Annotated in this window: 54 protein-coding genes, 2 rRNA genes and 1 pseudogene (1 of these 57 running past the window's edge); 22 read left to right on the forward strand and 35 right to left on the reverse strand. The window is 69.2% G+C overall.

What is annotated here, in order from left to right; all coding sequences use genetic code 11:
• The 3 genes from OG210_RS15520 to OG210_RS15530 form a co-directional block, all read left to right on the forward strand.
• Positions 1-1,718, forward strand: a 23S ribosomal RNA gene (locus OG210_RS15520); it begins 1,407 nt to the left of the window's first position.
• A gap of 78 nt (positions 1,719-1,796) precedes the next feature.
• Positions 1,797-1,913: ribosomal RNA gene (rrf, locus tag OG210_RS15525) — 5S ribosomal RNA — on the forward strand.
• Between the two features lie 113 nt (positions 1,914-2,026).
• Positions 2,027-2,581: a GNAT family N-acetyltransferase gene (locus OG210_RS15530; protein ID WP_371537062.1), complete on the forward strand. Its 555-nt coding sequence runs from the start codon at positions 2,027-2,029 to the stop codon at positions 2,579-2,581.
• Here OG210_RS15530 and OG210_RS15535 read toward each other — a convergent pair.
• Together OG210_RS15535 and OG210_RS15540 are read right to left on the reverse strand one after the other, a co-directional pair.
• Positions 2,512-3,462 carry a hypothetical protein gene (locus tag OG210_RS15535; RefSeq protein WP_371540317.1) on the reverse strand — a complete coding sequence of 317 codons (951 nt, stop codon included), beginning with the start codon at positions 3,460-3,462 and terminating at the stop codon, positions 2,512-2,514. The genes OG210_RS15530 and OG210_RS15535 overlap by 70 nt on opposite strands.
• Before the next feature lie 5 nt (positions 3,463-3,467).
• Positions 3,468-4,085, reverse strand: a complete 618-nt coding sequence (locus tag OG210_RS15540) for a papain-like cysteine protease family protein (RefSeq protein ID WP_371537065.1) — start codon at positions 4,083-4,085, stop codon at positions 3,468-3,470.
• A gap of 228 nt (positions 4,086-4,313) precedes the next feature.
• On the opposite strand from OG210_RS15540, the gene OG210_RS15545 reads away from it, so the two are divergent.
• Positions 4,314-5,279, forward strand: coding sequence for a hypothetical protein (locus tag OG210_RS15545; protein WP_371537068.1), 966 nt, complete (start codon positions 4,314-4,316; stop codon positions 5,277-5,279).
• Positions 5,280-5,328: 49 nt separating this feature from the next.
• Here OG210_RS15545 and OG210_RS15550 read toward each other — a convergent pair whose 3' ends face one another.
• From OG210_RS15550 to OG210_RS15575, 6 genes are all read right to left on the reverse strand, one after another.
• The gene (locus OG210_RS15550; RefSeq protein ID WP_371537070.1) at positions 5,329-7,068 is read right to left on the reverse strand and encodes a type IV secretory system conjugative DNA transfer family protein; all 1,740 of its coding nucleotides are present in this window, start codon (positions 7,066-7,068) and stop codon (positions 5,329-5,331) included.
• Between the two features lies 1 nt (position 7,069).
• Positions 7,070-8,482 (reverse strand): ATP-binding protein, encoded by a 1,413-nt coding sequence (locus OG210_RS15555; RefSeq protein WP_328328593.1) that lies wholly within the window; start codon positions 8,480-8,482, stop codon positions 7,070-7,072.
• A 10-nt stretch (positions 8,483-8,492) separates the two neighbouring features.
• Complete coding sequence (locus OG210_RS15560) at positions 8,493-10,043, reverse strand: SCO6880 family protein (protein WP_328328591.1); 1,551 nt, start codon at positions 10,041-10,043, stop codon at positions 8,493-8,495.
• Positions 10,040-11,395, reverse strand: a complete 1,356-nt coding sequence (locus tag OG210_RS15565; protein ID WP_371537073.1) for a hypothetical protein — start codon at positions 11,393-11,395, stop codon at positions 10,040-10,042. The genes OG210_RS15560 and OG210_RS15565 overlap by 4 nt, the downstream gene beginning before the upstream one ends.
• A complete protein-coding gene (locus OG210_RS15570; protein ID WP_371537076.1) occupies positions 11,385-12,239 on the reverse strand; it encodes a hypothetical protein in 855 nt (284 codons plus the stop codon). The genes OG210_RS15565 and OG210_RS15570 overlap by 11 nt, the downstream gene beginning before the upstream one ends.
• 156 nt (positions 12,240-12,395) lie before the next feature.
• Positions 12,396-12,704 carry a hypothetical protein gene (locus OG210_RS15575; RefSeq protein WP_164265700.1) on the reverse strand — a complete coding sequence of 103 codons (309 nt, stop codon included), beginning with the start codon at positions 12,702-12,704 and terminating at the stop codon, positions 12,396-12,398.
• Positions 12,705-13,214: 510 nt separating this feature from the next.
• Between OG210_RS15575 and OG210_RS15580 the strand changes: the two genes are divergently transcribed.
• The 4 genes from OG210_RS15580 (at position 13,215) to OG210_RS15595 (ending at position 17,922) form a co-directional block, all read left to right on the forward strand.
• Entirely contained in the window at positions 13,215-14,450 is a 1,236-nt protein-coding gene (locus OG210_RS15580) for a hypothetical protein (protein ID WP_371537079.1), read from the forward strand.
• A gap of 134 nt (positions 14,451-14,584) precedes the next feature.
• Complete coding sequence (locus OG210_RS15585; protein ID WP_371537082.1) at positions 14,585-15,937, forward strand: serine/threonine-protein kinase; 1,353 nt, start codon at positions 14,585-14,587, stop codon at positions 15,935-15,937.
• 36 nt (positions 15,938-15,973) lie between these two features.
• Positions 15,974-16,978, forward strand: a complete 1,005-nt coding sequence (locus tag OG210_RS15590) for a bifunctional lytic transglycosylase/C40 family peptidase (RefSeq protein ID WP_328328581.1) — start codon at positions 15,974-15,976, stop codon at positions 16,976-16,978.
• Positions 16,979-17,217: 239 nt separating this feature from the next.
• A complete protein-coding gene (locus OG210_RS15595) occupies positions 17,218-17,922 on the forward strand; it encodes a phosphatase PAP2 family protein (RefSeq protein WP_371537085.1) in 705 nt (234 codons plus the stop codon).
• Between the two features lie 81 nt (positions 17,923-18,003).
• Here OG210_RS15595 and OG210_RS15600 read toward each other — a convergent pair whose 3' ends face one another.
• The 3 genes from OG210_RS15600 to OG210_RS15610 all read right to left on the reverse strand — a co-directional run bounded on the left by OG210_RS15600 (position 18,004) and on the right by OG210_RS15610 (position 21,327).
• Complete coding sequence (locus tag OG210_RS15600; protein WP_371537088.1) at positions 18,004-18,993, reverse strand: YihY/virulence factor BrkB family protein; 990 nt, start codon at positions 18,991-18,993, stop codon at positions 18,004-18,006.
• A gap of 327 nt (positions 18,994-19,320) precedes the next feature.
• Positions 19,321-20,928, reverse strand: coding sequence for an FAD-binding oxidoreductase (locus OG210_RS15605; protein ID WP_371537091.1), 1,608 nt, complete (start codon positions 20,926-20,928; stop codon positions 19,321-19,323).
• A gap of 234 nt (positions 20,929-21,162) precedes the next feature.
• A complete protein-coding gene (locus tag OG210_RS15610; RefSeq protein ID WP_371537094.1) occupies positions 21,163-21,327 on the reverse strand; it encodes a hypothetical protein in 165 nt (54 codons plus the stop codon).
• A gap of 100 nt (positions 21,328-21,427) precedes the next feature.
• Here OG210_RS15610 and OG210_RS15615 point away from each other — a divergent pair, with 100 nt between their 5' ends.
• Positions 21,428-22,249, forward strand: a complete 822-nt coding sequence (locus OG210_RS15615; protein ID WP_371537097.1) for a hypothetical protein — start codon at positions 21,428-21,430, stop codon at positions 22,247-22,249.
• A gap of 107 nt (positions 22,250-22,356) precedes the next feature.
• On the forward strand, positions 22,357-22,587 hold the full coding sequence (locus OG210_RS15620) for a hypothetical protein (protein ID WP_371537100.1): 231 nt from the start codon (positions 22,357-22,359) through the stop codon (positions 22,585-22,587).
• A 210-nt stretch (positions 22,588-22,797) separates the two neighbouring features.
• On the opposite strand, the gene OG210_RS15625 is transcribed toward OG210_RS15620, so the two are convergent.
• Positions 22,798-23,145 carry a metal-sensitive transcriptional regulator gene (locus OG210_RS15625; RefSeq protein WP_371537103.1) on the reverse strand — a complete coding sequence of 116 codons (348 nt, stop codon included), beginning with the start codon at positions 23,143-23,145 and terminating at the stop codon, positions 22,798-22,800.
• Between the two features lie 222 nt (positions 23,146-23,367).
• Between OG210_RS15625 and OG210_RS15630 the strand changes: the two genes are divergently transcribed.
• Positions 23,368-23,988: a DUF47 family protein gene (locus OG210_RS15630; protein ID WP_328328567.1), complete on the forward strand. Its 621-nt coding sequence runs from the start codon at positions 23,368-23,370 to the stop codon at positions 23,986-23,988.
• Between the two features lie 5 nt (positions 23,989-23,993).
• On the forward strand, positions 23,994-24,989 hold the full coding sequence (locus OG210_RS15635; RefSeq protein ID WP_328328565.1) for an inorganic phosphate transporter: 996 nt from the start codon (positions 23,994-23,996) through the stop codon (positions 24,987-24,989).
• A gap of 130 nt (positions 24,990-25,119) precedes the next feature.
• On the opposite strand, the gene pstB is transcribed toward OG210_RS15635, so the two are convergent.
• From pstB to OG210_RS15670, 7 genes are all read right to left on the reverse strand, one after another.
• Positions 25,120-25,896, reverse strand: coding sequence for a phosphate ABC transporter ATP-binding protein PstB (gene pstB / locus OG210_RS15640; protein ID WP_328328563.1), 777 nt, complete (start codon positions 25,894-25,896; stop codon positions 25,120-25,122).
• A gap of 24 nt (positions 25,897-25,920) precedes the next feature.
• The gene (gene pstA, locus OG210_RS15645; protein ID WP_328328561.1) at positions 25,921-27,000 is read right to left on the reverse strand and encodes a phosphate ABC transporter permease PstA; all 1,080 of its coding nucleotides are present in this window, start codon (positions 26,998-27,000) and stop codon (positions 25,921-25,923) included.
• The gene (gene pstC / locus OG210_RS15650) at positions 26,997-27,992 is read right to left on the reverse strand and encodes a phosphate ABC transporter permease subunit PstC (protein ID WP_328328559.1); all 996 of its coding nucleotides are present in this window, start codon (positions 27,990-27,992) and stop codon (positions 26,997-26,999) included. The genes pstA and pstC overlap by 4 nt, the downstream gene beginning before the upstream one ends.
• Positions 27,993-28,175: 183 nt before the next feature.
• Entirely contained in the window at positions 28,176-29,312 is a 1,137-nt protein-coding gene (gene pstS, locus OG210_RS15655) for a phosphate ABC transporter substrate-binding protein PstS (protein WP_328328557.1), read from the reverse strand.
• A 444-nt stretch (positions 29,313-29,756) separates the two neighbouring features.
• Positions 29,757-30,158: an NUDIX hydrolase gene (locus tag OG210_RS15660; RefSeq protein ID WP_328335503.1), complete on the reverse strand. Its 402-nt coding sequence runs from the start codon at positions 30,156-30,158 to the stop codon at positions 29,757-29,759.
• A gap of 11 nt (positions 30,159-30,169) precedes the next feature.
• A complete protein-coding gene (locus tag OG210_RS15665) occupies positions 30,170-31,135 on the reverse strand; it encodes a CHAD domain-containing protein (RefSeq protein ID WP_371537108.1) in 966 nt (321 codons plus the stop codon).
• A 56-nt stretch (positions 31,136-31,191) separates the two neighbouring features.
• Positions 31,192-33,423: an RNA degradosome polyphosphate kinase gene (locus OG210_RS15670; RefSeq protein ID WP_328328553.1), complete on the reverse strand. Its 2,232-nt coding sequence runs from the start codon at positions 33,421-33,423 to the stop codon at positions 31,192-31,194.
• A 374-nt stretch (positions 33,424-33,797) separates the two neighbouring features.
• Between OG210_RS15670 and OG210_RS15675 the strand changes: the two genes are divergently transcribed.
• Positions 33,798-34,361, forward strand: a complete 564-nt coding sequence (locus tag OG210_RS15675; RefSeq protein ID WP_371537111.1) for a dihydrofolate reductase family protein — start codon at positions 33,798-33,800, stop codon at positions 34,359-34,361.
• 31 nt (positions 34,362-34,392) lie between these two features.
• Here OG210_RS15675 and OG210_RS15680 read toward each other — a convergent pair whose 3' ends face one another.
• The 3 genes from OG210_RS15680 to OG210_RS15690 are packed head-to-tail and all read right to left on the reverse strand — an operon-like array spanning position 34,393 to position 36,712.
• Positions 34,393-35,340, reverse strand: a complete 948-nt coding sequence (locus OG210_RS15680; protein ID WP_371537114.1) for an ABC transporter permease — start codon at positions 35,338-35,340, stop codon at positions 34,393-34,395.
• Complete coding sequence (locus tag OG210_RS15685) at positions 35,337-36,230, reverse strand: ABC transporter ATP-binding protein (RefSeq protein WP_328328547.1); 894 nt, start codon at positions 36,228-36,230, stop codon at positions 35,337-35,339. The genes OG210_RS15680 and OG210_RS15685 overlap by 4 nt, the downstream gene beginning before the upstream one ends.
• Entirely contained in the window at positions 36,227-36,712 is a 486-nt protein-coding gene (locus OG210_RS15690) for a GntR family transcriptional regulator (RefSeq protein WP_328328545.1), read from the reverse strand. Before OG210_RS15690 ends, OG210_RS15685 begins: the two co-directional genes overlap by 4 nt.
• A gap of 191 nt (positions 36,713-36,903) precedes the next feature.
• On the opposite strand from OG210_RS15690, the gene OG210_RS15695 reads away from it, so the two are divergent.
• Entirely contained in the window at positions 36,904-37,617 is a 714-nt protein-coding gene (locus OG210_RS15695; protein WP_328328543.1) for a class I SAM-dependent methyltransferase, read from the forward strand.
• A 27-nt stretch (positions 37,618-37,644) separates the two neighbouring features.
• Here the strand turns inward: OG210_RS15695 and OG210_RS15700 are convergent, their stop codons facing one another.
• On the reverse strand, positions 37,645-38,043 hold the full coding sequence (locus OG210_RS15700) for a helix-turn-helix domain-containing protein (protein WP_328328541.1): 399 nt from the start codon (positions 38,041-38,043) through the stop codon (positions 37,645-37,647).
• A 186-nt stretch (positions 38,044-38,229) separates the two neighbouring features.
• On the opposite strand from OG210_RS15700, the gene OG210_RS15705 reads away from it, so the two are divergent.
• The gene (locus OG210_RS15705) at positions 38,230-38,958 is read left to right on the forward strand and encodes an alpha/beta fold hydrolase (RefSeq protein WP_328328539.1); all 729 of its coding nucleotides are present in this window, start codon (positions 38,230-38,232) and stop codon (positions 38,956-38,958) included.
• A gap of 25 nt (positions 38,959-38,983) precedes the next feature.
• Here the strand turns inward: OG210_RS15705 and OG210_RS15710 are convergent, their stop codons facing one another.
• From OG210_RS15710 to OG210_RS15725, 4 genes and pseudogenes are all read right to left on the reverse strand, one after another.
• The gene (locus OG210_RS15710; RefSeq protein WP_328328537.1) at positions 38,984-39,922 is read right to left on the reverse strand and encodes a MerR family transcriptional regulator; all 939 of its coding nucleotides are present in this window, start codon (positions 39,920-39,922) and stop codon (positions 38,984-38,986) included.
• 99 nt (positions 39,923-40,021) lie between these two features.
• On the reverse strand, positions 40,022-40,969 hold the full coding sequence (gene mshD, locus OG210_RS15715; RefSeq protein WP_328328535.1) for a mycothiol synthase: 948 nt from the start codon (positions 40,967-40,969) through the stop codon (positions 40,022-40,024).
• 202 nt (positions 40,970-41,171) lie between these two features.
• Positions 41,172-41,549: pseudogene (locus OG210_RS15720) on the reverse strand (DUF1016 N-terminal domain-containing protein); the annotation flags it as partial.
• A gap of 131 nt (positions 41,550-41,680) precedes the next feature.
• A complete protein-coding gene (locus OG210_RS15725; protein WP_328328533.1) occupies positions 41,681-42,223 on the reverse strand; it encodes a cupin domain-containing protein in 543 nt (180 codons plus the stop codon).
• Between the two features lie 141 nt (positions 42,224-42,364).
• Here OG210_RS15725 and OG210_RS15730 point away from each other — a divergent pair, with 141 nt between their 5' ends.
• Complete coding sequence (locus OG210_RS15730; RefSeq protein WP_328328531.1) at positions 42,365-43,249, forward strand: helix-turn-helix transcriptional regulator; 885 nt, start codon at positions 42,365-42,367, stop codon at positions 43,247-43,249.
• Between the two features lie 6 nt (positions 43,250-43,255).
• On the opposite strand, the gene OG210_RS15735 is transcribed toward OG210_RS15730, so the two are convergent.
• Complete coding sequence (locus OG210_RS15735) at positions 43,256-44,182, reverse strand: alpha/beta hydrolase (protein WP_328328529.1); 927 nt, start codon at positions 44,180-44,182, stop codon at positions 43,256-43,258.
• Between the two features lie 93 nt (positions 44,183-44,275).
• Between OG210_RS15735 and OG210_RS15740 the strand changes: the two genes are divergently transcribed.
• A complete protein-coding gene (locus OG210_RS15740; protein ID WP_328328527.1) occupies positions 44,276-44,752 on the forward strand; it encodes a MarR family winged helix-turn-helix transcriptional regulator in 477 nt (158 codons plus the stop codon).
• A gap of 122 nt (positions 44,753-44,874) precedes the next feature.
• Positions 44,875-46,806, forward strand: coding sequence for a bifunctional UDP-sugar hydrolase/5'-nucleotidase (locus tag OG210_RS15745; protein ID WP_371537123.1), 1,932 nt, complete (start codon positions 44,875-44,877; stop codon positions 46,804-46,806).
• Positions 46,807-46,888: 82 nt separating this feature from the next.
• Here OG210_RS15745 and OG210_RS15750 read toward each other — a convergent pair whose 3' ends face one another.
• The 3 genes from OG210_RS15750 to OG210_RS15760 all read right to left on the reverse strand — a co-directional run bounded on the left by OG210_RS15750 (position 46,889) and on the right by OG210_RS15760 (position 48,710).
• Positions 46,889-47,362, reverse strand: a complete 474-nt coding sequence (locus tag OG210_RS15750) for a calmodulin-binding protein (protein WP_328328523.1) — start codon at positions 47,360-47,362, stop codon at positions 46,889-46,891.
• 225 nt (positions 47,363-47,587) lie between these two features.
• Positions 47,588-48,058: a hypothetical protein gene (locus OG210_RS15755; protein ID WP_328328521.1), complete on the reverse strand. Its 471-nt coding sequence runs from the start codon at positions 48,056-48,058 to the stop codon at positions 47,588-47,590.
• Positions 48,059-48,263: 205 nt separating this feature from the next.
• Entirely contained in the window at positions 48,264-48,710 is a 447-nt protein-coding gene (locus OG210_RS15760; protein WP_328328519.1) for an ATP-binding protein, read from the reverse strand.
• Between the two features lie 252 nt (positions 48,711-48,962).
• Between OG210_RS15760 and OG210_RS15765 the strand changes: the two genes are divergently transcribed.
• The 3 genes from OG210_RS15765 to OG210_RS15775 all read left to right on the forward strand — a co-directional run bounded on the left by OG210_RS15765 (position 48,963) and on the right by OG210_RS15775 (position 50,707).
• Positions 48,963-49,814, forward strand: a complete 852-nt coding sequence (locus OG210_RS15765; protein WP_328328517.1) for a Scr1 family TA system antitoxin-like transcriptional regulator — start codon at positions 48,963-48,965, stop codon at positions 49,812-49,814.
• A 13-nt stretch (positions 49,815-49,827) separates the two neighbouring features.
• Positions 49,828-50,022 carry a DUF397 domain-containing protein gene (locus tag OG210_RS15770; RefSeq protein ID WP_328335502.1) on the forward strand — a complete coding sequence of 65 codons (195 nt, stop codon included), beginning with the start codon at positions 49,828-49,830 and terminating at the stop codon, positions 50,020-50,022.
• 313 nt (positions 50,023-50,335) lie between these two features.
• Entirely contained in the window at positions 50,336-50,707 is a 372-nt protein-coding gene (locus tag OG210_RS15775) for a hypothetical protein (RefSeq protein WP_328328515.1), read from the forward strand.
• 31 nt (positions 50,708-50,738) lie between these two features.
• On the opposite strand, the gene map is transcribed toward OG210_RS15775, so the two are convergent.
• Positions 50,739-51,506 (reverse strand): type I methionyl aminopeptidase, encoded by a 768-nt coding sequence (map, locus tag OG210_RS15780; protein ID WP_371537128.1) that lies wholly within the window; start codon positions 51,504-51,506, stop codon positions 50,739-50,741.
• 61 nt (positions 51,507-51,567) lie between these two features.
• On the opposite strand from map, the gene OG210_RS15785 reads away from it, so the two are divergent.
• The gene (locus OG210_RS15785; protein WP_328328511.1) at positions 51,568-51,843 is read left to right on the forward strand and encodes a helix-turn-helix transcriptional regulator; all 276 of its coding nucleotides are present in this window, start codon (positions 51,568-51,570) and stop codon (positions 51,841-51,843) included.
• Between the two features lie 31 nt (positions 51,844-51,874).
• On the opposite strand, the gene OG210_RS15790 is transcribed toward OG210_RS15785, so the two are convergent.
• The 3 genes from OG210_RS15790 to OG210_RS15800 form a co-directional block, all read right to left on the reverse strand.
• Complete coding sequence (locus OG210_RS15790; RefSeq protein ID WP_371540319.1) at positions 51,875-52,738, reverse strand: RNA polymerase sigma-70 factor; 864 nt, start codon at positions 52,736-52,738, stop codon at positions 51,875-51,877.
• Between the two features lie 29 nt (positions 52,739-52,767).
• Positions 52,768-53,358, reverse strand: a complete 591-nt coding sequence (locus OG210_RS15795; RefSeq protein WP_371537132.1) for a carboxymuconolactone decarboxylase family protein — start codon at positions 53,356-53,358, stop codon at positions 52,768-52,770.
• A 105-nt stretch (positions 53,359-53,463) separates the two neighbouring features.
• Complete coding sequence (locus OG210_RS15800) at positions 53,464-53,640, reverse strand: CsbD family protein (protein ID WP_328328507.1); 177 nt, start codon at positions 53,638-53,640, stop codon at positions 53,464-53,466.
• Between the last annotated feature and the right edge of the window lie 71 nt (positions 53,641-53,711).

Raw genomic sequence — 53,711 nt, forward strand, 5'->3', positions numbered from 1 at the left:
TGTGCGCCGATTGACTAAGGGTTCCTGGGTCAAGCTGATCTGCCCAGGGTAAGTCGGGACCTAAGGCGAGGCCGACAGGCGTAGTCGATGGACAACCGGTTGATATTCCGGTACCCGCTTTGAAACGCCCAATACTGAGCCCATTGATGCTAAGGCCGTGAAGCCGTCCTGGAGCCTTCGGGCAAAGGGAAGTGGTGGAGCCGCTGAACCAAGGTGGTAGTAGGTAAGCGATGGGGTGACGCAGGAAGGTAGTCCAGCCCGGGCGGTGGTTGTCCCGGGGTAAGGGTGTAGCCCGTTGTGTAGGTAAATCCGCACAACTTTGAGGGTGAGACCTGATGCCGAGCCGATTGTGGTGAAGTGGATGATCCTATGCTGTCGAGAAAAGCCTCTAGCGAGTTTCATGGCGGCCCGTACCCTAAACCGACTCAGGTGGTCAGGTAGAGAATACCGAGGCGTTCGGGTGAACTATGGTTAAGGAACTCGGCAAAATGCCCCCGTAACTTCGGGAGAAGGGGGGCCATTCCTGGTGATGAGTCTTGCACTCTGAGCTGGGGGTGGCCGCAGAGACCAGCGAGAAGCGACTGTTTACTAAAAACACAGGTCCGTGCGAAGCCGTAAGGCGATGTATACGGACTGACGCCTGCCCGGTGCTGGAACGTTAAGGGGACCGGTTAGTGATCTTTCGGGGTTGCGAAGCTGAGAACTTAAGCGCCAGTAAACGGCGGTGGTAACTATAACCATCCTAAGGTAGCGAAATTCCTTGTCGGGTAAGTTCCGACCTGCACGAATGGCGTAACGACTTCTCGACTGTCTCAACCATAGGCCCGGTGAAATTGCACTACGAGTAAAGATGCTCGTTTCGCGCAGAAGGACGGAAAGACCCCGGGACCTTTACTACAGTTTGATATTGGTGTTCGGTTCGGCTTGTGTAGGATAGGTGGGAGACTTTGAAGCGGCCACGCCAGTGGTTGTGGAGTCGTCGTTGAAATACCACTCTGGTCGTGCTGGATGTCTAACCTCGGTCCGTGATCCGGATCAGGGACAGTGTCTGATGGGTAGTTTAACTGGGGCGGTTGCCTCCTAAAGAGTAACGGAGGCGCCCAAAGGTTCCCTCAGCCTGGTTGGCAATCAGGTGTTGAGTGTAAGTGCACAAGGGAGCTTGACTGTGAGACCGACGGGTCGAGCAGGGACGAAAGTCGGGACTAGTGATCCGGCAGTGGCTTGTGGAAGCGCTGTCGCTCAACGGATAAAAGGTACCCCGGGGATAACAGGCTGATCTTCCCCAAGAGTCCATATCGACGGGATGGTTTGGCACCTCGATGTCGGCTCGTCGCATCCTGGGGCTGGAGTCGGTCCCAAGGGTTGGGCTGTTCGCCCATTAAAGCGGTACGCGAGCTGGGTTTAGAACGTCGTGAGACAGTTCGGTCCCTATCCTCTGCGCGCGTAGGAATATTGAGAAGGGCTGTCCCTAGTACGAGAGGACCGGGACGGACGAACCTCTGGTGTGCCAGTTGTCCTGCCAAGGGCATGGCTGGTTGGCTACGTTCGGAAAGGATAACCGCTGAAAGCATCTAAGCGGGAAGCCTGCTTCGAGATGAGTATTCCCACCCCCTTTGAGGGGTTAAGGCTCCCAGTAGACGACTGGGTTGATAGGCCAGATGTGGAAGCCCGGTAACGGGTGGAGCTGACTGGTACTAATAGGCCGAGGGCTTGTCCTCAGTTGCTCGCGTCCACTGTGTTAGTTCTGAAATAACGAACGACCGTGAAGTCACCCGGTTTCGTTAATTTCATAGTGTTACGGTGGTCATTGCGTTAGGGAAACGCCCGGTTACATTCCGAACCCGGAAGCTAAGCCTTTCAGCGCCGATGGTACTGCAGGGGGGACCCTGTGGGAGAGTAGGACGCCGCCGAACAATTTTTAGCCTCAGCCCCGGACCGTTATGGTCCGGGGCTGAGGCATTTTTGCGTTCACGGGCAGTTTTATATCCATGTGCGGTTCCGCGAGTCTGTCTGGCAGGATCCCGGCATGGATGACGTCATACGGCCTGTGCGGGCTGACGAGTGGCTCAAGGTCAAGGAGCTGCGGCTCGTCGCGCTCCAGGATCCCGCGGCACCCATTGCCTATCTCGAAACCTATGAAGCGGCCGTCGCCCGGCCCGATTCCTTCTGGCAGGACCGGGCGGCCGGGGCCTCGCACGGTGGTGCTGCCCGGCAGTTCATCGCGGAGAGCCCCGACGGGGTGTGGTCCGGCACCGTGGTCGTGCTGGTCGAACCCGTCGGGGCCGAGGGGATCTTCGGCGAAGTGAACTCCGTACCGCAGGCACACCTGGTCGGTGTGTACGTACGGCCCGAGTTCCGTGGTGCGGGTCTCACCCAGGAGCTGTTCCGGGCAGCGATGGAGTGGGCCTGGTCGCTGGACGAGCCACGGATCGAGCGGGTGCGGCTCTTCGTGCACCAGGCCAACGGCCGGGCCGCCGGTTTCTACCGCAAGATCGGTTTCGTACCGAGCGGCTACTCCGTTCCGGCCCCCGGCGATGCGGGCGAGCGCGAGCTGGAGATGGTGGTCGACCGCCCGGTGTGACGGGCCGTGCGGCGTACGAACAGTGCGCCGAGGCCCAGCGCCAGGACTCCCGCCCCGCCTGCCACCAGCGATGTCCCTGCGGAACCGGGCGTTGAGCCGGCTGAGCCGGCGGCCGCGGTGGTGTGTGTTGTTGTCGCGGTGTGACGTGTGCCGGTGGCGGGGTCGGCGTAGCCTCCCGCCTCGCCCTTCTTCGCGTACGCCGAGCCCGGCAGCTTGTCGCCGTATTCCTCGTGGACCCGGTGCTGGTACGAGGCGAGTGTTGTTCCGTGGGCGCCGACCGCGTGGACGGCCTCGGTGTCCAGGGGCAGGATCCGGGTCCCCTTCATGACGTACCAGGCGTTGATCTGCGGCTCACGGAAGACGGTGCCGCCGGGCAGCTTCGCGGTGCCTTTCGCCGCGTAGTGCGTCTCGTCGTCGCCGGTGGCGATGTTCACGACCTGCCAGGAGGTCCCTTGTGGGACGGTCCACACCGATGCCTTCCGGCCGTCGGCGGAGACCGCGGTACTGGCCAGGAAGTCCAGCCGTGCGACCGGGGCGCCGGAGCGGGCTGCGACGAAGTCCGGGGAGAGTGTGTAGACGGGCACGGCCGGGCCCTTGATCTGCGGGGCGGGGCCGGAGGTGGCCGACGGCGTTGCGGGGTGGGTGCCCGACGCGGCGAAGAAGCGCGCCAGCGTGTGCAGAGTGGCGGGGGCCGCCGCTGCCTGCTGGGCGGCGCTGCGGCCCGCCGCGGAATCGGTGAGGTGCGCGGTGGGTCCGGTGGAGTGGTCGGCCGCGGAGGCACTGGGGGCGAGGGCGAGCGCCGCGGTGGCCGCGGCTCCGGCGATGGCCGCTCGCAGGATGGTGCGGCCGTACGGGGCGGGGCGCGTGAGGTGTCTGTGCATGGTGGTCACGCCCCGATCCGGTAGAGCGAGTGGGTCCAGGAGAACTCGTTGTTACTGACGTACCAGTCGTGGGACGCCCAGTTGTAGCGGTTGTCCGATGGCCACGGGTCGCCCCAGTAGATCCAGTCGCCATCCGTGTCGTACCCGTAGACGACGTTCATGTGCCCGCCGCCGCTCGACCACTGGATGCGGTCGGCGATGGGGCGGCCGGCGTTGATCTCGGTCTGTACGGTGGAGGACTGGAGCCAGCCGGTGACATATGAACCCGGGCTGATTCCGGCCCAGTCGAGGCCGTTCTGGACGTTGCCCAGAGTGGCCTGGTCGTTGGGGCAGTTGCCGTTCTGGCTGAAGCCGAAAGCGGCGTTGCAGAACTGGTTCTGGCTGTAGTCGCGGCCGTACCAGCCGGCGATGGTGTTGCCCGTCGCGGCCCAGCACCAGTTGGTCTGCTGCTGCTCCTGCATGGTGATGTTCAGGCGTTTGGCTGCCGTTGCCGCTGCTGCCATGGTCGCGGGGGCAGCCGGGCTGTGCGGGGCGGTGGCTGACGCTGTGGTGGCGGGCAGGGCGAACAGGGCCGCCGCCGTGCCGATGGCGGCCAGGGACAGCCGTCTCCTGTGGGTGCGCATCGTGTTCCTCCCGGGGTGGGGGTGGATTGGAGGAGCGCGTCCGGACGCTGTGGTGAGCATCGGGTGTTGTTGCGTGCCGGTCAACGCGGTTGAATACGCGGGGGTACGGCACTGTGAATGGCGCGTGGCCGGTTGTGAACGGCCCCGCTCTCCACCTGCACGGTCGGCTCCGTCCGCTGCGCTGCTCCGCTGTCCGCCGTGAATGTTCACCGGAACCGGAGGGTGCTGATGGAACGGATCACGGGGCCCGGTCCGAAGACCGCCGCCGATTCCGAGCTCGCCCGGGCCCTGCACAGCGGCCCTTTCCATCTCGCGCTGCGTACCGCCCTCGCCGTACGGGGGCTGCCGCTGCACCGGGTCCAGCACCATCTGGCGAGCCGGGGGGTCAAGGTCGGTGTGACGAGCCTCAGTTACTGGCAGCAGGGGGTGCGGCGGCCCCGGCGGGCCGAGTCGCTGCGGGCGGTGAGCGCGCTGGAGGAGGTCCTGCGGCTGCCCGCCGATTCGCTGGTACGGCTGCTCGCGGACGGGGACGGCGGCTCTGCGGGTGGTGGGGCGGGTGAACGGCCGGCCGGCCGCTCGTACCGTTCGCTGGTGGCGGGTGCGGCCGTGCTGGAGGCGCTGCTCGCCGGGATGGAGAGCCCGGCGGACGGGGGGCTGCACACGGTGGGCCACCACGAGTCCGTACGGATCGGCGCCGACCGGCGCCTGGTCGGCCGCGCGTCGCAGCATGTCGTCCGTGTCCATCGGGACGGGGTGGACCGCTATGTGGCCATCCACCACGGGGATCCCGGGTGCGACCCGGGGCGGGTGGAGGTCCTGGCCGTGGAGAACTGCCGTACGGGGCGGGTGCGTTGGGAGCGGGAGACCGGGGTGGTCGTCGCGGAGCTGCTGTTCGACGCCCGGCTGCGGGCGGGGGAGACGTATGTGTTCGGGTACGGGTTCGAGGACGGCACTGGTGGGCCGAGCAGCGAGTACGTGCGCGGATTCAGCTTCGCCGGTGGGCAGTACGTCCTGCAGGTCCGCTTCGACGAGCATGCGCTTCCGGTACGGTGCCGGCGCTTCGCGCAGGCCACGGCGGGGACGGTACGGGGCGCCCGGCGGGATCTGACGCTCAGCGGTCTGTACCGGTCCGTCCATATCGTGGAGCAGGAGGTACGGCCGGGGCGGGTGGGGATCGACTGGGACTGGGAGTAGCTCCCCTTCCAGTAGCTACCACCGTCTGTTGTACGGGTGTTGAGCGCCGTCAGAAGGGGGTGCCTTCGGGGAGTTCCTGGTGCGGCCAGCGGTTGCGCGCCTGTTCGCGGGAGCGGAGCAGCGCAAGCGGGTGCAGGCCCTGCTCATGGCCGGTGGTCAGCAGCTCCGGCAGATACGGGAGCGGGGCCACGGCGGCGACGTCGTCCAGGACGAGCGTCATTGGTGGGTCGAGCCGACCGTCAGTTGACCGTGCGGCCAAGCGGCGGCCGTGCTCGACCACGCTGGAGGCGAGTGCGGTGAGCAACGGCATGGCGCCGGGGTGCGTGCGCGGATCCTCGATTGCTTCACCCACCACATAGAGGGTGCCCCCCTCGTGGATGAATGATTCCAGCGTGACCGAATCGGTTCGGTTCGGCGTGCAGGCTTCGCGGATGTGGATCGAGGAGAGTGCGCTCAGGGCACGGACCGTCAGCGCCTGTGCCACTTCACGGCGTTCGGGATGGGCGGTGAGCGCCGACTCCAGCAGGCCGGCGGATCCGGAGCGCGCCCGTGCGTGGGTGCGCAGAATACGTACCGCCTCCTGGGCCTGACCGGCGCCCTGGGCCCAGCGGTGCACCTGCCGGAACGGGCGGCCGTCGACGGCCGCGGCGTGCAGCCAGCTGCGCAGCAGCGTTTCGGCGGTGTCGGCCATGGCCGTGTCGATGCGGGCGGTCGGGCGGACCGGTGCGAGCAGTGCGACGGCCCGGGCGGCCGCGGTGTCGGCGTCCTCGCAGCCGCTGGTGGGGGACCAGTGGAGGCGGGCGGGGGTGTCGCAGAGGTGGCCGGGGTCGTAGACGAGTACGGGGCCGAGCTTGGCCCGGGCGTCCTTCGTCTCCGACCAGACGGCGGGTGAGGAGGTGACGACGAGTGCGGGGCCCGCCGCGTCGCTCACGGCCTGGACCGCGGCGGCCCGGCGGACGGGCGCGGGCCCGAAGCGGACCAGGGGCGCGGGGAGGAGGGCTTCGGCGGCAGCCGGGACGGGGGCGATCGGGCCGGGGCCGATCGGGGCGGAGGTGGGGGCGGCTGTGGTGACCGGGGCCGGTGTGGGGGCGGTCGGCGCGGCAGCATCGGCCAGGAGGCCGGGCCGTACGAACTGCGCGGCCTGGCCGGTGTGTTCGGTCTGCCCGGTCTGTTCGGTGCCCTGCGGTGCGTGCGGCTGTGGCGCGCTCTGCTCCGGTGACCTCGGGGGCGTGGCGCGTGGTGTGCCGGTGGGCTCGGGGCCCGGGCCGGTGGGGCCGGCCGGCACCTCTCCGTACCGGGCTTCGTCCGCACCGTACTGCGGGGCGGCCCCGGCCCTGTCCTGGGCTGCGGCTGTCCGCCGGGCGGTGCGTACCGCGCGCCAGCGGGTCACCGTGCCCAGGACGAAGACGGTCAGCACCAGCAGGACCAGGACTTCGCTGATGAGCAGGCCCCAGAACAGCCCGTACCCCGAGAGCCGGCCGGGCGGGGTGTTCGGCCAGGCGGCGGCGAGGTCGTGCGGGGACGCGGCCAGTTCGCGGATGGCCACCGGGGTGTGCGTGACGGTCACGCCGGCCGGCCAGGCGCCGTGGGTGAACACGGCGGCGAGGCCGGTGGCCAGCCAGACCAGGAAGGTCAGGCCGAGCAGGAAGACGATCAGCGCTATCAGCAGCCCGTCCGGGATGCCGCGCGACTGCGGCTGGGACGGCTGCGGGTGGTGCTGGTGCTGCGGGTGGTGCCGGTTGTGGTGCTCGTGCGGCTGGTGGTGACCGTGGTGCGGGGTGTCGCGCATATCAGGCCACCGTCGACTCTGAGGACTCGTTCAGCTGCCGCTCGATCCTGGCCGCCCGTTCCTCCGCCTCCGTCTCCAGCTGGAGGGTCAGCGCGTCGTCGGCCTCCGGGGTGGACGACTCGGTCATCGCGCGGTCGGTGAAGACCAGGGGGCGTTCGGCCTCGGTGATCAGGTGTTTGACGACCTGGACGTTGCCGTTGACGTCCCAGACAGCGATGCCCGGGGTCAGGGTCGGGATGATCTCGACGGCCCAGCGCGGCAGGCCCAGGACGCGGCCCGTCGCCCGCGCCTCGTCGGCCTTCTGGGCGTAGATCGTCCGGGTCGACGCCATTTTCAGGATGGCTGCCGCCTCCCGGGCGGCGGCGCCGTCGACCACGTCCGAGAGGTGGTGGACCACCGCCACGAACGACAGGCCGAGCCGTCGGCCGAACTTCAGCAGGCGCTGGAAGAGCTGGGCCACGAAGGGGCTGTTGATGATGTGCCAGGCCTCTTCGACCAGGAAGATGCGCTTCTTGCGGTCGGGGCGGATCCAGGTGTGTTCCAGCCAGACACCGACGATCGCCATCAGGATGGGCATGGCGATGGAGTTGCGGTCGATGTGCGACAGGTCGAAGACGATGAGCGGCGCGTCCAGGTCGATGCCGACCGAGGTCGGGCCGTCGAACATGCCGCGCAGGTCACCGTCCACCAGGCGGTCCAGGACGAGGGCGACGTCCAGGCCCCAGGCCCGTACATCGTCTATACCGACGTTCATCGCCTCCGCCGACTCCGGTTCGGGGTGGCGGAGCTGCTCGACGATGTCGGTGAGGACCGGCTGGCGGTCGGTGATCGTCTCGTTGACGTAGGCGTGCGCCACCTTGAGCGCGAAGCCCGAGCGTTCGTCCAGGCCGTGGCCCATGGCGACTTCGATGATCGTACGGAGCAGGGCCAGCTGGCCCGTGGTGGCGATGGCCGGATCCAGCGGGTTGAGCCGGATGCCGTCGTCGAGCGCGGCCATCGCGTCGAGCCGGATGGGGGTTATACCCAGCTGCTGGGCGATGAGGGCCCATTCGCCGGCGCCGTCCTCGCCCTGGGCGTCGAGGACCACGACTTGGCGGTCCTTGAAGCGGAGCTGGCGCAGGACGTAGGTCTTCTCCAGGGAGGATTTGCCGTTGCCGGATTCGCCGAGCACCAGCCAGTGCGGGGCGGGCAGCTGCTGTCCGTACAGCTGGAAGGGGTCGTAGATGTAGCCCTTGCCCGAGTAGACCTCGCGGCCGATGATCACGCCGGAGTCGCCGAGGCCGGGGGCGGCGGTCGGCAGGTAGACCGCCTGGGCCTGGCCCGTCGACGTACGGACGGGGAGGCGTGTCGTCTCGACCTTGCCGAAGAGGAACGCGGCGAAGGCGTCGGTGACGGCTGACATCGGGTCTCGCATCACAGGTCCCCTATCGGCGGATGCCGGTCGCGAACGGCAGCGTATTCACAAAGGCGCGGTGGTGCTCGCGGTCGCACCATTCGAGCTTGAGGTACGACTTGCCGGCCGATGCGCGGATGGTCCGCTTGTCGCGGGCCAGTGCTTCGGGTGAGCGGGAGGAGACCGTGATGTACCCGACCAGGTTGACGCCTGCCGCGCCGCTGGCGAGGTCTTCGCCGCGCTGGTCGAGGCGGCCGTGGGTGGCGACGTCGCGCGGGTCGACGGTCCGGTTCATCTTGGCGGCGCGGGACGCCTCGGCCTCGTCGTTGGTCTTCTCGGTGAGCATGCGCTCGATGGCGACCTCGGTCGGTTCGAGGTCCATGCAGACCGCGACCGTGCGGATCACGTCCGGGGTGTGGACGAGCAACGGGGCGAGGAAGTTGACGCCGACGGGGGTCATAGGCCACTCCTTCACCCAGGCCGTGGCGTGGCACCAGGGTGCGCGGGTGGAGGATTCGCGGGTCTTGGCCTGGAGGTAGGTGGGCTCCATGGCGTCGAGTTCGGCGGGCCAGGCGTTGCGCTTCGTCATGGCCTGGATGTGGTCGATGGGGTGGTCCGGGTCGTACATGGAGTGCACGAGCGAGGAGAGCCGTCCCTGGCCGAGGGGCTGGCGTACCCGGATGTCGGCCTCGGCGAGGCGGGCGCAGATGTCGGTGAGCTCGCGGGCCATGACGACCGCGAGGCCGGCGTCCTTGTCGAGGCGGCGGCCCGCGCTGGGCCGGGCGGCGCGGGCCATGGCGTGGGCTTCGGACGCCAGTTCGCGGGTGAAGTGCATACAGGCCACCAGGTACGCGCGGTGCTGCTCGCTGGAGGTGGAGACCATGGAGGCGAGCTGGTCGTACGAGTCCTGGAGCCAGCCGGGGGCGCGGGGGTCGCCGCGCTGGGCGACGTCCTTGGCGTGGGCGTCCGGGTCGGCGGGGAGGGTGCGGGCGAGGATCTGCAGGCGGGTGACGAATCCGTCGCCGTTGGCCACGTGCTTGAGCAGGGTGCCGAACCGGTCGACCAGGGCTTCCTGGTCCTCCGAGTCGCGCAGGCCGACGCCGGGGCCCTCGATCTCGATGGCGGCGGTGACGGTGCGCCGGTCGGCGTGCAGGAGTACGGCGATCTCGTCGGGGCCGAAGGGGGCCGCCAGCCAGTTGATCCGGCCGATGCCGGGGGGCGGGCCGACCTCGACCTCGCGGCCGTCGAGTGCGACGCCCGCTTCCATGGTGGGGGAGCGGTAGGCGGTGCCGCGGCGCAGGGAGCGCTTGTAGCTGCGGTTGATCTCGAACCACTTGTAGAACGTGCGGTGCTTGTACGGGACGTACACCGCGGCGAGTGCCAGCATCGGGAAGCCGGTCAGCGTCACGATGCGCAGGGGCAGGACGGGGACGAGGAGTCCGCACATCATGCCGACGAAGGCGCCCGCGATGATCAGTGCGATCTCGCCCGTCTCGCGGTTCTTGCCGACGATCGCCGATGGCCGGGCGCGGCCGATCAGATACGTGCGGCGGGGCGCGACCGGCTGGGACTGGGTCGTCAACGCCCTCCTCCTCCTGTGCCGTTGTTGCGTGTGCTGTGGGTTCCGGAGCTGCTCGGCTTGTTACGGGGCGGGGACGCGGCGTTGGGGATCTTTCCGCCGGTTCCGCCGCCCTGGCCGCCCTGGCCGCTCTGTCCGCCGGAGCCGCCGCGGCTGCTGTGGGCCGCCACGCCTCCGGAGATGGGGTTGGCGGGGCGCCCGCCGCCGCCTCCGCCGCTCCCGCTGTCGTTTCCGCCGCCGCCGCGGCTGCTGTGGGTCTTGATGCCCTGGGACACGAGCGCGGCGGGTGAGCTGATCATGGCGGCGGCCTGGGAGCCGTCGGTCGCGGACTTGCGGTTGGTGCGGGAGGCGGCGACCTCGTCACCGAAGCCGGGGACGAAGCGGTAGATCATGCCGCTGGCGAAGATGGCGAGCAGGATGATCGCGAGTCCGGAGACGACGGCGGAGAAGGAGTTGGGGCCGCTGCCGGAGGAGAGCGCGCCGGCGAGGCCGAGCACGATCACGATGACCGGTTTGACCATGATGACCGCGATCATGATGCCGGCCCAGCGGCGGACGTGGCCCCACATGTTCTTGTCGACGAGGCCCGCGTAGACGACGGTGCCGAGGAGGGCGCCGGCGTACAGGAGGGCGGCCCGGATGACGAGTTCGAGCCAGAGGACGCCGGCGGCGAGGATCGACACCAGGGAGGTGACGATCAGCATGATCGGGCCGCCGCCGATGTCGGAGCCCTTCTTGAGCGCTTCGGCGAAGGCCCCGAAGAACACGTCGTTCTTGCCGCCGGTGGCCGATGCGATGACCTCGGTGACGCTGTCGGTCGCCGAGACCAGTGTGTAGAGGATCAGCGGGGTGAACGCGGAGGCGATGACGGTCAGCCAGAGGAAGCCGATGGCCTCGGAGAGCGCGGTGGTGAGGGGGACGCCGCGGACGGCGCGCTTGGCCACGGCGAGGAGCCAGAGGACGAGCGTGAGGATGGTGGAGGCGGCGAAGACGACGGCGTACTGGCGGAGGAAGGAGCTGTTGGTGAAGTCGACGTTGGCCGTGCCCTTGACCGCGTCGGAGAGCTTGCCGACGATCCAGGCGGCGGCGTCGGCGCAGCCCTTGGCGAGGGAGGAGAGGGGGTCCAGGGAGTCGGCAGGGGGGGTGTTGCTGGGGGTGGTGGCGCTGCCGGCGTCGCCTTCGCAGAGTTCCCGGGCGCGGCCGATGATGAGGTCGCAGTTGTCCTTGGCCGACGACGTCGGTGAAGGCGTCGGTGAAGGCGCGGCGAAGGCGCGGGCCGAGAGCAGCACAGCCGCCGTCTGTACGGCGGTGAGGGCTCCCGCGACGGTGAGCGCGCGGCGTGGGTTAACGGGCATAGGTGAACCCTCCGTACTGCTCGACTGCCTTGGCGATCTCGTCGGCGGTGGAGGCCTTGCTGTCGGTGTTCACCGGTGCCGGGCCGTCCTTCTGGGAGAAGCTCGCGACTTTCCAGTCGCCGTTCACCCACTGGAGCTTGAGCGTCATGGTGAACCAGTCGCTGGTCACCGGGCTGGTCGAGCCGACGCCTGCTGTGCCGAACACTCCCGTGCACCAGACCGCGACGGTCGCGGTGTCGCCGGACTGCTGCGTGATCGTGGTGCCGAGGGGCGCGGTGCGTGAGACATAGGTCAGGCCCTTGCCGGCGTTGCCGTTGGCGTCGAGTCCGATCTTGTCCAGGAGCGGCTTGCCGTAGGCCTTGTCGAGTTTGTTCTTGAACGCGTCGACCTGGTCGGGCACGAACACCCTGTTCACGATGTCGCCGCGGCGGGCGGGTTTCATGATGTCGGCTGACACCAGCGCCACCGCGTAGTTCGCCGCGGCGCTCTGTGCCCCCTGGCCGGTGTGGGCGAAGCCGGAGGCGATGCCGTTGTTGCTGCCCGTGACCGGTTTTACGCCGGAGGCCGCCGTGGCGTTCGAGCCGGGCCTCTTCGATCCGTTGCTGCCGTCCGAGGAGTCGCCGCTGGTGCCGTTGCCGCGGTTGGCGAAGGCGATGGCGGCGATGAGCAGCACCACGACGCCCACGACCGTGATGAGGGAGCGCGAGGCGCGTACGGGGCGTCTGGCGCCGCCGTACGGGTCGCCTTCGCCCTCGGGCAGGCGGGTACGGGTCTGGCCCGAGCCGCCCATGCCGTCGGGGCGGCCCGCGTCGCTGCCGTAGTTGCTCTCGTCTCCGAGACTCATGCCGCGGACGTCCCCTCAACCGTTTGCCGTGTTGTGCAGTACGACGGTAACTGTGCTGGTTCCCGCGCGGGCGGGCTGTGGTGACTCGACATCAGGGATGCGCAACCTCTGGGTGGGCCGGGCACGCCCGGGGAGTGCGGGACGGATGATGCGGGGTCAGACGGCCATTCCGTACACGATGGTGAAGACCGTTCCCAGCGAGCCGATGATGAATACGCCGGTGAGCCCGGCGACGATCAGGCCCTTGCCCTGTTCCGCGCTGAAGGTGTCCCGCAGTGCGGTGGCGCCGATGCGCTGCTTGGCCGCACCCCAGATCGCGATGCCGAGGCAGAGCAGGATGGCGACCGCCATCACGACCTCGACCATGATCCGTGCCTCGTTGCCGAGACTGCCGAACGGCCCCCAGTTGGGGGCGATTCCGCCGATGATGGTGCTGATGTCGCCCTTGTCGGCTGCCAGGTTCATGTAACTCACCGCCCCTATCGGGTAGTTCGTGCCCATGCTCCAGTGCACGGGTCACGCCCTATCTTCGCTGATGAAACAGCCCCCGTGTGTAACCCGGCGGCTCTCTTTACCCACATGCCCGCACATTTGTCCGAACATGCTGCTCTGACCTGCGGCGCGGACCCGTGTTCGGTCGAATATGCATGGTTACTCTGTGTATCACGGAGGGTGACGCCGGGCAATGACGCCGCTGCGGGGGGAAGGGGAAGCCGTCCGGATTTCACCGCCCGTTTCCGACGGCCCCGAACGCCGGATCGGGGCTGGAGCCGAGGCCGGATCGGGGCCGGATCCGAGCGCCGGACCCGAACGCCGGATCCGAACGCCGGGCGTGCTCCGCCCCGTTCTTCGGCCGTGCGGGTGCAGGCGTCCCGGTCCGGCCGTGTGCCTCGCACCGTGCCGTACGGGGGTGTGCTGAGGTGCCCGCGGGGCTGCCCCGCGGCCCCAGTCACCGCGAGACTCGGAGGACACCCCATGGCTGAGCAGTCCCGGCGCACCTTTCTCAGGCAGGTCTCCGCGGGCGGCGCGGTAGTGGGTGCCGCCGCCCTGGTGCCCGCGCTGCTGGGCATGGGCAGGGGAGACGGGACCGCGTCTGCCCGGCCCGCCCGGCCCGCCGGCCCCGTCCCGCACGCAGGTCCCGTCCCGCACGCCGGGCCCGCCCGGAGCGCGCCGCACCGGTTCGCCGCTCCCGGTGTGCGGTACGCGGTCCGGGTCAACATGCCTGCCGATACCGTGCGTCAGCTGACCTCCACCGGTCACCGGCTGCTGATGTTCAAGGCCGTCCAGAGCGAGCAGAGCAACGGGGGGCTGCCCGTCCTGTGGAGCTCCGCGAGCACGTACACGACCCGGACCGAACTGGCCTGGACCGAGCAGTACTACGCCTTCGTCACGGCCGCTGAGACCCCCGAAGGTGCCCGGCTCGCCGGGGTCGGCCTTTCCCGGGTCTCGCCGGGACAGACCCTCGATGTCGGCGAGGGCGCGCGTGCCACCGTCGTCGGCGGGGGTACGCCCGGGGCGGTCACCATCTCGGACTCCACCGCGACACCGCTCTCGTGCGGTCTGGCGCAGCCCGCTCCGGAGGGGGGCGCCCCGGTGCCGGTCTGTGCGCTGCCGCTGGCCGGCCAGGGACAGAACGTCGTCTTTCCGGTGGGGCAGGTGGTCCTGGCCTTCGCGGCCGGCCCTCTGGAGCCGGGGTCGGTGGTGAAGTCGGCACCCGGGCCCGCGGTCCAGGTCGATCTGGACCGGATGAGCCCGGCCGACCTGTCGTACGACGTCGAATCCGGCTGGTCCTGGGACGGTGACTTCGCCGCGGTGGTCCCGGGCGGCGGATTCGTCGCCGCGCTCGTCCACCCCGCGCCGGGCGTCCGGCTCGGTGGCGGTGCGGGCGGCGGTACGCAGGTGAGCGGCATCATGGTCCGGGCCGTGCGGGAGCCGGGTTCCGCGCCGGGCGCCGAGCCGGAGTCCGCCGCGGCCGGGCCCGCGGCCGGCCCCCTGGCCGCCGCGGCCAGGACGGGCACCGAGACCGGTACGACGATCACCTGCTCGCTGGGCCCGGACAGCCATGTCGTCCTGCACGGCACGTACGTCGTCGAGTACCGGCGGCCCGGCCGGAACGGTGGCCGTCCGGGCAGTGAGCGCGCGCTGGTCCGGTGCACCTCTGTGCCGGCCGCGCGCAGTGGCGCGTACACCTTCAAGAAGCTGCGGCGGTGACGGGGCGGGCGGCCGAAGCCGATCGCGGCAAGTCCCGCCGTGCCGGGGAAGGCCGCACGGGCTGAGGCCGCGGGGTCCGCGGAACCGTCGGGTACCCCTTGATCGTGCTGGGCGGTGCTGAAACAGTTGGGCCAGTGGAAGCACTCAGACCTCAGGACCCGCTGCGGATAGGCGCGCACGCGCTGCTCGCCAGGCTCGGGGCGGGGGGTATGGGCCAGGTCTATCTGGGGCGTTCGCCCGGTGGGCGGCTGGTCGCGATCAAGGTCATCCGGGACGAGATCGCCGACCACCCCGAGGCGCTCGGCCGCTTCCGCCGTGAGGTCGAGACCGTACGGGCCGTGCGCAGCGCGTACACCGCGAACCTGATCGACGCCTCGCTGACCGCGCCGCCGTACTGGCTGGCGACCGAGTGCGTCTCCGGCCCGACGCTCGGTCATGCCGTACGCAGGCGTGGGCCGTTCCCGGTGGCGACCTGCCGTGGAGTGTTCGCGGGGCTCGCGCCCGGGACCCCCGGATTCGCCGCGCCCGAGGTCCTGATGACGAATCAGGTCGGACCGGCAGCCGATGTCTTCGCGCTGGGCTCGACGATGGCGTACGCGGCGACCGGGCGCGCGCCGTTCGGGGGCGGGCAGCCGGCCGGGATCGGCTACCGGGTGGTGCACGAGGACATCGACCTGGACGGCGTCGAGCCGGAGCTGGCCGAGCTGATCGGCCGCTGTGTGGCGAAGGACCCGGCGGCCCGCCCCTCTCTCACCGAGGTCATCGCCGTCGCGGCGGGGGTCTTCGTGGCCGTGCGGCTGATGCCGGGCGGGAACGGTTCCAGCGGTTCCCCCGCCGCGTCGGACACCGGATCAGGCAGGCCGTCCGGCAAGGGGTCGGGCCCGGCAGCCGACAAGGGGTCGGGTACGCCGTCGGGCAAGGTGCCCACGTACATCGCCGACAACCGGGTCTCCCTGGACAGCTGGGCGCTCTCCAAGGGGCCGGACGGGGCCTATGGCGTGGGCCAGTGCCGGACGTTCGGCGGTGAGTCGGACACCCCCGCGGAGTTCCAGACTTCCGTCACCAACGCGAGCTCCGAGTCGGACCCCTATGTGACGGACAAGGCGAAGATCGAGTTCCGCTTCAAGTACGCGGACATCGGCGGCAAGAAGCCGGACGGCGCGCCCTACTACGTCTCCGTCGGGGTCAAGTCCCCGGACGAGATCGACCCCGGCACGGGCAAGCCGTTCTCGAAGTCGATCTCCCCGATGAACAAGTCCGTCGGCTATACGAGCAAGCCCCTGGACGCCTACGCGCACTGGAAGACCGGTGGTTACGTCACGCTGACCTACCCGGACGACTTCGAGAACCACCCCGTGCGGGGGAGCGTCGAGGACAGCATCCCGGTTTCGGCCGACCCCGGTGACTGGACAGTCGTCTTCTATCACGTCAAATCAACCCCAACGGACTACGCCAGCATCAGCTGTTCGGGCTTCCGAGTGAAGTAGGCGGTGAACCGGGTCCGAATGGGGGAAGGTTGAGGGATGCGCAAAGTCTTGGTCATGGGCGGGATCGGGTTCGGGGCGAGTCTGGGCTTCATCGGCCTGCTCGTCGTCGGCACGTACTCCGCCGCGGCCGGAATCGAGAGCACCGGTTCCACCGTCGCGCTGGCCAAGGGCGCCGTGCCGGCGGCCTACCAGTCGATCGTGCAGAAGTGGGGCAACCTCTGTCCCGCCCTCAACCCGGCACTGCTCGCTGCCCAGTTGTACCAGGAGAGCGGCTGGGATCCGACGGCCAAGAGCCCGGCGAACGCGCAGGGGATGGCCCAGTTCATTCCCGGCACCTGGGCGACGCACGGTGTCGACGGCAACGGCGACGGCAAGAAGGACATCTGGGATCCGGCCGATGCGATTCCGTCCGCCGCGTCGTACGACTGCGAACTGGCCAAATACGTCAAGAACGTGCCCGGTGACGTCAGCGACAACATGCTCGCCGCGTACAACGCGGGTTCGTACGCCGTGATCCAGCACGGCGGGGTCCCGCCGTACCGGGAGACGCAGAACTACGTCAAGATCATCCGCACCCTCGAGAAGAGCTTCGCCAGGCCGGTCAACGGGGTGGCTCCCTCGCAGCAGGCCGCATCGGCCATCTACTACGCGCAGCAGAAGCTCGGTACGCCGTACCTCTGGGGCGGGACCGGCACCGCGGGGCAGGGCGGGCGGTTCGACTGCTCGGGGCTGACGCAGGCCGCGTACCACAGTGTCGGGATCACGCTGCCGCGAGTGGCCAACGACCAGTACAACGCCGGGGAGCATCCGTCCCGCGACCAGCTGCTGCCGGGGGATCTGGTGTTCTTCTCGAACGACCTCTCCAACTCCCGTGCCATCCACCACGTCGGGCTGTACGTGGGCGGCGGTTACATGATCGACGCGCCGTACACCGGGTCGGTGATCCGCTTCGACAAGATCGACTCACCGGACTACTTCGGGGCCACGCGCGTCACCCAGGATGGCGCAAAAGCACTCCCCAAAGTCGGATCGAAAGCCTGAGACCGTCCGTCGCCTGGCTTGAACTCACTGTGACACCGGCCCCTCTGAGCTGCGACGATGAGTCACTCTTCGATAACGGCCTGGTGATCTTTCGGTAGAGAGCGGAACGCCGTGGGTGTGCCGGGCGTTCCCTTGTCCGGGACACCTACAAGAGTGCGCACTGACCGCGGGGGTTGGTACAGCGGCTTACACGGACGTACGCCGCGCAGTGGAGCGAAGGCAAAGGCAAGGGGCAGCGAATGGCCGGGCTCGCAAGTGATGGGTCGAACCCCGATGTCCGGCTGCTCTACGACATCAACGGCCTCGCGAAGTCGGCCCCCGGCTGGGCGGACCGGGCCATGGAGTTCATCGGCGAGTACGGGATCCTGCTCGTGGTGGTGCTGCTGGTGCTGGGGTGCTGGTGGAGCGTGCGCAAGCGGCCGGACACCGAGTCGGCCGTGACGGCCGTCGCCGGGATCATCTGGGCACCGCTGGCCGCCGGGATCGCGGTTCTGGTGAACGTACCGATCCGGGGATTCGTCGCGCGGGCCCGGCCGTTCGTCGAGCACCAGGGGCTCGACGTGCTGGTGAAGGGCAAGACCGACTTCTCGTTCGTGAGCGATCACGCGACGCTGGCGATGGCGATCGGGGCCGGACTCTTCGTGGCGCACCGGAAGTTCGGGCTTGCCGCGATCGGGCTCGCGCTGGCCGAGGGGTTCTGCCGGGTCTTCATGGGCGTGCACTATCCGACGGATGTGGTCGGCGGGTTCGCGCTGGGGACGGCGGTGACGCTGCTGCTCTCGCCGTTCGCGATGGCGCTGCTGACCCCGCTGGTACGGGCCGTCGCGCGGTCCGAGCGGGGGCGGGTGCTGGTGCGGTCGCGGCGGGTGCGGACGGTGGCGGCTGCCGCGGTGGAGATTCCCGAGGCGCGGTCGGAGTCCGGGCGCAACGACCTGGCCGCGTGACAGGTTCGGCTACGGGTCGCCGGGCTGCGTGACGGGCTTCCTGGGTGCGGGGTTTCGGGGCTCCGCCGCGGGCCCCGGCCCTCAGTTGCCGGGCGGGCTTGGACGGGCGTCACTTGATTCTGCTGCGCGCGGCTGGGCTGGTGCCGAGTCGCGGGCGTAGCGCGTCAGTTCTGCGTTGAACTGGGCTCCTGCCAGCAGGGACAGGTTGGAGACCCAGAGCCAGACCATGAACACGACTACGCCAGCCAGTGATCCGTACAGCCTGCTGTACGTGCCGAATCCTGCCGCGTACGCCGTGAAGCCCGCAGACGCCGTCAGCCAGAGCAGCGAGGCCAGTACTCCCCCGGGCAGGCCGCGGTGGGTCGCTCGGGCCACGGGTGGGCCCGAGCGGAAGAGGAGCAGGACCAGCAGGGCCACACAGCACAGCAAGGTCGGCCACTTGAGCAGGTACCAGACGTCGGCCCCCGCGTTGCCCAGGCCCAGCGCGCGGCTCAGTGAGGTGGCCAGCGAGCCGCTGAGCACCAGGACGAGCGCGCTCACCACCAGCAGCCCGAGCAGGGCCACGGCCGTCAGCACGATGCGGTGCGCCTTGCTCAGAGCGGGGCGTTCGTCCTTGACCGCGTACATGGAGTGCAGAGCGCGGCGGAAGACCGCCAGGTAACTGGAGGCGGACCACAGCGCGCTGAAGGTAGCGCCGATCAGGACCGTCAGAGCGGCGGAGCGCCGGCCCGCCAGGTGGTTGAGTGCATGGTGCAGAGCGGTGCCGGATTCGGCGGGGGCCCAGGCGCTGACGTCGGCGATGATTTCGTCGGTCGTCGCGGGCGCGACCAGGCCGATGACGGAGATGGTGACCAGGAGCGCCGGGACCAGCGCGAGGATCGAGTAGTAGGTGAGGGCGGCGGCCCAGTCGGACACGTCGTCGTGCCACATGGAGACGGGGGTGCGGCGCAGCGCGGTACTCCCGCGTGACCAGGCGTCGGACACTGCGCGGTACCGCGTGCGGTGCACCGGGCGGGGGACCCACGGCGGGGCGGGGCTCTCGCTGGGCTCCGGTGCGGTCCGTCGCTCCATGCGCGCCTCTCTGCCGGCCGGTGTCGGCACACACCGCTGTCGGCGTCGGTGCTGATCGTGGTGTCGAACGTGGTTCTGGTGTGGGTGGTTGTCGGTTACACCTGGTCCCTGCCCCCGGCCTGGGGGTTTACCCCGGCTCGGACAGGGCTGTCAGGTGGCGCGGCGGGCGCGGCGTGCGGGTACACCGGTGCGGGCCTCGGGCGGTGGCGGATCCGGCGTCCAAGACGGTCGGCGCGTGACGTTCGCCGGGCTCGCGTGAGAACCGTCGGCGTGCCGAGGTGAGCTGCCGCCGCGCGTGCCATCGGACAGCGGTGCCCGCAGGCAACGTCAGAGCGCCTGCGGGAAGTCGAACAGCCGCTGCGGGTCGTACTGCTTCTTGAGCCCGGCGAGCTTCGGCGCCCCCGCCCCGTAGTACGCCGTCCGCCAGTCCGTCAGCTTCGGGTCGATGTAGTTCTGGTAGGCGCCCCCCGACGCGTACGGGCCCATCGCCCGGTGCGTGTCCCTGAGCCAGGACTGCTGGGCGGTGCCCGCGGTGCCGGGCTGCCAGGACGCGATGTACTGGGCCAGCACCCGTGAACGCCGGTGCACGAACGCCGTGGCCGAGGGGGAGACCCGGTTGATCGCACCGCCCAGCGCGGTGAGCGCGATCGAGCCCCCGCCCTGGCCGGTGCTCAGGCCGGTGAAGGCCTGGGTACTCGACAGCAGGGCGTCGACGCCGGCCGCGGGGAGCGTCCGGTCGTAGAAGTCCGAAGCGGCGGCGTACGTTTCGCGCCGCAGCGTTCCCGCGGTCCGGCGGCCGGGCGTCGGGCCCGGCAGATGGCACTGGTCCTCGCTGAGGCTCGCGCAGCCCGCGTAGACGAGCATCGCGTCCTCGTAGCCGCGCCTGCGCAGTGATACGGAACGGGCCGGGGCGCCCACCTGGTCGGCGAGGCGGTCGACCGCGTTCTGGAGGTCTCCGTACGTGCCCAGCGAGAACGCCGCGACGGAGACGCCCGGGGTGCCGCCGCCCGAAGCCGCTTCCAGGTGCGCCGACGACCAGATCTCGTCGGCCTGGTCGGGGCCCCACTTCTGCCAGGCGTCGATGACCGCGTGCGCCTTCGACCAGGGCCAGGACATATAGGCGGAGACGGTCTGCGGTGCGGCGTGCGTACGGAAGGTCATGGAGGTGACGACGCCGAAGTTGCCGTTGCCCGCGCCGCGCAGCGCCCAGAACAGGTCCTGGTTCTCCTTGGCACTGGCCGTCAGGCGCTTGCCGTCGGCCGTGATCAGGGTGGCGGAGGTGAGGCTGTCGCAGGTCAGGCCGTACGCACGGGAGGCGACGCCGTGGCCGCCGCCGAGGGTGAGCCCCGAGATGCCGACCGTGGGGCAGGAGCCGCCGGGGATGGCGCGGGAACTCCGGCCGAGGGTCTCGTAGATGTCGACCAGCTTGGCGCCCGCGCCGATCGTGCCGTCGGCGGATACCTGGGACAGCTTCGACACATCGATGACGAGGCGGCCGTTGCCGGACGACCAGCCGGCGTAGGAGTGTCCGCCGTTGCGTATCGAGACGGGTATGCGGTGCGCACGCGCGTAGGCGAGGCACTCACGGATGTCGTCCTCGCCCGCGATGTACGCGACGGCCGCGGGCTTCAGGCCGTCGTACCGGGTGTTGTAGAGCTGACGGGCCGTGGGGTAGTCGGCGTCGCCGGGGCGGACGAGTTTGCCGTCGAGCCCGTGGGCGAGCGCGGTCCAGTCTGCGGCCGCGCGCGGCAGGGAGCCGGAGCGTGCTGTGCCGGCCGGGGCGCTGCCGGTCGTGGTGCCGGCGGTGGTCGAGGCGGTCGTGGAGCCCGGCGGCTTCTGGTCTGAACTGCGCGGATTGCCCGAACTGTTCGTGTTGCGGCAGGCGGCGGCGGTGGCCAGGACGGGTATGGCGGCGAGCAGAGTACGGCGTTGCATGTGTGGACCTCCCGCGTACGAGACGTGCCGCCGGGGCGTACGGGTTCCATGAGTGACAGCCCGTTCGCTCACCGGGCCGCGGCGGCGGTGCCGGGCGGCCGGGCCGACGGTACGTCAGGCGGTCGGGTTTGCCCGGTGCCCGGTGCCCGGTGCCCGGTGCCCGGTGCCCGGTGCCCGGTGCCGGTGCCGGTGCCGGTGCCCGGTGCTCGATGGTCGATGGGGGTGGCCGGTGTCTCAGGCCCCGGCCGTGTGCTCCGCCGCGTCCGTACGGGCGCGTTCGCGTGAGCGGCGGGCCGGGCCGGCCCAGCCGCAGACGCAGCGGGCCGTGCAGAAGGAGCCGCGTTCGGAGGTCGTGGTGGCGTGCTGCCGGGTGTTCCGCAGGGGGTCGTCGTCGCGCACCCGTCCACGGTACTGGGGCGTGACGGGGGTTCACGGAAGTCGTTATCCGGAGCAGGAGGGCGCGGACGATTACTGGCCGGGCGTTGGGGGTTGGCAGGCGATGGTGGAGCAGTACAGAGGCAGGGCCAGGGCGCTCGCCGGTGCGGCGTTCGCGCTGGTGGGGGTGGTGGGGGCCGCCGGCTGTACGGCCGGGGCCGGGGCGTCGGCGGACGACCGGAACGGCGGCCCTGAGGCGCTGCGGGAGGCCGCGCACGTGCTGGCCGGGGCCGGCAGCTCCCGGGCCAGGACGGCCATGACGATGGCGACCGGCGGTACGCGGGTGACCATCCGGGGCACCGGTGGCTTCGACTTCAGACGGCGGAGCGGCCGGCTCCGGGTCGTCCTGCCCCCGGATGCCGCGGGGGCCGAGGAGCATCCGCCGATCACCGAACTCCTGACGCCCGCTGCGGTCTACATGAAGAACCGGGGCGCCAATGTGCCCGCCGGCCAGTGGGTCCGGATCGAGCCGGAGAAGCTCTCCGACGGGAATCTGGTGACCAACGGGGCGACCGATCCGCTGGTCGCGGCCGAGCTGCTGCGCGGGGCGCGCGCGGTGGCGTACGCCGGTACGGAGGAGCTGGCCGGGGCGCGGGTGCGGCACTACAAGGGGACCGCCGATCTGACGGTGGCCGCACGGAACGCGGCGCCGCAGGTCAGGGCGGTGCTGGCTGCGGCGGCGAAGGGGTTCGCCGGCCCCGGTGTGCCCTTCGACGCCTACTTCGACGCCCAGGGCCGGCTGCGCAAGGTGCGCGAGATGTTCAGCTTCGCCAACAAGGGGCAGACAGTTCAGGTGGCGTCGACGACGCTGCTCTACGACTTCGGCGCAGCGGTGGCCGTGACGCTGCCGCCCCTCGCTGACATCTACGCCGGAACCGTCGAGTAGGAACCGTCGAGTAGGAACCGTCAGGAACCAGTGGGAAATGGTCCGTCCGTGCCATGCGCGGCGTGTGCGCGTTTCCCTACGCTGGGAAGTCGGCTCAGAAAGGGGTGATGGCCATGGCCGGAGTGCTGACCATCCAGGACCGCATCGCCCTCGTCGAGATCGAACTGTGCGGAGAGTTGATGATCGCGGCCGCCGCTTCACTGGAGGAGCGGCTCAGCCAGGCCCGTATCGACGAGGTGCTGATGGTGAGGACCGCGCGGTCCACTCGGACCGCGCACCCGGAGGGGTGCGTCCGCGCCCGCCGGGACCGTGAACGTGGACATGAACACGAACGCTGAGCGGGCCCCGTAGCGGGAGAACGCTGAGCGGACCCGTAGCGGGAGGACGCCGTGTGGCCGGGCAGGGAGCCCCGGCCGCACTGCCCGGCTGCCCGGGTCGCCTTGGCTGCCTCGGCCGCCCCGGCCGTAGCGACCGATGGTTTTCAGCCACCGCGTGCCGCGGCCGCACCACCGCGCGCCCGACGGGTGCCACCGCTGGGCCGGGCGGCCTCAGGTGCGCAGGAGTCGGGCGATCGCCTTGGTGGCTTCCTCGACCTTCGCGTCGACCTCCTCGCCGCCGCGGACCGCGGCGTCCGCCACGCAGTGCCGCAGGTGCTCCTCCAGGAGCTGGAGCGCGAAGGACTGCAGGGCCTTGGTGGATGCCGATACCTGGGTGAGTATGTCGATGCAGTAGACGTCCTCGTCCACGAGCCGCTGGAGCCCGCGGATCTGGCCCTCGATCCGGCGCAGCCGCTTGAGGTGTTCGTCCTTCTGCTTGTGGTAGCCGTGCGCGACGGGCCCGGTGCCCGGCTCCTGGCCCGTACGGTCGGGCGCGCCGGCCGCCTCGGTGGTTGTCATCGCGTCCTCCCGTTGTGGAACCGTTGTGATGATGGCGACTCGTTGTCCAGAAAGGTTCTTGATACCCCTCGTGGGTATATAGTACCGATCCTTCCGAAAATCGGGGCGGGCCCCGTGCTGATCACTGTGCCCCATGGGCGACACTGAACAACGCCGGTTAGCCGTGGCCGGATGATGCGCCTAGCATCAGCCTGACCGAATCCAGAGCCCCGAGGACCCCACGTGCGCTTTCGTCTGACCCCCAGGGAGACGAGTTTCTACGACATGTTCGCCGCATCCGCGGACAACATCGTCACGGGCTCGAAGCTCCTCATGGAACTGCTCGGCGCGGACGCATCCGGCCGGGTCGAGATCGCGGAGCGGATGCGGGCAGCGGAGCACGCGGGGGACGACGCGACTCACGCGATCTTCCACCAGCTCAACTCCTCCTTCATCACGCCGTTCGACCGCGAGGACATCTACAACCTCGCCTCGTGTCTCGACGACATCATGGACTTCATGGAGGAGGCCGTCGACCTGGTCGTGCTGTACCAGGTCGAGGAGCTGCCCAAGGGTGTCGAGCAGCAGATCGAGGTGCTGTCCAGGGCGGCCGTGCTGACCGCTGAGGCGATGCCGAGCCTGCGGACCATGAACAACCTGACCGAGTACTGGATCGAGGTCAACCGGCTGGAGAACCAGGCCGACCAGATCCACCGCAAGCTGCTCGCGCACCTCTTCAATGGCAAGTACGACGCCATGGAGGTGCTGAAGCTCAAGCAGATCGTGGATGTGCTGGAAGAGGCGGCCGACGCGTTCGAGCACGTCGCCAACACGGTGGAGACCATCGCGGTCAAGGAGTCCTGAACCTCGTGGACACCTTCACTCTGATCGTGACCATCGCTGTCGCGCTCGGATTCACCTACACGAACGGCTTCCACGACTCCGCCAACGCCATCGCGACCTCGGTGTCCACCCGGGCGCTGACGCCGCGTGCGGCCCTGGCGATGGCCGCTGTGATGAACCTCGCGGGTGCCTTCCTGGGCAGCGGCGTCGCCAAGACCGTCAGTGAGGGGCTGATCGCCACGCCCACGGGGCAGAAGGGGATGGGCATCCTCTTCTCCGCACTGGTCGGTGCGATCGTCTGGAACCTGATCACCTGGTACTTCGGGCTGCCGTCCTCGTCCTCGCACGCCCTGTTCGGCGGACTGGTCGGCGCGGCGCTCGCGGGCGGCACGATGGTGCACTGGAGCGGGGTGGTCGAGAAGATCGTCATCCCGATGTTCCTGTCCCCGGTCGTCGGCCTGGTGGTCGGCTATCTGGTGATGGTCGCGATCCTGTGGCTGTTCCGCAAGGCCAACCCGCACAAGGCGAAGCGCGGATTCCGTATAGCTCAGACGGTCTCCGCCGCGGGTATGGCGCTCGGCCACGGTCTCCAGGACGCGCAGAAGACCATGGGTGTGGTCATGATGGCCCTGGTCATCTCGGGCCACGAGACCTTCAACGACGCGATCCCCGTCTGGGTCAAGCTGGTCTGCGCGCTGATGCTCTCGCTCGGTACGTACGCGGGCGGCTGGCGCATCATGCGGACCCTCGGCCGCAAGATCATCGAGCTGGACCCGCCGCAGGGCTTCGCGGCGGAGACCACCGGCGCCGCGATCATGTTCGGCTCGTCGTACCTCTTCCAGGCGCCGATCTCGACCACGCACGTCATCACCTCGGCGATCATGGGTGTGGGAGCGACCAAGCGCCCGCGCGCGGTGCGCTGGGGCGTGGCCAAGAACATCGTGCTCGGCTGGTTCATCACCATGCCGGCCGCCGCGGTCGTCGCGGCCCTCGCCTACTGGGTCGTCATGCTGATCTTCTGACGCCGTGCGTATCTTCTGATGCCGTGCGCACGCCCGTACGGCAGAGGGCCCGCCCCCCGGAATCCACGGGGGGCGGGCCCTCTTTCTGCCTTGCGGTGGCACCGCCATGCAGCACCGCAAGCCGTGGCGTCTATCCGAAGCGCCCCGAGATGTAGTCCTCGGTCGCCTGGACTGACGGGTTCGAGAAGATCCGTTCGGTCTCGTCGATCTCGATGAGACGGCCCGGCTTGCCGACCGCCGAGAGGTTGAAGAAGGCCGTGCGGTCCGAGACGCGCGCCGCCTGCTGCATGTTGTGCGTCACGATGACGATCGTGAAGCGCTCCTTCAGCTCGCCGACCAGGTCCTCGATGGCGAGGGTGGAGATCGGGTCGAGCGCGGAGCACGGCTCGTCCATCAGCAGGACCTGCGGTTCGACCGCGATGGCGCGGGCGATGCAGAGCCGCTGCTGCTGGCCGCCGGAGAGCCCGGAGCCGGGCTTGTTGAGGCGGTCCTTGACCTCGTTCCAGAGGTTGGCGCCCCGGAGCGACTTCTCGACGATGTCGGTCAGCTCGCTCTTGCGGTACGAGCCGTTCAGGCGCAGGCCCGCCGCGACGTTGTCGAAGATCGACATGGTCGGGAAGGGGTTCGGGCGCTGGAAGACCATGCCGACCGTACGGCGTACGGCGACGGGGTCGACGTTGCTCCCATACAGGTTCTCGTCGTCCAGCATCACCTTGCCCTCGACGCGGCCGCCCGGGGTGACCTCGTGCATCCGGTTGAGGGTGCGCAGGAAGGTCGACTTGCCGCAGCCGGACGGGCCGATGAAGGCCGTCACCGAGCGGGGTTCCACGGTCATCGAGATGTCCTCGATGGCCTTGTGGGAGCTGTAGTACGCGGTCAGGCCGCTGATGTCGATTCGCTTGGCCATGAAAATCAGCTTCTTCCGTCGGCCTCAGCGGCCGGTCTTCGGTGCCTTCCAGCGGGCTATGCCGCGGGCGACGAGGTTCAGGATCATGACGAAGGCGATCAGCACCAGTGCCGCTGCCCACGCCCGGTCGATCGCGGGCGGCTCGCCGAGCTTGTACTGCTCGAAGATGTAGTACGGCAGGGAGGACTGGCCGTCCTTGAACGGGTTGGTGTTGATCATCTGGCTGCCGAACACCAGCAGCATGATCGGCGCGGTCTCCCCGGCGATGCGCGCGATGGCCAGCATCACACCGGTGGTGATACCGCCGATCGCGGTCGGCAGGACGACCTTGAGGATCATGCGCCACTTCGGTACGCCGAGGGCCAGCGCGGCTTCGCGCAGCTCGTTCGGGACGAGCTTGAGCATCTCCTCGGTGGAGCGGACCACGACCGGCATCATCAGGATGGTCAGCGCGAGCGAGCCCATCAGGCCCGAGGGCGCGGTGTCGGTCATCAGCATGATCGACAGGATGAACAGGCCGGCGACGATGGACGGGATGCCGGTCATGACGTCCACGAAGAACGTCACGGCCCTGGCCAGCGCGCCCTTGCCGTACTCCACCAGGTAGACGGCGGTCAGCAGGCCGACCGGGACGGCGATCACCGTGGCGATGCCGACCTGCTCCACGGTGCCTACCAGTGCGTGGTAGACGCCGCCGCCCTGGTCGGATGAGAGGACGCCGACCATCGAGTGGGTGAGGAAGTTGATGCTGAGGTCCTTGACCCCGTGGCCGACGGTCGTCCAGAGCAGCGAGAGCAGCGGGATGACGGCCAGGATGAAGCAGACCCAGATGATGCTGGTGGCGAAGCGGTCCTTGGCCTGGCGCTTGTTCTCGACCAGCGCGGTGGTGACGTAGGAGAGCGCGAGGAAGGCGACGACGGCGATCAGGCCCCACTGGACCTTGCTGCTGAGTCCCGCGGCGGTGCCGGTGCCCACACCGATCACGATCGCGGCGGCGGCGAAGCCGGCCGGAGCCCAGCGGGGGAGGCTGCGTGCGCTGAGGCTCGGAGTTCCCTGCACGCGCGGGGTCTGCTCCTGCCCGGTCTCTACGGCTGTGTCGCTCATGCGTTGGCCCCCGAGTACTCCTTGCGGCGGGCGATGATCAGCCGGGCCGCGCCGTTCACGAGCAGGGTCAGGACGAAGAGGACCAGACCGGACGCGATCAGGGCGTCACGCCCCAGCGGGTTGGCCTCGTCGAACTTCGCCGCGATGTTCTGGGCGAAGGTGCCGCCGCCCGGGTCGAGCAGGTGCAGCGACATCACGTAGCTGGGGGAGAGGACCGTGGCGACGGCCATCGTCTCGCCGAGCGCGCGGCCCAGGCCGAGCATCGAGGCCGAGATGACACCGGAGCGTCCGAACGGCAGCACGGAGAGCCGGATGACCTCCCAGCGGGTGGCGCCGAGGGCCAGCGCGGCTTCCTCGTTCATCCGCGGGACCTGGAGGAAGACCTCCCGGCTGACGCTGGTCACGATCGGCAGGATCATGATCGCCAGCAGGATGCCCACGGTCAGCATGTTCCGCGAGACGCCGGGCTGCGTCTGGTCGAAGATGTACGTCCAGCCGAAGTACTGGTCGAGCCAGACGTTGAGGCCGCCGAGGTAGGGCACCAGGATCAGGGCGCCCCAGATGCCGTAGATGATGCTCGGCACCGCGGCCAGCAGGTCCACCACGTACGCGAGTGTGGTGGCCAGCCTGCGCGGCGCGTAGTGCGAGATGAAGAGCGCGATGCCGACGGCGACAGGGACCGCGATGACCATCGCGATGACCGAGCTGATGACGGTGCCGACGAGCAGGACCGCGATGCCGAAGACCGGCGGTGTCTGCGAGGGCAGCCAGTCGAACGTCGTGAGGAAGTTGCCCTGGTCCTTCGAGATGGCGATGGAGGCGCGGTAGGTGAGGAACCCCGCGATCGCTGCCATCACCACGAGGAGCAGGACGCCCGAGCCTCTGGTGAGGCCCATGAAGACCCGGTCGCCCAGCCGGCCGGTGGACTGGCCGGACGGGGTGTCGAGGGGGGTTTCCGGTGGAGGGGTGTCTATCTGTGTGGTGGTAGCCATGGTGGTCTTTCCGGTCTGTGTGGGGGAGCCGCGGCTCCCCTGGCGGCGGTGCACCGGATGGGGGGCGGTGGCCGGCCCGGAGGAGCGCTCCGGGCCGGATGCCGTCACTGCTGTGGAACCTGTGAAGCGTGTGGAGCGTGCGGGACCTGTGGAACGTGCGGTGTCGTCCCGCGTGTCCGGCGCCTAGGAGATCGTGGCGAGCGTCTTGCGGACCTTGGCGTTGATCTCGGCCGGGATCGGCGCGTAGCCGGCGGTCGAGAGCTGCTTCTGGCCGTCGTCGCCCGAGGTGTAGTTCAGGAAGGACTTGACGGTGCCGAGGGTGTCGGCCTTGTTGCCCTTGTCACAGACGATCTCGTACGTCACCAGGACGATCGGGTAGGCGCCGTCGGCCTTGGTGGTGTAGTCGAGCTTGAGCGACAGGTCGGAGCCGGTGCCGACGACCTTGGCGGCCGCGATGGCCTTGGAGGCGTTCTCGGAGGTGGCTTCGGCGGGGGCGCTGGCGCCCGTGTCGATCTTGACCGTGGAGATCTTCTGCGAGGTGGCGTACGAGAGCTCGAAGTAACCGATCGAGCCGTCGACCTGCTTCACCTGCTGGGAGACACCGGCCGAACCGGCAGCGGCCTGGCCACCGGGCGCGGGCCACGACTTGCCGCCCGGGTACTTCCAGTCATTGGGCGCCGCCGCGGTCAGGTACTTGCCCAGGTTCTCCGTGGTGCCGGAGTCCTCGGCGCGGTGGAAGGGCTGGATCGCCTTGGCCGGGAGCTTCGCGCCGGGGTTGAGCTTCTTGATCGCCGGGTCGTTCCAGGTCTTGATCTTCGCGGAGAAGATCTTCGCCAGCGTGGGGGCGTCGAGGACCAGGTTGTCCACGCCCTCCAGGTGGTAGCCGACCGCGATGGGGCCGCCGACCATCGGGAGGTCGATGCCCCGGCCGCCGCTGCAGACCTTCTTGGAGTCCGCGACCTCGGCGGGCTTCAGCGGCGAGTCCGAACCGGCGTAGCCGACCGTGCCCTGGTTGAAGGCGACGATGCCCTCACCGGACGAGGACGACTTGTAGTTGATGTCGACGCCGGAACAGGCGGCCATGTAGCCCTTGGCCCACAGGTCCATCGCGTTCTTCTGCGCGCTCGAACCGGAGGCGCGCAGCTGGCCCTTCGCACCGTCGCACTTGACGTTGGATGCGGCGTTCGTCTTGGTGCCGGTGCCTCCGGTCGAGCCGCTGTTGTTGTCCGAACCGCACGCCGTGAGGACCAGGGCGCCGGATACGGCGAGGGCGCCGAGCGCGGCGGCGCGAAGCCGGGTCTTGCGCTGCTGAAGCTTCACTTCGGGTGTTCCTTCCAGGAGCCGCCGGGTTTCGTTTCGTTGTACGGCGGCGTGCGAAGAGGTGACCGGTGCGGCGGGGTGCCGTGCACCGTGTAAGGCCGAAATTAGGCAGATCAGGTGAAGTGGCCGACGGGGGTGAGTGAACGGAGAGTGAACCTCGGCGGACGACCGGGTGCGGGGCTCGGCGGGTCACTCCGCGGCGACCGCGGGGTGACCGTGGAGTGACGCAGCGTCCGCCGCCACTGGCCCCGTACGCCCCTCGTACACCCCGTGCCGCTGTGCGGCACCGCTGTTTCCGGCCGCTGCGCGGCGCTGCTGCGGCCCATCCGCGGCACCGCTGTGAGCCCGCTGCGAGCCCGCTGTTTCCGGGCTTGCCGAGTCCGGGCCTGCCAAGTCCGGCCTGCTGAGCCCGGGCCTCCGGAGGCCCGGTGCGGCCCGGTGCCGTCAGCGCAGCGCGGCGTGCAGCGCGTCGACCAGTTCCCGGTCGCGCTGCTGGGTGAGGCGGGCGCGGGCCGCCGTCAGGGGAAGCCACAGCACCCGGTCCACCTCGCTGTTCGGGGTGAACTCTCCGGCCGTCGCCTCGGCGGCCCAGTAGCTGACCTCCTTGGGGCGGCCGTTCGCCCGGTACCGCACGGTGGGGAGGCGGGCGCCGGGGGCGCAGTCGTGGCCGGTCTCCTCCTGGACCTCGCGCAGTGCGGCGGCCAGGGGGTCCTCGCCCGGTTTCAGCTTGCCCTTCGGGTGCGACCAGTCGTCGTACTTCGGCCGGTGGACCAGACAGATCTCCAGGCCGCCCGCCGGGGCGCGGCGCCACAGCACGCACCCCGCCGCCCGGACAGTGCCCTCCAGGCCGTTGCCGGTCACGGGGCGCTCACCGCCGTGCGCTGCCAGGCCTGCTGGAAGGTGTAGCGGGCGGCTTCGACCTCGTGGCGCTGGTCGGCGTGGAGCACCCCCAGTGCGTACGCCGTCGCCGGGGCGATCCGGGGCGTACGGGCCGCCGATGCGGCCGCCCCCGCGGCCTCGGCGGCTTCGCGGTGCTGGTCGAGTGCCTGGCCCGCGCCGTAGAGCCGCAGGTCGGGGCCCGGCCGGTCGTCCAGGCCCGCGGTCAGGGCCTCCTGTGCGTAGCGGTGCAGCCGCAGCAGCAGCCGGACCTGGTGCCAGGGGGCGTCCTGGGCGTCGCTCAGCCCCTCCGCGTTGTACGGGTGCGCGGCCCGGTGCAGCGGCAGCGCCGCCACCGCGTCCGCGAGTCTGCGGCCCGCCGTCTCGGCCGCGGGCGGCAGGGTCTCGGTGGCGTACGTGGTCGCGGCGGGCGCGAACGGCACGTCCGACGCCAGCAGGGCGACGGCGTCCGCGACCGCGTGGAAGCGGGAGGAGCCCAGCGCCTGGAGCGCCGCCGAGTGGGCGCGGGTCCTGGCCAGGGTCAGCTGCCGTTCCAGGAGCGCGCCGGCGCGCGCGGCGCCCATGGCGAGCGCGGCGGGCCGGCCCGTCCCGTCGCGGGGGCCGGGCAGCGAAGCCGTACCGTCCGAGAGTCTGCCGAGCGCTTCGAGCAGCCGGGCCAGCCGCGCGGCGTACGCGTGCTCGCGGGCCAACGTGCCGGACAGCCAGGCCAGTTCGGACCGCAACTGGTCGGCCCAGGCCGCGTCGAGGTGGCCGCGGAAGGTGTGCAGGGTGCCGCTGATGCGGCGGGCCGACCGGCGCAGCACGCGGGCGGCCTCCTCGTCTCCTTCCGAGTACGTGCGCAGGCTGCGCAGGAACTCCGCGGCCTGGTCGTGCAGATAGCGGGCGAGGAGCTGGCCCGCGGTCGCCGTCGGGTCAGGACGTGGCACGACTGCGCCTCCGGGGAACGTCACGCGGAACATCGAGCGGAAGACCAAGCGGAGCATCAAGGGGTCGCACGACGGCGCCTCCTGGCGTCTATCAGCATTTCCTGCACATGGCGCAGCGGCCGGCCTTCGGCATCGGTCGCGTGGCGCGTCCAGTTGCCGTCGGCCCCCAGGTGCCAGGAGGACGTGGTGTCGGACATACCGGTCTCCAGGAGCCGGCTGAGCGCGGCGCGGTGAGCCGGGTCGGTGACGCGGACCAGTGCTTCGATCCTGCGGTCGAGGTTGCGGTGCATCATGTCGGAGCTGCCCAGCCACACTTCGGGCTCGCCGCCGTTGCCGAAGGCGAACACCCGGGAGTGTTCGAGGAATCGGCCCAGTATCGACCGGACCCGGACGTTCTCCGAGAGGCCGGTGACCCCGGGGCGTATCGCGCAGATGCCGCGCACCCAGACGTCGACGGGCACCCCGGCCTGCGCGGCCCGGTAGCAGGCGTCGATGACCGCTTCGTCGACCATCGAGTTGACCTTGATGCGGACGTAGGCGGGGCGGCCCGCGCGCTGGTGCGCGATCTCCTTGTCGATCCGGGCGACCAGGCCGTCGCGCAGCGACTTGGGGGCGACGAGCAGCCGCCGGTAGGTCTCACGCCGCGAGTAGCCGGAGAGCCGGTTGAACAGGTCGGAGAGGTCCGCGCCGACCTGCGGGTCGGCGGTGAGCAGCCCGAGGTCCTCGTACAGCCTGGCCGTCTTCGGGTGGTAGTTGCCGGTGCCGACGTGGGAGTAGCGGCGCAGCGTGTCGCCCTCCTGCCGTACGACGAGCGAGAGCTTGCAGTGCGTCTTCAGCCCCACCAGGCCGTAGACGACATGGCAGCCCGCCTCCTCCAGCTTCCTGGCCCACTTGATGTTGGCCTGCTCGTCGAAGCGGGCCTTGATCTCGACCAGGACGAGCACCTGCTTGCCGGATTCGGCCGCGTCGATCAGGGCGTCCACGATCGGTGAGTCGCCCGAAGTCCGGTACAGGGTCTGCTTGATGGCGAGTACGTCCGGGTCGCCCGCCGCCTGCTCCAGGAAGGCCTGGACGGAGGTGGAGAACGAGTCGTACGGGTGGTGCAGCAGCACGTCCCGTTCCCGCAGGGCGGCGAAGATGTCGGGCGCCGACGCGGACTCGACCTCGGCGAGGTCGCGGTGGGTGCCCGCGATGAACGGCGGGAACTTCAGCTCGGGCCGGTCCAGCGTCGCTATGCCGAAGAGCCCGGTGAGGTCGAGCGGGCCGGGCAGCGGGTACACCTCGGCCTCGGAGACCTTCAGCTCCCGGACCAGCAGGTCGAGGATGTACGGGTCGATGGACTCCTCCACCTCCAGCCGGACGGGCGGCCCGAAGCGGCGCCGCATCAGCTCCTTCTCCAGGGCTTTGAGGAGGTTCTCGGCGTCGTCCTCCTCGACCTCCAGGTCCTCGTTCCTGGTGACCCGGAACATGTGGTGCGCCAGCACCTCCATCCCCGGGAAGAGCTCCTCCAGATGCGCCGCGATGATGTCCTCGACGGGCACGTACCGCTGGGGCGACGCCTCCAGGAACCGGGTGAGCAGCGGCGGCACCTTGACCCGGGCGAAGTGCCGGTGGCCGCTGACCGGGTTGCGGACGACCACGGCGAGGTTGAGCGAGAGCCCCGAGATGTACGGGAAGGGGTGCGCGGGGTCGACGGCCAGCGGGGTCAGTACGGGGAAGATCCGCTGCCGGAAGAAGGTGAAGAGCCGGGCCTTCTCCTTGTCGGTCAGGTCGTCCCAGCGGACCAGGTGGATGTTCTCGTCGGCCAGCGCGGCCGAGACGTCCTGCTGGTAGCAGGCGGCGTGCCGGGCCATGAGCTCGCGCGACCTGGTCCAGATCTGCTCCAGCACCTCGCGGGGCTGGAAGCCGGATGCGGAGCGGGTGGCGACACCGGTCGCGATACGGCGTTTGAGGCCGGCCACCCGGACCATGAAGAACTCGTCGAGGTTGCTCGCGAAGATGGCGAGGTAGTTAGCCCGTTCGAGGAGGGGGGTCGCCGGATCCTCGGCCAGTTCGAGTACCCGTTCGTTGAAGGCGAGCCAGCTCTGCTCCCGGTCGAGGAAGCGGCCGGACGGCAGCTCGGCGCCGGCGCCGTCGGCGGACTCCTCGTACGCGTCGACGTCGGCGTCGATGCCCGGATCCAGGTCGGGAACGGCTGCCGCGACGGTGTGCGGACGGTGCGCTGCGATGGAACCGACGGAGGGCTGGAGGTGCTTGACCGGGACCTCTGCACTGGGCTGCTGGCTCATATGCCCATTGTTCCGCGCGGGAGGGTCGGCGGGCGCGGTGACGGGTTGCATTCCGTGAGGGTCGCAAGCGCGTCTTAATGACGGGTAACGAGGACATGACGTCCGGGAAGCGCGCCATGACGTCCGGGCGGCGGGTGCTGTGCCGTCCGGAGGCGGCGCTATGCCGTTCGGGTGCGAGTGCCGGGGCCGCCACCGATGATTCTCCGCCTCCTGCGCGGTCAGCACCAGTACGGGGAAGGCCCCCGCCCCGATGCGCGGGAGGATCGGATCGGATCGGCAGCATCCACCCGTAACCGCTCTGACCGCCGTATCCACCGTAACCGCCGTATCCGCCCGCAATCCATCCCGTAATCCATGCGTACAGGAGGATCGGTATGCGCACCCTCGCCATCACCGAGAACGTCACCGTCGACGGCTCGGTCGAGATGCTCACGGACTGGTTCGACCCGCAGGCCCAGGGCGCCCCCGACATGAGCGACGTCATGGAGGAGAGCGACCGGCAGGACAGCCGCGCCGACGCCCTGCTCGTCGGCCGGCGGACCTTCGAGGACTTCCGCGGCTACTGGCCGCAGCAGACCGACGACACCACCGGCATCACCGGCTATCTGAACCGGGTCCAGAAGTACGTGGTGTCCGCCTCGCTCACGGATCCGCGGTGGGAGAACTCGACGGTGCTGAAGGGCGACCCGGTCGAGGAGGTGGCCGCGCTCAAGGGGCGGGAGGGCGGCAAGGACATCGTGCTCACCGGCAGCATCACCCTGGCGCACACGCTGATCAGGGCCGGTCTGGTGGACGAGTACCGCTTCTTCGTCCACCCCGTGGTCCAGGGCCGCGGCCGCCGTCTCTTCCCCGAGGGGTACGGGATCCCGCAGCTGCGGCTCCTGGAGTCGAGGGCATTCCGGAGCGGGATCACCCTCCAGCGCTACGCACCGGCCTGAGCGGGCACCGGCCGCAGGGCTCCGCCGCCGCTCAGACGGCCATCCGCTTCACGATGCGGAACACCACCAGGGTCAGGACGGCGGCCAGGGCCAGCAGGATGCCGGTCTCGACCAGCTGGAGCGGCCAGAACTGGGACACGGGGTGCGAGGAGCGGAAGTAGCCCGCCAGGTTGTGGGCCGCCTGGCACTGCTTGTCGTCCACGCAGATCGGGTCGGGGACGTGGGCGCCGCTGTTGGTGATGGCACCCTCGGCGGTGACCATGCCGTTCATCGCCGGGTAGCCCTCGGCGAGGCCGGTGCGGACGGTCACGACCGGCCAGAGGCTGCCGCGTACGGCCCCGAGCACACCGGACACGACCAGGGTGGCGATCAGGCTCGTCACGATCGCGGGCACGGTGCGGCGGACCAGCAGGCCGGTCAGGGCGCCGAGCGGGACCACGAGCAGGGCGGTGGCGATGCCGATCGGGCCGATGGCCTGGTAGACGCTGTCGGAGTACCAGTGCAGTGCCGGGTCCGCGTGCTTGCTGGTGCTCCAGACCCAGCGGTAGACGCCGTCGAGGACGACCGAACCGGCGAGGGCCAGCGCGGTCGGCACGGCGAGCTTCGCCGCGAACCAGCGGACCGGGGAGACGGACTGGGTCCACAGCAACTGGTGGCTGCCCGACTCCAGTTCACGGGCGACGACCGGTCCGGCCACGAAGGCGACGACCAGAAGGGGGAGCAGCGCGATCACCGATGCGGCGTTCTCCACCAGCCGGGCGTCCGTCCAGTACCCGCCCACCAGGCCGCCGCCCCACAGGCGGATCGCGATCAGCAGGACCACGGCCAGGACGAGGAGCCCGGCGGCCCCCTGGAGGGTGGAGCGGTGCATCCGGGCGGCGACCCAGTACGGGCCGCGCAGCCGCTGCGAGCCGGTGCCGGCGGCGGTGCCGGTCTCGCTGACGGCAGGGGTGTCGGTGTTCTGGTGCAGGGTGCTCATGTCCTTGCCTCCGTACGGTGTTCGGCGCTCGGTGTCAGCAGGGTGGGTGCGTCGGGTGACCGCAGATGGGCGAGGAGCAGCTCCTCCAGGGACGGTTCCATGGTCTGCCAGTCACCCGAGACCGGCCCGTCCCGGCGTACCAGCGCCGTCATTTGCCGTCCTGTGGTGCGCGATTCGATGACGGTGTGCGGGTCGAGGGCGGCCACCGGCCCGGTCAGCAGGGTGTGGGCGGCGAGCAGGTCCTCGGTCTCGCCGCCCAGCCGTACCCGTCCGGTGTCGACCAGCAGCAAGTAGTCGCAGGCGCCGTCGAGTTCGGCCAGGACATGGGAGGACATCACGATCGTCGTCCCGTGCTCGGCGGCCTCGGACATCAGGGCGCCCATCAGCTCGTGCCGGGCGAGCGGGTCGAGATCGGCCATCGGCTCGTCGAGCAGCATCAGTTCGGGCCGCTTGCCGAGGGCGAGTGCGAGGGCGACGCGGGTGCGCTGGCCGCCGGAGAGCGTACGGATGGGGTTGTTCCGGTTCAGCTTGCCTCCGGCGATGATCCGCTCGGCGGCTGCCGCGTCCCAGCGGGCCGGGTTCAGCTCGTACCCCATGCGCAGGGTCTCCGCGACGGTCAACTGCCCGACCAGCGGCTTGCTCTGGGCGACGAAGGCGATCCGTTCGCGGGCGGCTGCGGGGGACGTCCCGAGCACCTGCACGGCGCCCTCGGTGGGCCGTAGCAGCCCCGCGGTGTGGGCGAGCAGCGTCGACTTGCCGGCGCCGTTGGGGCCCACGAGTGCGCAGACCCGCCCGGCGGGCAGCCGGAAGGAGCAGCCCCGCAGCGCCCAGTCGCGCCGTCTGCCGTACGTCTTGCCGAGCCCGTGGGCCTCGATGGCGGTGTCGGTCATGTGTGCATGTCCCCCTTGGAGCGGGCTGCGGCGGTGGTGGCGCGGGTGTGGGTGCTGGTGTCCGGGGCAGCGGTGGTGTCCGAAGAGCTGGCGGTGGTGGCGATGTCCTGGAAGCAGTCGTCGAGTACGGAGGCGCAGAGCGCTGCCGCGTCGTCCTTCTCCAGTCCGGCCGTACGGGCCCGGGTGGCCCATTCGGTCAGCTCGGCCCGCAGCGCGGAATCCGCGGGCGGGGTGTGCCCGAGCGACTTGCGGATGAAGGTGCCCATGCCGCGCCGGGCCTCGACCAGCCCCTCGCGTTCCAGTTCGCGGTACGCCTTCAGGACGGTGTTGGGGTTGATGGCGGTGGACGCGACCACCGCGCGTGCGGTGGGCAGCTGGTCACCGGGCTGCAACAGGCCCAGGCGCAGGGCCTGTTTGGTCTGCTGGGCGATCTGGAGATACGTCGAGACACCGCTGCGCCGGTCGATGCGGAACTCGATCACGCTTCCACCCCCCTTTCACTAGTTGAGTAGTGAAAGAGTGATGCACGGATCGGCGGGTGTCAACTCGTGATCGAAACAGAGCTCGGAACAGAGCTCGGAACAGAGCTCGCAACAGTGCTCGGACCCAAGACCGGATCCGTGATCGGGAAAGCCTGGTTCCGCGGGCGATCGAGGGCTGATGGACTCACCCCATGACGGCATTGATGCCCCGCGTCCTGCGAGCGATCGACCAGTTCCACTCCGCCCACCCCTGGGACCACAACGCCCACTACCACCGGTGGATCCTGCGCCGGCTGCCCAGACGTCTCAACAGCGCCCTGGACGTCGGATCAGGCAGCGGTGACCTCGCCAGACTCCTGGCTTCGCGGGCCGGGGCGGTGCACGGTATCGACGTCGACCCCGCCATCGTCGATCGCGCGCGGGCACTCACGGACCCCGCGGCCCCGGTGACCTTCACTGCCGGAGACGTACTGGCGGACGTGCCGAAGGAGGCGGAGTACGGTCCCTATGACGCCATCACCTGTGTCGCCACCATCCACCACATGCCGTTCGGTGACGCCCTCGCCCGCTTCCGGCAGCACCTGGCGCCCGGCGGAACCCTGGTGGTCGTCGGCGTCTACCGCCCCGCCTCCCGGAGCGACTTCCTGATCGACGCCGCCGCCATTCCGTCGAACGTCGCCATGGCCTGGATGAAGAACAAGGGCCGCAAGGCGCCGCGACCGGCCTCAATGACCGCCAGGACCCGACCGGCGACCATGACCTTCGCGGACATCGTTCGGGACGCCCGCCGGGTACTGCCCGGCGCGCAACTGCGCCGACGGCTGTTCTGGCGCTACACGCTGGTCTGGCGCGGGCCCCGGTCGTGCGAGCCGGGAAGTCCGTTCGGAAGCGGGTCTGCCGGGTGACGACCGTCCCGCCGTCCCGCCGTCCCGCTACGAGGCCGTCGGCGGATCCGTGCGGGCGTCGTAGGCGGCGCGGGCGTCGTCGATACGGGCGAGGTGCGCGACGCTCCATTCGAGCAGGGGCCCGGTGGCCTCGCGCAGGGTGATGCCCATCTCGGTGAGCTCGTAACTGACGTGCGGCGGCATCACGTTGTGGACGGTGCGGGTCAGGATTCCGTCCCGCTCCAGGCTGCGCAGCTTCACGGTGAGCATCCGCTGGCTGATTCCCTCGATGGCCCTTTTGAGCTCGGTGAAACGGCGCGGTCCGTCCCTGAGGTTGCGCACGACCAGCAGCGACCACTTGTCTCCGACGATGTCGAGCACCACCCGGGTCCGGCACGCGTCGCTGGGCCGCGCCGCCGGCTGTGGATCGCCCTGTGCCGCGTCCATGGTTACCTCCAGAGAACCGGGGCACCGAAAAGTGCCTTATTGCCTACGGCGCGCCGTGTGCACCAGCATGTTCGTGGTACTCAAACAGTACCGGGGCACGAAAGGTAACCACCAGAGCCGCGAACCGGCGGCAGGTGCGTGGCCGGCGGTGCTCCGCTGCTTCTACGAAGAAGGACTGGTTCACTCATGTCCACATTCCTGCTGGTGCACGGTGCTTGGCACAGCGGACGGTGCTGGGAGCGCGTGGTGCCGCTGCTGGAGGCTGCCGGGCACCGGGCGTTCGCGCCGTCCCTGACCGGCTATGGCGACAAGGTGCACCTGGCCGGTCCGGAGGTGGGGCTCGATACGCACGCCGACGACATCGTCGGGCTGATCACCGAGGAGAACCTCAGCGACGTCGTGCTCGTCGGCCACAGCTACGCGGGGCTGGTGATCTCGTCCGCGGCCAACCGGATTCCGGAACGCGTCGCGCACCTGGTCTACCTCGACGCGATGGTCCCGGAGGACGGCGAGTCCGCGGTCGACGTCCAGCCCGTGACACGGCAACTGATCGAGCTCGCCGAGAAGTCCGAGAGTGGCTGGCGCGTGCCGCCGATGCCCGAACAGCCCGCGCCCTTCGGCCTGTTCGGCGTCACGGACCCGGCGGACGTCGCCTGGCTGCGCGGGATGCTCTCGGACCAGCCGGTGCGCTGCCTGCGGCAGCCGGTGCACCTGGACAACCCAGCCGTGAACGCGATCCCGCGCACCCATATCCACAACGTCGGCGCCATGCCGGCGGGCGTCACCCGCCGCCCCGTCCCCCCGGTCCAGCCCAACGGCACCGCCGCGCAGGTCTGGCAGCTGCCGACCGGCCACGACTGCATGATCACCATGCCGGGGGAACTCAGCGAACTGCTCCTCGAGCTCGCCCGGTGATCGTCTGCCGTGCCCACTGCGGTGACTATGCGGCACGGTCATGTCGCAGGGCCTGGATGAGCCAGGGGTACACCGGGATCAGGTTCGGTACTACCTGCCAGCCGTTGACGATCCACACCAGCCGCCAGTATCGGTCTACCCGGGGATCGTGCGCCTCTTCGAACTGCTCGGCCATCCAGTCCCGGAATTCCGTGTCGGGGGTGCGCGCGAGCACCTCGGCGAATCGGTGCACGAGGTCGTCGATGACGGGTGCGCCCCTGTCGCTGAGCGGGCCGATGCCCGACTCCATGGCCTCGGCCACCTTCTGACGGGTGAATTCCATCAGTTCCTCGCCGGCATCGCATTCGATGTCGAGCGGGTGCCCGGCGGCCTGACGTGCGGCCGTCCGGCTCATCCGGGCACGGAAATCCTCGTCGCCGACCAGCTCGGCGAGCTCCACCCACGCGGCGACCTGCTCGCTGGTCGGGTCATCGGGGAGCTCGGGAGTGGCAGCGCGAACCATGGCAACCGCGGTCGGGTCGGTATCCACTGTGCCGAAGGTGCCATCAACGAAATCGTCGATCAAACGTCGGCGTTCCTCGCCGGACAACTGCGTGAGCCTGTGCATGAGCTGGGTCTCCTCGGGACTGGACCCGCGTCTGGCCACGACTCGCAGAACGCTCCGACGCAGTTGCAGCACCCGGATCTGGACGTCCATGGCGTCGGCGTGCGCCGCGGCGACTTCCGCCACCGAGAGCTCGCGGTCCAGTACCCGTTGAATCGTGGCCAGGTCCATGCCCAGCTCGCGCAGTGTGCGGAGGAGTTCCAGACGAAGCAGTGCGTCGAGGTCGTAGAGCCGGTAACCGGCGGGACTACGGGTGGTCGGCGCTACCACCCCCGAATCGGAGTAGAACCGGATGGTCCGCACAGACAAGCCGGTCCGCCGGGAAAGCTCCCCGATCGAGTAGAGGGTCGTAACGTCCATGTCCCCCACTCTGCTGTCTCCAGTCACTGGAGACTCAAGGTCCTTCCCGAGCGGGCCCCGACCGAGACGTCACCTGACAGGCCCGCTTCTGGACCGAGTTCAGGACTCCGAGCGGTACATCAGGTCGACCTCGTGCGTGGCGAAGCCCAGCCGCTCGTACACCGTGACGGCGGCCGTGTTGTCGGCGTCCACGTACAGCATCGCCGTGGGCAGCCCCTCGGCCGCGAGGTGGCGCAGCCCGGTCGCGGTCAGTGCCTTGCCGAGGCCGCCGCCCTGGGCGTCCGGGCGGATGCCGACCACGTACACCTCGCCCAGCTGCTCGTCGGCGTGCACCTTCGTCCAGTGGAAGCCGACGATCTCGCCGCCGGGGCCGCCGTCCGCGTCCGCGTCCCGTACCGCCAGGAAGAACCCCTTCGGGTCGAACCAGGACTCCGCCTTCCGGTCGTCCAGGTCGCGCTGGCTCATCGACCCCTGCTCGGGGTGGTGGGCGAAGGCGGCGGCGTTCACGGCGAGCCAGGCCGCATCGTCCTGACCGGGTACGAAGGTCCGTACGGTGACGCCCTCCGGGTACACCGGCTCGGGGATGTCCAGCGGGGCCAACGGGCGCCGCATTTGGCGCAGTTCACGGAACTTGGCCAGCCCGAGCACCTGGGCGAGGTGGCGGGCCGCCGAGTGTCCGCCGTGCGCCCAGACGCGCAGCCGCCGCCCGGAAGCGGCCAGCAGGGCGGAGCCGAGCGCGCGGCCGTTGCCCTGCCCCCGGTGCGAGGGGTGGACGACGAGCTCGGCGGCGGGCGCCTCGACGGGGTCGGTCGCCTCCAGCTGGGCGTACCCGGTGAGCGTGTCACTGACGCTGACCAGGAAGTGCTGAACCCCTTCGCGCCGCTCGCCGCGCAGCTGAAGCCGTCCCTGCTCGGATACGGCCTGCTGCCCGTCGGTCCGCGCGGCCTCGGCGAGCAGCGCGCGTACGGCTTGCTCCTGGTCGGCGGTGAGTGTGTCGAGGGTCTGGATCTGCCGGCCGGGTGCGGGGTCTGTGGGCGCATTCGTCATGGAGGCGAGCGTACGGGGGAGAGGGCGCGGGTGGTGGGTGGCCGTGCGGCTCAGCTGCCGTCGGACGACTTGCGCAGGACGTCGTCCGCGATGCGGGAGAGGTCCTCCGCGGTGGGCAGCAGCTCCTGTACGCGCTCGGGCAGCCCGGCGTAGGTGCTGACCGCCAAGGGTTTGCTGTATCCGCGCAGCGGGTTCGGCACTTGTCCATCAGGAGCTGGAGGTGCCCCCAGGGCAATTGCGCAGCAGCTTGCTGCGCAAATTGTTCGGGCCATGTTCGAGCCAGCTGCTGCATGTACTGGACGTTGCGCGTACTGAACCCCCGCTGGTTCGGAAACTCGGTGCGCAGCTCGGCCGAGATGCGCTCGATGACCCTCGTGCCCCACTTCTCGTCCTCTTGCCGGGCCAGGATGGTCCGGCCGATCTCCCAGTACATGAGGAGCATCTCCGTGTTGACCTTCAGCTGGGCGCGGACATGGGCGCCACGCACGATCGCCTTGAGATCGTGCACCAGGTCGAAGAAGCCGGGCGGGAGAGCGGAGGCCTGGGCGGGCACAACGCCCCTGGTCGTGTCGTCGTTCATCTGGACAGGCTGTCGGCAGCCTGCGGTGCTGTGACGTTCCTGCCGAAATCAATCCACCGAACGGGTGGCATGGTGCCCTCGACTCCAGGGGGGGGTGAGAAGGGGGCACTCCAGCAACCAGCTCTGCGGTACTAGGCGAAGTCGTCGTGGTCAATGCCGATAATGACGGCCGCACAGACCGCCGGCACGTCACCATTATTGATCCACCGGTGCTTCGTCCCGTTCTGGATGATCGTGTCGCCCGCCTTCAGAGTCTTGCTGGCGCCATCGTCGAGTTCGAGGGTGAGCTCCCCGGACAAGACCACCATGAGGTCGACGCTGGCCGACCTGTGCATCCCGCCGCCTTCGGGGAAATTACCGTCGAAGCCGTGACGCATGTGCCGCCGCGGGGTAAATGTCCCCGGTGCCGGCTCCGGCAACGGGTCGGCGCCATTCGGCGCCAGCGTGACCATTACATAACGGAACCCGCCAGTCCGCGGGAAGTACTCGTCTTCACAGGCAGGCTCCGAACCGTCGTCAGGGAAGTGCACACCTTTGTAGTCGCCGCCCCAAATCTGGTAAATAGGGCCACCGCCCCCGTCGTGCTCAAGCTCCACGTCGCTGGCAAAAACAGCCTTGCCCTCCGAGTTATGACCGGTGGCTACTCGCCTTATCGTCATGTTGAGCTCCCTCATGCGTTGATAAGCCGTGCAGGGCCTCTCTGCCTTGCCGTGCCCCTGCCATGAAACTCGTATTCGTGCGCGGGTGGGAGTTACTGCTCTTCCGGGTAATGGCAGTACCTCCCAGCACATCGCCGCACGACCTACGGTGGTGATGTGACCGACAGCGAGAGGCATGAGCAGGCCGACGCGGTGCGGGAGTTCCTCAGTACCCGTCGCGCCCGCATTACGCCCCGGCAGGCAGGACTGCCCGTCCTGGGTGCAAAACGACGAGTGGCCGGACTGCGCCGGGAGGAGGTGGCACTGCTGGCCGGGGTGAGCATCGACTACTACATCCGCCTTGAGCGCGGGAACTTGAGCGGCGCCTCGGACTCGGTGCTGGACTCCTTGTCCCACGCGCTTCAGCTCGACGATGCCGAGCGGGCCTACCTCTACGGCCTGGCCCGCTCGGCCACTGCGTCCGGGCGTCGGCCACCCGCTGCGACTGGGCGGATCCGACCGGTGGTCCTGCGGATGCTCGACGCGATGACCGACCTGCCGGCCTACATCCGCAACGGGCGGTTCGACATCCTCGCCGCCAACTCTCTCGGCCAGGCCCTGTATGCCCCGGTCTACGATTCCCCGTTGTTCGCGCAGCGTGGTCCGGTCAACACCGCGCGGTTCCTGTTCCTCGACCCTGGTTCCGCCGATTTCTGGCCCGAGTGGGAGAAAGCCGCCAACGACTCAGTCGCCATCCTGCGCACCGAGACCGGCCGCTCGCCGCAGGACAAGGGCCTGACCGATCTGATCGGAGAGCTCTCCACGAAGAGCGACCAGTTCGTCCAGCGTTGGGCCAGGCACAACGTGAAGTTCCACCACTCCGGCGTGAAGCAACTCCACCACCCGCTCGTCGGGAACCTGGCCCTGCCTTACGAAGCCCTCGATCTGCCCGCTGACCCCGGGCTCCGTATCACCATCTACTCGCCCGAGCCCGACTCACCCGGACGCCAGGCACTCGATCTTCTGGCCAGCTGGACCAGCTCGACCGCACGCGAGCGCTGACAATCGTCACCCCGCTGATGTGTGCGCCGCGCCCGTGGCGCGGATGCGCTGGCTGAGGAAGAGAGCCGCGCGCTCCAGTGCCTCGTCGGCCTCGTCCAGGACGCCGGTGAACGCCTGGAACACGTGCGGCACGTCGGCGGTGATGTCCAGGATGACGTCCACTCCGGCCGCCCTTGCCCGCGCGGCCATGCGGGTGGAGTCGTCCAGCAGGACCTCGTTGGTGCCCACCTGGATGAGCATCGGGGGGAAGCCGGTCAGGTCGGCGAGGACAGCTGGGCTGAGCATGGGCTGGTACGGGTCCTGCCCGGCGACGTACATGGCTCCGGTGTGTTCCACGGACTTGCGGGTGATGATCGGGTCGATGCCTTCCTTGGTGTCCATGCTCTCGCCTGTGTGGGCGGCGTCGAGGCCCGGCGAGAACATCACGAGGGCGGCGGGCAGCGGCAGGCCCGCGTCGCGGGCGGCCAGACAGGTCGTGACGGTGAGGCCGCCGCCGGCCGATTCCCCGGCGAACACGATGGCCGACGGGTCCTGGCCGCTGTCGAGGAGGGCGCGGTAGGCGCTCAGCGTGTCCTCGATCGCGGCCGGGAACGGGTGCTCGGGGGCAAGCCGGTAGTCCAGCGAGTACGCCCCGAGGCCGGTCCTGGCAACGAGGTTTCCCGTCAGTGACAGCGCGCTTCCGGGGGAGCCGTACACCCAGCCGCCGCCGTGGAAGTACAGGATCGTCCCGGCGCGCTGCCCGTTGTCCGGCTCGACGCGCAGCGCGGGCCGGGTGCCGAGAGTTGTCTGCGCGGTGCGGATGCTGCCGGGCACGGTCATCGGGGCCATCAGCGCCTCGAATCCGGCTCGGATCGCCTCGACCGGCCGGGGGCCTTCATCGGGTCGCGACTGCCGCAGCATCGCGTCGACCTGTGCGCGCTGTTCCTTGCTCATCCTTCTTCTCCTGCCGTAAGTGCCTTCCGGGGTGCGTCCCGGGGTGCATTCCGGAGCACTATATGCCGAGGCATATAACGTAGACTATATGCCGTGACATCCAAAGCAAGTGGTGAGACGGTCGACCTCCCGGGCTTCTTCGCCGACCTGGTCCGGTGCGAGACGCGTCTGTACAACGCCCTCAACGACCGTCTCCGTGAGCGGCACTCCATCGTCACCTCGCAGTTCGAGGGCCTGCGTTACCTGCGCGACCACCCCGGGTCGCGCGTGGCGGATCTCGCTGCCGAATTCGCCATAGGTGTCGGGGCGGCCAGCAAGACCGTCGACCGCCTGGAGAAGCAGGGATGGGCTGTCCGGCAGCCGAATCCATCCGACCGCCGGTCCTCGCTGCTGGCCCTGACCGACGACGGCTCGCGGCTCGTCGATGCGGCGGAGAAGACCTTCGCCGATGGAGTGGCCGACCTGATCGGAGGCGCTCTCGACAGTTCCTCGGTGTCGGCTGCCGCGCAGGCCCTCTCGAAGCTGCGCTCCGTGCTCGAACGCGACCAGACCGGCACGCCCATAGGCTGACGGGCGTTCCGGCCCGGATATTCCTCAGCCCCTGGCCGCAATCCCCTGTCGCGCTACGCGCGTTGACTCTAGGCTGCCGATCGTCACCCCTCGCCCTTCACACAGAACTCACAAGGGGACGAATGTCAGCCAAACCTCACAGAACCCTCCGACGTCGGAGCGACCGGGCGGCCCGGCCGACCCGGCGGGTTCTTGCCGCAGCTGCCGGGCTCGTGGCCGTCGGTGCGCTGGTCGCCGCCATGCCGGCCCAGGCGCAGAGTCCCAGCGGTCACGTCGGTCACGTCGGTCAGGGGAACGGGAGTCACGGGCAGCAAGCCGGTCACGGTTCGCACCACCCCCGGCCCGACCCCACCGTCGATGTGCAGATGCTGTCCTTCAACGACCTGCACGGGAATCTGGAGCCGCCGGCCGGTTCGTCGGGGACCGTGGCCGAGACGCAGCCCGACGGCACGGTGAAATCGGTCCCCGCCGGGGGCGCGGAGTATCTGGCGAGTTCGCTGCGGGCCGCCCGCAAGGGCCATCCGTACTCGGTCACCGCGGCGGGCGGCGACATGATCGGTGCCAGCCCGATGCTGTCGGGGCTCTTCCACGACGAGCCGACCATCGAGGCGCTCAACGACATCAAGCTCGACGTCACCTCCGTCGGCAACCACGAGTTCGACGAGGGCGCGACCGAGCTGGCCCGGATGCAGAACGGCGGCTGTCACCCGACCGACGGCTGTTTCGAGAAGGGCAAGAAGTTCAAGGGCGCCAACTTCCCTTACCTGGCCGCCAATGTGACCAGCGAGAAGACCGGCAAGCCGATCCTCAAGCCGTACACGGTCTGGAAGAAGAACGGCGTCAGGATCGGCTTCATCGGCGTGACGCTGGAGGGAACGCCCAACGTCGTCACCGCGAACGGCGTCAAGGGCCTCAAGTTCCACGACGAGATCGAGACGGTCAACAAGTACGCCAAGGAACTGGACCGCCAGGGCGTCAAGTCCATCGTGGCGCTGATCCACGAGGGCGGTATGCCCGCGAGCAGTTCGTACAACTACGACTGCGACTCACCCGGCGCGGGCGACGGCATCTCCGGCCCCATCGTCGACATCGCCAAGGGCATCTCGCCGAAGGTGGACGCGCTGGTCACCGGCCACACCCACCAGTCGTACGTGTGTGACATCCCGGACCCCGCGGGCAACCCGCGCATGGTGACGTCGGCCGCGTCCTTCGGGCGCCTGTACACGGACAGCACCCTCACGTACGACCTGAAGACCCACGACATCGTGCGGACCGCGGCCAAGGCGGCCGGCGGACACGGCAAGACCGGTACGGGTGTGCGGCCCGTCAACCACGTCGTCAGCCGCGACCAGCCCAAGGCGCCGGACATCACCTCGCTGATCAGCCGCTGGAACACACTGGCCGCCCCCATCGCCAACAGGCCGCAGGGCTTCATCTCCGCCGACATCAACGGCCGCGGCGACACATCGCCCGAGACCAAGCTCGGTGATCTGATCGCCGACGCGCAGCTCGCCGGGCTCGCTCCCGCCGACAAGGGCGGCGCCCAGCTGGCCCTGATGAACCCGGGCGGCATCAGGTCCGACCTGGTGTACAAGGCGAGCGGCAGTGAGGGGGACGGGGTGGTGACGTACGGCGAGGCGTTCACCGTGCAGCCCTTCACCAACATGATGAACGTGGTCGACCTGACCGGCGCGCAGCTCCTGACCGCGCTCCAGCAGCAGGTCAGCGGGGGCAACGAGGCATCCCCGAAGATCCTTCAGGTGTCAAAGGGGCTGACGTACACCCTCGACCTGACGAAGTCGGGCGCGGACCGCGTGGTCGCGGACACGGTCAAGCTGAACGGCACGGCCATCGACCCGGCCGCGACCTACCGGGTCGCGATGAACGAGTTCCTCGCGGGCGGCGGCGACGGCTTCGCGGCGCTGGGCCAGGGCAAGAACAAGCTGGTCGGCGCGTCCGACCTGGATGTGTTCAACGCCTATCTGACGGCGAACTCCTCGGCGTCCGCGCCGATTCCGACGCCGACGGCGGACCGGATCACGGTCGTCAAGTAGAGCGTTCCGGTACGGTCCGCACCTCGGCCCCCGTCCGCACTGCGGAGGGGGGCCGAGGTCTGTGGTCCGAAGCGGAAGGGCGTCAGGGCGCGGGGACTTCCTTCGTGATGTGCGAGCCCCAGGGGCACCAGACCAGACCGGGCAGGAAGGCGCCGCCTGCCTCGTCCAGGTGGTCCTCGACGTACCAGGGGGCCGCGTCGCAGACCTCGATGGCGACGTCGAAGAAGCCGATGGTCTCCGGGCGGAGGTTGTAGCTCCAGCCGGGGTTGTAGGGCTCGGACTTCTTGACGATGCGGCCGATGACGTGCGGCCTCTCGTCCGTCTTGCCGCTCACGAGCTCACGGGCGTGCTCGATGTCCTCGGCCTTGGTCAGCTTGATGACCCAGGTGTGGCGGTAGTCCCGGTCGTTCGCCACCTGGAAGTAGGCGGCCCTGTCGGCTGCGGCGCGGGTGGTGGTGGCGGTGTCGGGCTGAGCGGCGGCTGTACCGGTGGCGGCTCCGGTGAGGGTGAGCATCAGGGCCGAAGCCAGCAGGCCGATCTTGGTGACGCGTCGCATGGGCGCAGATCCTTCCGGGAAGCGCGGCCGTCCACACGGCCGCCGCGTCACTGAAAGTAGCGGAAAATTAACGCAAAGTACGCAAAGTGTGAATCTTCGGTTCCGGTGGTGTCGGAGCGGGGGTGGTGTCCCGGCGTGCGGCTGGTGGGGCGGCGGGCCTGAGGGCCCTCGGCGACGCGCCGCCCCTGCTTCACTTGCTCAGTTCCCGGAGTGGGAACTCACCGGTCAGTCACCGGTGTTGGTCGCCCAGACGGGGCGGTGGTCGCGGTTGTAGATGACGACGTTGCCGTCGTCCTGGATGGCGAGGTAGGCCCCCTTGTGCCAGGTGCCGGACGCCCATACGGGCTGGTTCGCGGAGTTGTAGACGACGAAGTTGCCGTCCTCCTGGAACACCGCGCAGTTTCCGTGCGACCAGGTGTTGGGCGCCTGCCACGCCGGGCGTCCGTCCTTGTAGAGAACGAAGTTGCCGTCCTCCTGCATACGGAGGATGGTCCGGCCGTTGCCGGACGTCCATGCGCCGTTCTTACAGATCTGCGCACGCGGCCGGATGATCGTGTCACTGGTGGGACGCGCGGCGGCGACCTTGGACACTCCGGCCTGGCTCGTGGTGAGGGCGGGGGCCGCGAAGGCACTTCCCGCACCGAGGATCAGCGCTGCCGAAACGGCCGCGACGCACACAGAATTACGGAATTTCACCGGATACTCCTTGGCGCTGACGGGTCACTTGGATAAGTAACCCTCCGTAGCCATAGGTATACAGACCGGCTGCTTCGAGCAGAAGATCAGCTCAGGGCATCCACTCCAACGAGCTACGGATCGCCCTGCGTTGCCGATCAAACGCGCCGGAGCGTGGCACCGGTCCGAGTGCGGTAAAGCAGCTGGTGGGGAGGGGCGTGCGGCGCTACCGAGGCTCGCCGGACCCGGCCCTGGCAAGTGTGAACCAGACGGCTTTACGGTCCGGGGTGCAGCCGCCCAGGAGGGTCCATCCCCAGGCGAGCGCGAGCCGGTCGAGCAGTAACAGTCCGCGCCCGCACTCCAGTTGGTCGTCCCCGGCCGAGGTGGCGAGTACGGGCAGGAACCAGGGCGCGTTGTCCGCCACGGAGACGGTCACTTGCTTGCGGTTGACGGTCGCGCAGAGCTGGATCCTGGGCGCACGGGTGTGGCGGTGGGCGTTGGTCACCACCTCCGCGACGCAGAGCCGCGCGTCGTCGGCGAGGTCGCGATGGCGGCTGACAGTGAGCAGTGAGGTGACGAAGTCCCGTGCGATACGGGGTGCGTTGGCGGTGTTGGGCAGGGCGATGCGGTAGAACTCGCCGCCCTGTGGGGGGCGTGGTGCGGCGGGGGTCATGTGGTTCTCCCTACGCGTAGCGATCCGATGCGATCCGAAACGGGTGCGCCGCTCGTTGTCCGTGGCGATGGCCGAATTGGCGCGGATGTTTCAACGCGCGCCGAAATGGCTGCACTTCGGACCCGGCTACCCGGTGCTGAGGCAACGCTAGCGCATCGCCTCACGCGTTAGACATGAACGCGCGAAGTCATGAACGAGCTGGACCCGTGTCGGGCAGCGGGCCACACTGGGACCCGACAAGAGGAGAGATCGATGCCGTCGAGGAAGGCACCAACGGCGCGCCAGCGCCGCTTGGGCACCGAGTTGCGCAGGATTCGGGAGCACACGGGCTTGTCGCTCACCGCGGCTGCGGCCATGCTCGGCACGGATCGCACCACCATCAGCAACATCGAGTCCGGCCGGTTCGGTGTGAGTGCTGAACGGGTGCGAACGTGGGCCGACCACTACGCCTGCCCCGACGCGGCGTATGTCGACGCGCTGGCCGATATGGCCACGGAGCGCATAAACGGCTGGTGGGAGGACTATCGGGGGCATCTCGCCAGCGGGGCGCTCGACCTGGCCGAGTTGGAACACCATGCCGTGGGTTTCCGGTCGGTGCAGATCATGTATATGCCCGGCCTGCTCCAGACCGAGGACTACGCACGGGCTGTGTTCGCTGAGAGTGTGCCGCAGCCGAGCCCTGCGCGTCAGCGACGCCAGCTCTCCCACCGACTGAAGCGGCGCGACGTCCTGGACCGGCCCGAACTGGTCGACTGCACCTTCCTCATCCATGAAGCCGCGCTGCGGATGACATTCGGCGGCCCGTCGGTTGCCCGCAGTCAGCTCGAAAACTTGCTGAAGCAGTCGGACCGCGACAATGTCACGATCCGTGCGATCCCGTTCGCGGCCGGCGGCTTCCCTCATGCCAGCAGTTCGGCACACTACGTGCGTGGTGTGGTGCCGCAACTCGACACGGTGCAGACGGACACGACGACCGGGTCGGGGTTTCTGGATTCCGAGACCAGTCTGGAGAACTGGCGAGTCGCTCTGGAGCGGACCGAGGAGAAGGCGCTCGATCCGGAGAGCTCGCGGGACTTCATTCGCAAAATAGCTCAACAAGTATGAAGGCGTGAGAATGATGGAAATTCAGTGGCGAAAGTCCTCGAAGTCTTCCAATGCCGAAGGCTCTGACTGTCTGGAGCTCGCCGAGCACGGAGGCGAGATCCTGATGCGCGAGAGCGACAACCCGGACGTGGTCATCCGGACCAGCCGGGCCAAGCTCCGTGCCTTCCTCGGCGGCGCAAAGGAAGGCGAGTTCGACGATCTGGCGTGACTCGCCGTGATCCGCTTCGGGCGGCCCCCACCGGCGCAGGTGGAGGCCGCCCGTTTCGCTGCGTACGACCCGTTGGAGCGGTATGCCTCACTCGTTAGACGTACAACACTTGATGCGGTCCTGGATTAAGCGCTAGCTTCACTGTGTGCCGCCAACCGGGCTGGGTTTCTCAGCATGTTCATGTGTCGGCGCCGCAACTCCCGCTCGATCTGCGCCGATTGAGGGGGCAAGAAGGGGCCGTCCCGCTACCCACAGCTCGTCACGCCGGCAGTGGGCAGGGGGCGGCCCCGACGTCGCGTCAGGAGGCCCCACCATGCGTGTCCCGCACCCCACCCGTGCCTTCTGGTGCGAGCGGATCACGTACCGCACGATGGACGCCGACGATGTGGCGGACGTAGCGCGTTACGCGGTCACGGTCCCGGCGGAGGCGATCCGCCGCATCCGTGCTGACGTACGCGAGCTGGCGCACGTCCTTCCGCCCATCGAGCGCCACCGGGCACTGAGTTGGGTGGACGGCGGTGGCTGCGTCGGCGCTATCGGTGCACTGCACCGGGGGGAGCCGTGTGGCTTCTCGCTGAGTCACCGGGGCCGGTGGACCGAGTGGTCCGTACGTCCGTACCTGGAATTCCGTGTCGAGGACGGGTCGCTCATCCCGGTACTGCCCGGCGGGTGCGGGCCGTGCTGAGGTGTCTCAGCCCGCTGCGGCGAGGCGGCGGTCAGAGCTGGGTGAGGATGCGGGGGCCGTCCTCGGTGATGGCGATGGTGTGTTCGATGTGGGCGGCCCGGCTTCCGTCGATCGTGCGCAGGGTCCAGCCGTCGTTGCCGGTGAAGTAGTCGTTGTGTCCTCCGGCCATGAGCATGGGCTCGATGGCGAGGGTGAGGCCGTGGCGCATGGGGAAGCCGCGGCCGGGTCGTCCGTGGTTGGGGACGTGGGGGTCCTCGTGCATCTGGCGGCCGATGCCGTGGCCGCCGAAGTCGGACGGCATACCGCAGGCGGCCTTGCGGGCGACCGTGCTGATGGCATGGGAGATGTCGCCGATGCGATGACCGACGGTGGCGGCGGCGATGCCGGCGTCCAGGGCCCGCTGGGTGGCGGCGATGAGTTCGAGGTCGGCGGGGCGCGGGGTGCCGACGGTGAAGCTGATCGCGGCGTCGCCGGTCCAGCCGTCGAGTTCGGCTCCGGAGTCGATGCTGACCAGGTCGCCGTCGCGCAGGCGGTAGTCGTTGGGGATGCCGTGTGCGACGGCGTCGTTCACTGAAGCGCAGATCACGGCGGGGAAGGGGATCGGGGCGAAAGAGGGCTGGTAGCCCAGGAACGGAGAACGTGCTCCGGCCTCGGTGAGCACGGTACGGGCGGCTTCGTCGAGCTCGCGCAGGCGTACTCCCACGGACGCGGCGGCGCGGGCGGCCGCGAGTGCGTGGGCCACGATGCGTCCGGCTTCTCGCATCGCCTCCAGTGCCGTGTCGGTCTTGATCTCCACCATGTGTCGTGCTCCTTGCGATGCGGCGTTGCCCAATACGTATACCGGTATTAGTATCACGGGCATGGTCAGAGTTCCTTTGAGTCCGCAAGAGCGGCAACGTGGTGAGCGCTTCGGGATCCTGCTCCGCCGGGCACGGGGTGACCGCAGCATGGTCGACGTGGCGGCAGCCGCCGGAGTGTCCGCCGAAACACTCCGCAAGATCGAGACCGGCCGGGCCCCGACCCCTGCCTTCTTCACCGTGGCGGCCCTGGCCCACGCGCTCCATCTGTCCATGGACGACCTCGCCGCAGCCTGCGCGGAAGAGGCCGAAAGCGACGGTCATGCCATGTCGGCCTGACGGTCGGGTGATCCTCGACCGACGGCTCGTTCTACCTGGTGAGAGCGGTCGGTTCGTGGAGTCGTGTCAGCTTCTGCGGGTTGGATGTCGCGTAGATCCGGGTGATGCGCCCGTTCTCGATCCGGAGGCTGACCGCGGCCCGTCCGCCGCCGTCGGATTCGATCCGGATCGCTGGGGCGCCGTTGACCCACACCAGCGTGGTGTCGGCCTCGGCCCGTTCCGTGCCGGTGAGCAGCCTCGCCACGAGTTCCGCCCCGTGGACGGGGGCCGGCGCTGCGGCCGAGAGCCCGCCGCCGTCGGCGATGAGGATCACGTCCGGCGCCATGATCTCCAGGAGGTCCTGGATGCGCCCGGTGTGCAGCGCGGCGACGAACCGGCCCATCACAGCCTTGTGTTCCGTCGGGCTCACACGGGCGCGTGGCTGTCGGGCGGAGACGTGGTTCCGGGCCCGCCGGGCGATCTGCCGGACCGCATCGGGGGTCTTGCCCACCGCCTCGGCCACCTCGTTGTGCGGTATGCCGAAGACTTCATGGAGCACGAACACCGCGCGTTCCACCGGTCTGAGCGTCTCCAGGACGGTCAGCATCGCGATGGAGACGCTTTCCGCGAGTTCGACGTCGTCGGCGACATCGGGGTGGGTCAGCAGGGGTTCCGGCAGCCACTCACCGACGTAGTCCTCGCGGCGGCGTGCGAGCGTACGTATGCGGTTGAGTGCCTGCCGGGTGACGGCCCGGACGAGGTACGCCCGCGGGTCGCCGACCTGCGACCGGTCGACGGCGGCCCACCGCAACCAGGTCTCCTGAAGCACGTCCTCCGCGTCAGCCGCGGAGCCAAGCATCTCGTAGGCGACGGTGAACAGCAGGCTGCGGTGGGCGACGAACGGGTCCTCGGTCATGCGGTGGACGTCCCCCGCGAGGTCCTCGGTCATGCCGTGGACCCTGCGGGGGACGTCGTGGGGGACGTCGCGGGGCGCTTGGCCAGCGGGATCTCGCAGGCATCGGAGAAGCCCTGCGAGGTGACCCCGTTCGCCACGTTGGCCCTGGTCGCCAGGTTGACGTAGGCGATGAACGCGGTGAGTTCCACCATGGCCGGCAGCCCGAGCCGCTCCAGAAGGGCGGCGTACTGCTCGTCGGTGACGGTCGGCGGGGTGTTCGTCATCGCCTCGGCGTACCCCATGACGTCGCGCTCCAGCGGCGTGAACACATCCGCCTCACGCCACCGGGGCACCTGGCTCGCCGTGGCCAGGTCCAGGTCCTCGTTCTGGGCCTGGAAGTAGCCGACGTCCAGGCACCAGCTGCAGCCGACCTGCGACGCGACGGCCATGTGCGCGAATGACTTCAGGCTCGGGTCGACCGCGTCCCACGCGCCCACCGTGGCGCCGAACTCCAGGCTGTCCTGGGCCACTCGGGGGCTGTGCCACAACACTTCGACGTTCTCGGGCACAGCGCCCAGTTGCTTGATCATGTTCTTCTTGAGCTCGGCGGGAAGCTCGGCCTTCGGCAGGCGCAACGCCATGCTGTCTCTCCTTCTGATGCGGCACTGCGGTGTGGTTCGCCATGAAGACACCGTCCGGGCCGCACATGTGACAGCCACCGCCGAGGAGTTCGCCCGCGCCCCGCGCTACTTCTCCTTGAACACGTCCTTGATGGCTTCCTTGGCCTTGCGTACGTCGCCCGTGGTCTCTTCGGCACGGCCCTCTGCCTGGAGCGACTCGTTGCCCACGACGTCACCGGCGGTCTTCTTGATCTTTCCCTTGACCTGCTCGCCCTTGGCCTGTGCCTTTTCGTCCGCAGCCATGCTCAATCACGTCCTGACCTACTCGGAAACAGTGTTATCGAAGCGCTTTTCCGCAGGATCCCACCCTTAAA

Origin of the sequence: Streptomyces sp. NBC_00466 (genome assembly GCF_041433995.1) — a bacterium.
Classification (GTDB): domain Bacteria; phylum Actinomycetota; class Actinomycetes; order Streptomycetales; family Streptomycetaceae; genus Streptomyces.

What these genes read in the sequence shown, in the direction of transcription:
- OG210_RS15750 (WP_328328523.1), bottom strand. Translation starts at nt 47,362, where the DNA reads ATGCGACGCGTCACCAAGATCGGCCTGCTGGCTTCGGCCCTGATGCTC.
- OG210_RS15600 (WP_371537088.1), bottom strand. Translation starts at nt 18,993, where the DNA reads ATGGAGCGACGGACCGCACCGGAGCCCAGCGAGAGCCCCGCCCCGCCG.
- OG210_RS15760 (WP_328328519.1), bottom strand. Translation starts at nt 48,710, where the DNA reads ATGACCCCCGCCGCACCACGCCCCCCACAGGGCGGCGAGTTCTACCGC.
- OG210_RS15785 (WP_328328511.1), top strand. Translation starts at nt 51,568, where the DNA reads ATGGTCAGAGTTCCTTTGAGTCCGCAAGAGCGGCAACGTGGTGAGCGC.
- OG210_RS15775 (WP_328328515.1), top strand. Translation starts at nt 50,336, where the DNA reads ATGCGTGTCCCGCACCCCACCCGTGCCTTCTGGTGCGAGCGGATCACG.
- OG210_RS15575 (WP_164265700.1), bottom strand. Translation starts at nt 12,704, where the DNA reads ATGAACCTGGCAGCCGACAAGGGCGACATCAGCACCATCATCGGCGGA.
- pstB (WP_328328563.1), bottom strand. Translation starts at nt 25,896, where the DNA reads ATGGCCAAGCGAATCGACATCAGCGGCCTGACCGCGTACTACAGCTCC.
- OG210_RS15700 (WP_328328541.1), bottom strand. Translation starts at nt 38,043, where the DNA reads ATGGACGCGGCACAGGGCGATCCACAGCCGGCGGCGCGGCCCAGCGAC.
- OG210_RS15555 (WP_328328593.1), bottom strand. Translation starts at nt 8,482, where the DNA reads ATGCGAGACCCGATGTCAGCCGTCACCGACGCCTTCGCCGCGTTCCTC.
- OG210_RS15620 (WP_371537100.1), top strand. Translation starts at nt 22,357, where the DNA reads ATGGCCATGGCCGGAGTGCTGACCATCCAGGACCGCATCGCCCTCGTC.
- OG210_RS15685 (WP_328328547.1), bottom strand. Translation starts at nt 36,230, where the DNA reads ATGACCGACACCGCCATCGAGGCCCACGGGCTCGGCAAGACGTACGGC.
- OG210_RS15735 (WP_328328529.1), bottom strand. Translation starts at nt 44,182, where the DNA reads ATGAGCAAGGAACAGCGCGCACAGGTCGACGCGATGCTGCGGCAGTCG.
- OG210_RS15670 (WP_328328553.1), bottom strand. Translation starts at nt 33,423, where the DNA reads ATGAGCCAGCAGCCCAGTGCAGAGGTCCCGGTCAAGCACCTCCAGCCC.
- OG210_RS15570 (WP_371537076.1), bottom strand. Translation starts at nt 12,239, where the DNA reads ATGAGTCTCGGAGACGAGAGCAACTACGGCAGCGACGCGGGCCGCCCC.
- OG210_RS15725 (WP_328328533.1), bottom strand. Translation starts at nt 42,223, where the DNA reads ATGAGGGAGCTCAACATGACGATAAGGCGAGTAGCCACCGGTCATAAC.
- OG210_RS15800 (WP_328328507.1), bottom strand. Translation starts at nt 53,640, where the DNA reads ATGGCTGCGGACGAAAAGGCACAGGCCAAGGGCGAGCAGGTCAAGGGA.
- OG210_RS15695 (WP_328328543.1), top strand. Translation starts at nt 36,904, where the DNA reads ATGACGGCATTGATGCCCCGCGTCCTGCGAGCGATCGACCAGTTCCAC.
- OG210_RS15545 (WP_371537068.1), top strand. Translation starts at nt 4,314, where the DNA reads ATGGAACGGATCACGGGGCCCGGTCCGAAGACCGCCGCCGATTCCGAG.
- OG210_RS15580 (WP_371537079.1), top strand. Translation starts at nt 13,215, where the DNA reads ATGGCTGAGCAGTCCCGGCGCACCTTTCTCAGGCAGGTCTCCGCGGGC.
- OG210_RS15680 (WP_371537114.1), bottom strand. Translation starts at nt 35,340, where the DNA reads ATGAGCACCCTGCACCAGAACACCGACACCCCTGCCGTCAGCGAGACC.
- OG210_RS15535 (WP_371540317.1), bottom strand. Translation starts at nt 3,462, where the DNA reads ATGCACAGACACCTCACGCGCCCCGCCCCGTACGGCCGCACCATCCTG.
- OG210_RS15540 (WP_371537065.1), bottom strand. Translation starts at nt 4,085, where the DNA reads ATGCGCACCCACAGGAGACGGCTGTCCCTGGCCGCCATCGGCACGGCG.
- OG210_RS15765 (WP_328328517.1), top strand. Translation starts at nt 48,963, where the DNA reads ATGCCGTCGAGGAAGGCACCAACGGCGCGCCAGCGCCGCTTGGGCACC.
- map (WP_371537128.1), bottom strand. Translation starts at nt 51,506, where the DNA reads ATGGTGGAGATCAAGACCGACACGGCACTGGAGGCGATGCGAGAAGCC.
- OG210_RS15605 (WP_371537091.1), bottom strand. Translation starts at nt 20,928, where the DNA reads ATGCAACGCCGTACTCTGCTCGCCGCCATACCCGTCCTGGCCACCGCC.
- OG210_RS15795 (WP_371537132.1), bottom strand. Translation starts at nt 53,358, where the DNA reads ATGGCGTTGCGCCTGCCGAAGGCCGAGCTTCCCGCCGAGCTCAAGAAG.
- OG210_RS15615 (WP_371537097.1), top strand. Translation starts at nt 21,428, where the DNA reads ATGGTGGAGCAGTACAGAGGCAGGGCCAGGGCGCTCGCCGGTGCGGCG.
- OG210_RS15705 (WP_328328539.1), top strand. Translation starts at nt 38,230, where the DNA reads ATGTCCACATTCCTGCTGGTGCACGGTGCTTGGCACAGCGGACGGTGC.
- pstC (WP_328328559.1), bottom strand. Translation starts at nt 27,992, where the DNA reads ATGGCTACCACCACACAGATAGACACCCCTCCACCGGAAACCCCCCTC.
- pstA (WP_328328561.1), bottom strand. Translation starts at nt 27,000, where the DNA reads ATGAGCGACACAGCCGTAGAGACCGGGCAGGAGCAGACCCCGCGCGTG.
- mshD (WP_328328535.1), bottom strand. Translation starts at nt 40,969, where the DNA reads ATGACGAATGCGCCCACAGACCCCGCACCCGGCCGGCAGATCCAGACC.
- OG210_RS15565 (WP_371537073.1), bottom strand. Translation starts at nt 11,395, where the DNA reads ATGCCCGTTAACCCACGCCGCGCGCTCACCGTCGCGGGAGCCCTCACC.
- OG210_RS15710 (WP_328328537.1), bottom strand. Translation starts at nt 39,922, where the DNA reads ATGGACGTTACGACCCTCTACTCGATCGGGGAGCTTTCCCGGCGGACC.
- OG210_RS15530 (WP_371537062.1), top strand. Translation starts at nt 2,027, where the DNA reads ATGGATGACGTCATACGGCCTGTGCGGGCTGACGAGTGGCTCAAGGTC.
- OG210_RS15790 (WP_371540319.1), bottom strand. Translation starts at nt 52,738, where the DNA reads ATGACCGAGGACCCGTTCGTCGCCCACCGCAGCCTGCTGTTCACCGTC.
- OG210_RS15590 (WP_328328581.1), top strand. Translation starts at nt 15,974, where the DNA reads ATGCGCAAAGTCTTGGTCATGGGCGGGATCGGGTTCGGGGCGAGTCTG.
- OG210_RS15625 (WP_371537103.1), bottom strand. Translation starts at nt 23,145, where the DNA reads ATGACAACCACCGAGGCGGCCGGCGCGCCCGACCGTACGGGCCAGGAG.
- OG210_RS15675 (WP_371537111.1), top strand. Translation starts at nt 33,798, where the DNA reads ATGCGCACCCTCGCCATCACCGAGAACGTCACCGTCGACGGCTCGGTC.
- OG210_RS15595 (WP_371537085.1), top strand. Translation starts at nt 17,218, where the DNA reads ATGGCCGGGCTCGCAAGTGATGGGTCGAACCCCGATGTCCGGCTGCTC.
- OG210_RS15550 (WP_371537070.1), bottom strand. Translation starts at nt 7,068, where the DNA reads ATGCGCGACACCCCGCACCACGGTCACCACCAGCCGCACGAGCACCAC.
- OG210_RS15745 (WP_371537123.1), top strand. Translation starts at nt 44,875, where the DNA reads ATGTCAGCCAAACCTCACAGAACCCTCCGACGTCGGAGCGACCGGGCG.
- OG210_RS15770 (WP_328335502.1), top strand. Translation starts at nt 49,828, where the DNA reads ATGGAAATTCAGTGGCGAAAGTCCTCGAAGTCTTCCAATGCCGAAGGC.